Source organism: Actinoplanes utahensis, assembly GCF_016862455.1.
In the GTDB taxonomy this organism is placed as follows: domain Bacteria; phylum Actinomycetota; class Actinomycetes; order Mycobacteriales; family Micromonosporaceae; genus Actinoplanes; species Actinoplanes utahensis.
In genome coordinates, this window is the sequence record NZ_BOMZ01000091.1 from 1 (window position 1) to 56,918 (window position 56,918).

At 71.3% G+C, this 56,918-nt stretch carries 53 protein-coding genes and 1 pseudogene (1 of these 54 running past the window's edge); 33 read left to right on the top strand and 21 right to left on the bottom strand.

Features of this window, described 5'->3' with window-relative positions:
• Positions 1–241 precede the first annotated feature (241 nt).
• The 7 genes from Aut01nite_RS32800 to Aut01nite_RS32830 all read left to right on the top strand — a co-directional run bounded on the left by Aut01nite_RS32800 (position 242) and on the right by Aut01nite_RS32830 (position 9,387).
• Positions 242–2,599, top strand: a complete 2,358-nt coding sequence (locus tag Aut01nite_RS32800; RefSeq protein ID WP_043530297.1) for a glycoside hydrolase family 65 protein — start codon at positions 242–244, stop codon at positions 2,597–2,599.
• A gap of 48 nt (positions 2,600–2,647) precedes the next feature.
• Entirely contained in the window at positions 2,648–3,901 is a 1,254-nt protein-coding gene (locus tag Aut01nite_RS32805) for a sensor domain-containing phosphodiesterase (protein ID WP_052164326.1), read from the top strand.
• Between the two features lie 201 nt (positions 3,902–4,102).
• The gene (locus tag Aut01nite_RS32810; protein ID WP_043530294.1) at positions 4,103–5,788 is read left to right on the top strand and encodes an ABC transporter substrate-binding protein; all 1,686 of its coding nucleotides are present in this window, start codon (positions 4,103–4,105) and stop codon (positions 5,786–5,788) included.
• A 6-nt stretch (positions 5,789–5,794) separates the two neighbouring features.
• Positions 5,795–6,784 carry an ABC transporter permease gene (locus Aut01nite_RS32815; protein ID WP_043530292.1) on the top strand — a complete coding sequence of 330 codons (990 nt, stop codon included), beginning with the start codon at positions 5,795–5,797 and terminating at the stop codon, positions 6,782–6,784.
• Between the two features lie 10 nt (positions 6,785–6,794).
• Positions 6,795–7,736 carry an ABC transporter permease gene (locus tag Aut01nite_RS32820; RefSeq protein WP_043530291.1) on the top strand — a complete coding sequence of 314 codons (942 nt, stop codon included), beginning with the start codon at positions 6,795–6,797 and terminating at the stop codon, positions 7,734–7,736.
• Entirely contained in the window at positions 7,733–8,617 is an 885-nt protein-coding gene (locus Aut01nite_RS32825; RefSeq protein ID WP_043530289.1) for an ABC transporter ATP-binding protein, read from the top strand. The genes Aut01nite_RS32820 and Aut01nite_RS32825 overlap by 4 nt, the downstream gene beginning before the upstream one ends.
• Complete coding sequence (locus tag Aut01nite_RS32830) at positions 8,614–9,387, top strand: ABC transporter ATP-binding protein (protein ID WP_043530287.1); 774 nt, start codon at positions 8,614–8,616, stop codon at positions 9,385–9,387. Before Aut01nite_RS32825 ends, Aut01nite_RS32830 begins: the two co-directional genes overlap by 4 nt.
• 18 nt (positions 9,388–9,405) lie before the next feature.
• On the opposite strand, the gene Aut01nite_RS32835 is transcribed toward Aut01nite_RS32830, so the two are convergent.
• Positions 9,406–10,008 (bottom strand): hypothetical protein, encoded by a 603-nt coding sequence (locus tag Aut01nite_RS32835; RefSeq protein ID WP_152628984.1) that lies wholly within the window; start codon positions 10,006–10,008, stop codon positions 9,406–9,408.
• Positions 10,009–10,198: 190 nt separating this feature from the next.
• On the opposite strand from Aut01nite_RS32835, the gene Aut01nite_RS32840 reads away from it, so the two are divergent.
• Positions 10,199–13,384, top strand: a complete 3,186-nt coding sequence (locus tag Aut01nite_RS32840) for a hypothetical protein (protein ID WP_043530283.1) — start codon at positions 10,199–10,201, stop codon at positions 13,382–13,384.
• Positions 13,385–13,471: 87 nt separating this feature from the next.
• On the opposite strand, the gene Aut01nite_RS32845 is transcribed toward Aut01nite_RS32840, so the two are convergent.
• Positions 13,472–14,737, bottom strand: coding sequence for a hypothetical protein (locus tag Aut01nite_RS32845; protein ID WP_043530281.1), 1,266 nt, complete (start codon positions 14,735–14,737; stop codon positions 13,472–13,474).
• Positions 14,738–14,974: 237 nt separating this feature from the next.
• Here Aut01nite_RS32845 and Aut01nite_RS32850 point away from each other — a divergent pair, with 237 nt between their 5' ends.
• Positions 14,975–15,538, top strand: a complete 564-nt coding sequence (locus Aut01nite_RS32850; RefSeq protein WP_201775602.1) for a DsbA family oxidoreductase — start codon at positions 14,975–14,977, stop codon at positions 15,536–15,538.
• 79 nt (positions 15,539–15,617) lie between these two features.
• On the opposite strand, the gene Aut01nite_RS32855 is transcribed toward Aut01nite_RS32850, so the two are convergent.
• Positions 15,618–16,250, bottom strand: coding sequence for a TetR/AcrR family transcriptional regulator (locus Aut01nite_RS32855; protein ID WP_043530277.1), 633 nt, complete (start codon positions 16,248–16,250; stop codon positions 15,618–15,620).
• 20 nt (positions 16,251–16,270) lie between these two features.
• On the opposite strand from Aut01nite_RS32855, the gene Aut01nite_RS32860 reads away from it, so the two are divergent.
• From Aut01nite_RS32860 to Aut01nite_RS32870, 3 genes and pseudogenes are all read left to right on the top strand, one after another.
• Entirely contained in the window at positions 16,271–16,849 is a 579-nt protein-coding gene (locus tag Aut01nite_RS32860) for an anthrone oxygenase family protein (protein WP_236643045.1), read from the top strand.
• A 32-nt stretch (positions 16,850–16,881) separates the two neighbouring features.
• Positions 16,882–17,268 (top strand): hypothetical protein, encoded by a 387-nt coding sequence (locus tag Aut01nite_RS32865; RefSeq protein WP_063958845.1) that lies wholly within the window; start codon positions 16,882–16,884, stop codon positions 17,266–17,268.
• Between the two features lie 40 nt (positions 17,269–17,308).
• Positions 17,309–17,593 (top strand): annotated as a pseudogene (locus tag Aut01nite_RS32870) (mycothiol transferase); the annotation flags it as partial.
• Between the two features lie 68 nt (positions 17,594–17,661).
• Here Aut01nite_RS32870 and Aut01nite_RS32875 read toward each other — a convergent pair.
• Positions 17,662–18,828 carry an ROK family transcriptional regulator gene (locus tag Aut01nite_RS32875; RefSeq protein ID WP_043530273.1) on the bottom strand — a complete coding sequence of 389 codons (1,167 nt, stop codon included), beginning with the start codon at positions 18,826–18,828 and terminating at the stop codon, positions 17,662–17,664.
• A 55-nt stretch (positions 18,829–18,883) separates the two neighbouring features.
• Positions 18,884–21,028 (bottom strand): alpha-galactosidase, encoded by a 2,145-nt coding sequence (locus Aut01nite_RS32880; RefSeq protein ID WP_043530271.1) that lies wholly within the window; start codon positions 21,026–21,028, stop codon positions 18,884–18,886.
• Positions 21,029–21,130: 102 nt separating this feature from the next.
• On the opposite strand from Aut01nite_RS32880, the gene Aut01nite_RS32885 reads away from it, so the two are divergent.
• Both Aut01nite_RS32885 and Aut01nite_RS32890 read left to right on the top strand, forming a co-directional pair.
• Complete coding sequence (locus tag Aut01nite_RS32885) at positions 21,131–23,575, top strand: glycoside hydrolase family 2 protein (protein ID WP_043530269.1); 2,445 nt, start codon at positions 21,131–21,133, stop codon at positions 23,573–23,575.
• A gap of 1 nt (position 23,576) precedes the next feature.
• Complete coding sequence (locus Aut01nite_RS32890) at positions 23,577–24,407, top strand: LacI family DNA-binding transcriptional regulator (protein ID WP_043530267.1); 831 nt, start codon at positions 23,577–23,579, stop codon at positions 24,405–24,407.
• 15 nt (positions 24,408–24,422) lie between these two features.
• On the opposite strand, the gene Aut01nite_RS32895 is transcribed toward Aut01nite_RS32890, so the two are convergent.
• Positions 24,423–25,535: a transporter substrate-binding domain-containing protein gene (locus Aut01nite_RS32895; RefSeq protein WP_043530265.1), complete on the bottom strand. Its 1,113-nt coding sequence runs from the start codon at positions 25,533–25,535 to the stop codon at positions 24,423–24,425.
• A gap of 231 nt (positions 25,536–25,766) precedes the next feature.
• On the opposite strand from Aut01nite_RS32895, the gene Aut01nite_RS43880 reads away from it, so the two are divergent.
• The 6 genes from Aut01nite_RS43880 (at position 25,767) to Aut01nite_RS32925 (ending at position 31,129) form a co-directional block, all read left to right on the top strand.
• The gene (locus Aut01nite_RS43880) at positions 25,767–26,009 is read left to right on the top strand and encodes a thioredoxin family protein (protein WP_236643043.1); all 243 of its coding nucleotides are present in this window, start codon (positions 25,767–25,769) and stop codon (positions 26,007–26,009) included.
• Between the two features lie 198 nt (positions 26,010–26,207).
• Positions 26,208–27,413 carry a 4-hydroxyphenylpyruvate dioxygenase gene (hppD, locus tag Aut01nite_RS32905; protein WP_239124621.1) on the top strand — a complete coding sequence of 402 codons (1,206 nt, stop codon included), beginning with the start codon at positions 26,208–26,210 and terminating at the stop codon, positions 27,411–27,413.
• Complete coding sequence (locus Aut01nite_RS32910; protein WP_043530143.1) at positions 27,413–28,585, top strand: homogentisate 1,2-dioxygenase; 1,173 nt, start codon at positions 27,413–27,415, stop codon at positions 28,583–28,585. The genes hppD and Aut01nite_RS32910 overlap by 1 nt, the downstream gene beginning before the upstream one ends.
• Positions 28,582–29,352 carry a hypothetical protein gene (locus Aut01nite_RS32915; RefSeq protein WP_083999701.1) on the top strand — a complete coding sequence of 257 codons (771 nt, stop codon included), beginning with the start codon at positions 28,582–28,584 and terminating at the stop codon, positions 29,350–29,352. The genes Aut01nite_RS32910 and Aut01nite_RS32915 overlap by 4 nt, the downstream gene beginning before the upstream one ends.
• Positions 29,349–30,548, top strand: coding sequence for a fumarylacetoacetase (fahA, locus tag Aut01nite_RS32920; RefSeq protein WP_043530147.1), 1,200 nt, complete (start codon positions 29,349–29,351; stop codon positions 30,546–30,548). Before Aut01nite_RS32915 ends, fahA begins: the two co-directional genes overlap by 4 nt.
• Positions 30,549–30,652: 104 nt before the next feature.
• On the top strand, positions 30,653–31,129 hold the full coding sequence (locus Aut01nite_RS32925) for an RICIN domain-containing protein (RefSeq protein ID WP_161790724.1): 477 nt from the start codon (positions 30,653–30,655) through the stop codon (positions 31,127–31,129).
• Between the two features lie 91 nt (positions 31,130–31,220).
• Here the strand turns inward: Aut01nite_RS32925 and Aut01nite_RS32930 are convergent, their stop codons facing one another.
• Complete coding sequence (locus Aut01nite_RS32930) at positions 31,221–32,813, bottom strand: MFS transporter (RefSeq protein ID WP_052164312.1); 1,593 nt, start codon at positions 32,811–32,813, stop codon at positions 31,221–31,223.
• 29 nt (positions 32,814–32,842) lie between these two features.
• Entirely contained in the window at positions 32,843–33,853 is a 1,011-nt protein-coding gene (locus Aut01nite_RS32935) for an alpha/beta hydrolase family protein (protein ID WP_043530151.1), read from the bottom strand.
• A 46-nt stretch (positions 33,854–33,899) separates the two neighbouring features.
• Here Aut01nite_RS32935 and Aut01nite_RS32940 point away from each other — a divergent pair, with 46 nt between their 5' ends.
• Genes Aut01nite_RS32940 through Aut01nite_RS32950 form a run of 3 tightly spaced genes read left to right on the top strand, consistent with a single transcriptional unit; the run spans position 33,900 to position 35,904 of the window.
• Positions 33,900–34,562, top strand: a complete 663-nt coding sequence (locus Aut01nite_RS32940; RefSeq protein WP_052164313.1) for a GNAT family N-acetyltransferase — start codon at positions 33,900–33,902, stop codon at positions 34,560–34,562.
• Positions 34,550–35,425 carry a PaaX family transcriptional regulator C-terminal domain-containing protein gene (locus tag Aut01nite_RS32945; RefSeq protein WP_204037759.1) on the top strand — a complete coding sequence of 292 codons (876 nt, stop codon included), beginning with the start codon at positions 34,550–34,552 and terminating at the stop codon, positions 35,423–35,425. Before Aut01nite_RS32940 ends, Aut01nite_RS32945 begins: the two co-directional genes overlap by 13 nt.
• Complete coding sequence (locus tag Aut01nite_RS32950; RefSeq protein ID WP_052164318.1) at positions 35,422–35,904, top strand: hypothetical protein; 483 nt, start codon at positions 35,422–35,424, stop codon at positions 35,902–35,904. Before Aut01nite_RS32945 ends, Aut01nite_RS32950 begins: the two co-directional genes overlap by 4 nt.
• Before the next feature lie 54 nt (positions 35,905–35,958).
• Here Aut01nite_RS32950 and Aut01nite_RS32955 read toward each other — a convergent pair whose 3' ends face one another.
• Positions 35,959–36,339, bottom strand: a complete 381-nt coding sequence (locus tag Aut01nite_RS32955; RefSeq protein ID WP_043530153.1) for a MarR family winged helix-turn-helix transcriptional regulator — start codon at positions 36,337–36,339, stop codon at positions 35,959–35,961.
• 101 nt (positions 36,340–36,440) lie between these two features.
• Between Aut01nite_RS32955 and Aut01nite_RS32960 the strand changes: the two genes are divergently transcribed.
• Positions 36,441–37,880, top strand: coding sequence for an MFS transporter (locus Aut01nite_RS32960; RefSeq protein ID WP_043530155.1), 1,440 nt, complete (start codon positions 36,441–36,443; stop codon positions 37,878–37,880).
• A 107-nt stretch (positions 37,881–37,987) separates the two neighbouring features.
• Here the strand turns inward: Aut01nite_RS32960 and Aut01nite_RS32965 are convergent, their stop codons facing one another.
• Together Aut01nite_RS32965 and Aut01nite_RS32970 are read right to left on the bottom strand one after the other, a co-directional pair.
• The gene (locus Aut01nite_RS32965; RefSeq protein ID WP_043530157.1) at positions 37,988–38,518 is read right to left on the bottom strand and encodes a snapalysin family zinc-dependent metalloprotease; all 531 of its coding nucleotides are present in this window, start codon (positions 38,516–38,518) and stop codon (positions 37,988–37,990) included.
• A gap of 255 nt (positions 38,519–38,773) precedes the next feature.
• Positions 38,774–39,232: a hypothetical protein gene (locus Aut01nite_RS32970; protein WP_152628979.1), complete on the bottom strand. Its 459-nt coding sequence runs from the start codon at positions 39,230–39,232 to the stop codon at positions 38,774–38,776.
• Between Aut01nite_RS32970 and Aut01nite_RS32975 the strand changes: the two genes are divergently transcribed.
• Positions 39,227–39,388 carry a hypothetical protein gene (locus Aut01nite_RS32975; RefSeq protein ID WP_161790725.1) on the top strand — a complete coding sequence of 54 codons (162 nt, stop codon included), beginning with the start codon at positions 39,227–39,229 and terminating at the stop codon, positions 39,386–39,388. The genes Aut01nite_RS32970 and Aut01nite_RS32975 overlap by 6 nt on opposite strands.
• Positions 39,389–39,471: 83 nt before the next feature.
• Here Aut01nite_RS32975 and katG read toward each other — a convergent pair whose 3' ends face one another.
• Positions 39,472–41,742 (bottom strand): catalase/peroxidase HPI, encoded by a 2,271-nt coding sequence (gene katG, locus Aut01nite_RS32980; protein WP_043530159.1) that lies wholly within the window; start codon positions 41,740–41,742, stop codon positions 39,472–39,474.
• A 26-nt stretch (positions 41,743–41,768) separates the two neighbouring features.
• Complete coding sequence (locus Aut01nite_RS32985; RefSeq protein WP_043530161.1) at positions 41,769–42,188, bottom strand: Fur family transcriptional regulator; 420 nt, start codon at positions 42,186–42,188, stop codon at positions 41,769–41,771.
• 97 nt (positions 42,189–42,285) lie between these two features.
• On the opposite strand from Aut01nite_RS32985, the gene Aut01nite_RS32990 reads away from it, so the two are divergent.
• The 5 genes from Aut01nite_RS32990 to Aut01nite_RS33010 all read left to right on the top strand — a co-directional run bounded on the left by Aut01nite_RS32990 (position 42,286) and on the right by Aut01nite_RS33010 (position 47,372).
• Positions 42,286–43,386, top strand: coding sequence for a sensor histidine kinase (locus Aut01nite_RS32990; RefSeq protein ID WP_201775601.1), 1,101 nt, complete (start codon positions 42,286–42,288; stop codon positions 43,384–43,386).
• Positions 43,383–44,054 carry a response regulator gene (locus Aut01nite_RS32995; protein ID WP_043530163.1) on the top strand — a complete coding sequence of 224 codons (672 nt, stop codon included), beginning with the start codon at positions 43,383–43,385 and terminating at the stop codon, positions 44,052–44,054. The genes Aut01nite_RS32990 and Aut01nite_RS32995 overlap by 4 nt, the downstream gene beginning before the upstream one ends.
• A gap of 58 nt (positions 44,055–44,112) precedes the next feature.
• A complete protein-coding gene (locus Aut01nite_RS33000; RefSeq protein ID WP_052164315.1) occupies positions 44,113–45,459 on the top strand; it encodes an alpha/beta hydrolase family protein in 1,347 nt (448 codons plus the stop codon).
• Positions 45,460–45,509: 50 nt separating this feature from the next.
• On the top strand, positions 45,510–46,178 hold the full coding sequence (locus tag Aut01nite_RS33005) for a DUF4097 family beta strand repeat-containing protein (RefSeq protein WP_043530165.1): 669 nt from the start codon (positions 45,510–45,512) through the stop codon (positions 46,176–46,178).
• Between the two features lie 138 nt (positions 46,179–46,316).
• Positions 46,317–47,372 carry a M15 family metallopeptidase gene (locus Aut01nite_RS33010; protein WP_236643035.1) on the top strand — a complete coding sequence of 352 codons (1,056 nt, stop codon included), beginning with the start codon at positions 46,317–46,319 and terminating at the stop codon, positions 47,370–47,372.
• A 51-nt stretch (positions 47,373–47,423) separates the two neighbouring features.
• On the opposite strand, the gene Aut01nite_RS44960 is transcribed toward Aut01nite_RS33010, so the two are convergent.
• On the bottom strand, positions 47,424–47,528 hold the full coding sequence (locus tag Aut01nite_RS44960; RefSeq protein ID WP_373871559.1) for a VOC family protein: 105 nt from the start codon (positions 47,526–47,528) through the stop codon (positions 47,424–47,426).
• 241 nt (positions 47,529–47,769) lie between these two features.
• On the opposite strand from Aut01nite_RS44960, the gene Aut01nite_RS33015 reads away from it, so the two are divergent.
• The 3 genes from Aut01nite_RS33015 to Aut01nite_RS33025 all read left to right on the top strand — a co-directional run bounded on the left by Aut01nite_RS33015 (position 47,770) and on the right by Aut01nite_RS33025 (position 50,279).
• On the top strand, positions 47,770–48,327 hold the full coding sequence (locus tag Aut01nite_RS33015) for a GNAT family N-acetyltransferase (protein ID WP_043530194.1): 558 nt from the start codon (positions 47,770–47,772) through the stop codon (positions 48,325–48,327).
• Entirely contained in the window at positions 48,302–48,991 is a 690-nt protein-coding gene (locus Aut01nite_RS33020) for a CDP-alcohol phosphatidyltransferase family protein (RefSeq protein ID WP_043530167.1), read from the top strand. The genes Aut01nite_RS33015 and Aut01nite_RS33020 overlap by 26 nt, the downstream gene beginning before the upstream one ends.
• Positions 48,992–49,100: 109 nt before the next feature.
• Positions 49,101–50,279: a cytochrome P450 gene (locus Aut01nite_RS33025; protein ID WP_043530169.1), complete on the top strand. Its 1,179-nt coding sequence runs from the start codon at positions 49,101–49,103 to the stop codon at positions 50,277–50,279.
• A gap of 19 nt (positions 50,280–50,298) precedes the next feature.
• On the opposite strand, the gene Aut01nite_RS33030 is transcribed toward Aut01nite_RS33025, so the two are convergent.
• The 7 genes from Aut01nite_RS33030 to Aut01nite_RS33060 all read right to left on the bottom strand — a co-directional run.
• The gene (locus Aut01nite_RS33030; RefSeq protein ID WP_236643036.1) at positions 50,299–51,510 is read right to left on the bottom strand and encodes an MFS transporter; all 1,212 of its coding nucleotides are present in this window, start codon (positions 51,508–51,510) and stop codon (positions 50,299–50,301) included.
• 44 nt (positions 51,511–51,554) lie between these two features.
• Positions 51,555–52,709 carry an McrC family protein gene (locus Aut01nite_RS33035; protein WP_043530171.1) on the bottom strand — a complete coding sequence of 385 codons (1,155 nt, stop codon included), beginning with the start codon at positions 52,707–52,709 and terminating at the stop codon, positions 51,555–51,557.
• Positions 52,706–54,928: an AAA family ATPase gene (locus Aut01nite_RS33040; RefSeq protein ID WP_236643038.1), complete on the bottom strand. Its 2,223-nt coding sequence runs from the start codon at positions 54,926–54,928 to the stop codon at positions 52,706–52,708. Before Aut01nite_RS33040 ends, Aut01nite_RS33035 begins: the two co-directional genes overlap by 4 nt.
• 40 nt (positions 54,929–54,968) lie before the next feature.
• A complete protein-coding gene (locus Aut01nite_RS33045; protein WP_063958844.1) occupies positions 54,969–55,559 on the bottom strand; it encodes a TetR/AcrR family transcriptional regulator in 591 nt (196 codons plus the stop codon).
• Between the two features lie 15 nt (positions 55,560–55,574).
• Positions 55,575–56,429 (bottom strand): oxidoreductase, encoded by an 855-nt coding sequence (locus Aut01nite_RS33050; protein WP_083999707.1) that lies wholly within the window; start codon positions 56,427–56,429, stop codon positions 55,575–55,577.
• 146 nt (positions 56,430–56,575) lie between these two features.
• Positions 56,576–56,881 (bottom strand): hypothetical protein, encoded by a 306-nt coding sequence (locus Aut01nite_RS33055; protein WP_043530175.1) that lies wholly within the window; start codon positions 56,879–56,881, stop codon positions 56,576–56,578.
• A gap of 13 nt (positions 56,882–56,894) precedes the next feature.
• Positions 56,895–56,918, bottom strand: the 3' portion of a protein-coding gene (locus tag Aut01nite_RS33060; protein ID WP_239124622.1) for a DNA alkylation repair protein. 651 nt of this gene lie beyond the right edge of the window; 24 of the gene's 675 nt are visible here — the last part of the coding sequence; its start codon lies off the right edge, out of view — the gene reads right to left on this strand; it ends in the stop codon at positions 56,895–56,897.

Below are 56,918 nucleotides of genomic sequence, written 5' to 3' on the forward strand. Positions count from 1 at the left end.
GGCAGGTTGCGGCGGTCGAACCGCGAGGGGCCGCTCCGGCCCGCCGGCCGCGCCGCGGTCCGGGCGGCGGGCCCGCCTCGCGCGGTGGTCCGGGACGGTGTAGCCCGGCGAGGGGCGATCCGGGGCGTACAAAAGAAGATCTTCAGGAACTTGCCAGTTTTTGCGGGGGCCGCGCGGGTTATCGGTTGTCCATGAGCAGCAGGGACAGCAGGTCGTCCAGTGACCGCGCGGGCCGTACCGCATGATCGACGAAGAGATCTGCCCGGCGGATGCCTGGAAAGTTCGGGAGACCCGCCTCGAAACCGGCCTGCTGGCCCAGATGGAGTCGGTGTTCGCGCTGGCCAACGGGTATCTGGGGCTGCGCGGGAACCTGGACGAGGGCGAACCGCACGAGATCTCCGGAACGTATCTGAACTCGTTCTACGAGAAACGGCCGCTGCCGTACCCGGAGGGCGGCTACGGGTATCCGGAACAGGGGCAGACCGTCGTGAACGTGACCGACGGCAAGATCATCCGGTTGATGGTGAACGACGAGCAGTTCCATGTCGGGCGCGGGGTGCTGCGTTCGCACGAGCGGGTGCTCGATCTGCGCACCGGCCTGCTGCGGCGCGACGTCGAGTGGGAGTCACCGGCCGGGCGGCGGGTCCGGGTCCGCAGCGAGCGCCTGGTCTCGTTCACGCAGCGTGCGGTCGCGGCGATCCGTTACGAAGTGGAGGCGATCGACCAGCCGGTGCGGATCACCCTGCAGTCGTGCCTGGCCGCCGACGAGGAGCAGGTGAAGGTCTCCGAGGACCCGCGGGTCGCGGCGGCCCTGAAGGATCCGCTGGTCGCGGTCGAGCAGGACGGCGAGCAGCACGGCGCGGTGCTGCTGCACCGGACCCGTCGCAGCGGTCTGCTGCTGGCCGCCGGAATGGATCATGTGGTGGACGCGCCCGGCGATCTCGAGGAGGAGACCGACGTCCGGCCCGACTGGGCACGCACGACGCTGGTCACCGTGCTGCGGCCCGGCGAGCGGTTGCGGTTGGTCAAGTTCCTGGGGTACGGCTGGAGCGCCGACCGTTCGCCCGATGCGCTCCGTGACCAGGTCGCGGCCGTGCTGAACGGGGCACGCTACGCCGGATGGGACGGTCTCGTGGCGGCCCAGCGCGAGTACCTCGACGACTTCTGGGACGCCGCCGACGTGGAGATCGACGGCGATCCGGCGTTGCAGCAGGCGGTCCGGTTCGGGCTGTTCCACGTGTTGCAGGCGGGCGCGCGAGCCGAACGCCGGCCGATTCCGGGCAAGGGCCTGACCGGCCCGGGCTACGACGGGCACGCCTTCTGGGACACCGAGGGTTACGTGCTGCCGCTGCTGATGTACACCGCCCCGCGGGCCGCCGCCGACGCGCTGCGCTGGCGGCACTCGATCCTGCCGTACGCCCGGGAACGCGCCGGAACCCTCGGGCTGTCCGGGGCGGCGTTCCCGTGGCGGACCCTCGGCGGGCAGGAATGCTCGGCGTACTGGCCGGCCGGCACCGCGGCCCTGCACCTGAACGCGGTGATCGCCCGGGCCGTCGACCGCTACCGCCTGGTCACCGGCGACACCGCGCTGGAACGCGAGGGCGGCCTGGAGATCCTGGTGGAGACGGCCCGGCTGTGGGTGTCGCACGGCCATCACGACGCGTACGGTGTCTGGCACGTGGACGGGGTGACCGGCCCGGACGAGTACAGCGCGGTCGCCGACGACAACGTGTTCACCAACCTGATGGCCGCCCGGAACCTGCGGGCCGCCGCGGCCGCGTGCGAGCGGCATCCCGACCTGGCGCGCCGGCTGGGGGTGCGACCCGAGGAGCCGGCCGCGTGGCTGGGATGTGCCGAGGCGGTGCACGTGCCGTACGACGAACGGCTCGGCGTGCACCCGCAGTCCGAAGGCTTCACTCGTTACGCTCCGTGGCATTTCCCGGACGAGCATCCGGGCGAGCCGCTGATGATGCTCGCTCCGTACTTCCAGCTCTACCGCCGGCAGGTGTGCAAGCAGGCCGACCTGTTGCTGGCCATGCACTGGTGCGCCGACGACTTCACCGCCGACCAGAAGGCCCGCAACGTCGACTACTACGAGCGGATCACGGTGCGGGACTCGTCACTGTCCGCCTGCACCCAGGCGGTCATGTGCGCCGAGGTGGGCCACCTCGAACTGGCCCACGACTACGCCTGGGAGGCCGCCATGGTCGACCTGCGCGACCTGCACGGCAACACCCGCGACGGCCTGCACGTGGCGTCGCTGGCGGGGGCGTGGTCGGCGATCGTCGAGGGCTTCGGCGGGCTGCGGGAGCTCGACCACGGCCCGGCCGTCCTGGCCCTCGACCCGCGGTTGCCGTCCGGAATCACCCGGCTGCGGTTCAACCTGCGGCACAGCGGGGTGCGGCTGCAGGTCGAGGTCGACCACGAGACGGTACGGGTGTCGGTGCGTGACGGCGCGGACGCCCGGCTGACCATCCGGCTTTACGACGAGCAGGCGGAGGTCACCGTGGTGGAGGCGGTGACGCGCCCGATCGTACCGCTGAAGCCTCTGCTCCCGGCCCCGCCGCAGCCGCCGGGGTATGCGCCGCGGCGGCGTTAGGCCGTCGCGGGCACTCACCGTCGTCGCCGGATTGCCGATAGGTGGGGAGTGAGAGCCGCACCTTTCGCCCCGTCCTTCGGTGACCTGCTGCGTGACGGCGGGCTGCACTGTGTCTTCCAGCCGTTCGTCGACGTGGACACCGGGGCGGTGGTGGGCTTCGAGGCGCTGCTGCGCGGCCCGGCGGGGACCGCGTGGCAGTCGCCGCTGGCCCTGCTGGACGCGGCCCGTTCGGCCGGGCGTCTCGCCGACCTGGAACGGGCGTCGCTGACCGCGGCCCTGACCACGGTGGCCCGGGAGTCGGCGGGCCGCCCGGTCACGCTCTTCGTCAACCTGGAGCCGTCCACGCTGACCCGGCGCCTGGACGTGGTCCTCGACGCGGTCGCCGATCGGCCCGCGCACGTCACCGTGGTCGTGGAGATCACCGAACGGGCGCTGGCCGACGACCTGGCGGGAGTGCTGGCCGGCGCGGAACGACTGCGTGAGGCCGGTTGCGCCATCGCCCTGGACGACGTGGGGGTGCACCCGGAGTCCCTCGCGTTCATCCCGCTGGTCCGGCCCGAGGTGGTCAAGCTCGACCTGAAGCTGCTGCGCACGGTCAAGGATCCGGCGACGGTCACGGTGGCCGGGGCGGTCCGCGCCTACGCCGAGCAGGTCGGGGCGGAGGTCGTCGCCGAGGGCATCGAGACCCCGGAGGATCTGATCCGCGCGCAGGTGCTCGGTGCCACCCTCGGCCAGGGCTGGCTGTGGGGCCGCGGCGCACGGAACCTGGTCCCGTGGACGTCCGCGCCGGAACGGTTCGCGGCCCGGCCGATCGGCACGGCTCTGCGCACCACCCCGTACCAGCTGATCGGCTCCTGCCGCCGGATCCGGCTCGCGCCCAAGCACCTGCTGGTGCCGGTGTCGAAGACCCTGGAGCTGATGGCGTCGCAGGAGACGGTACGGCCGGTGCTGCTGGCCGCCTTCGAGCACGCTCGCTTCTTCCGCCCGTCCACCGTCCGCCGGTTCACCGATCTGGCCGCCCGACTGCCGTTCGTCGGCGCGCTCGGCGTCGACATGCCCGCCGCGCCGGCGCCCGGCGTCCGCGGTTCCCACCTCGACCCGACCGACCCGCTCGCCAGCGAGTGGACGGTGGTGGTCCTCGGCGCTCACACGGCGGCCGCCCTGATGGCCCGCGACCTCGGTGACACCGGCCCGGACGCGGACCGCCAGTTCGAGTTCGTCGTCAGTTACGACCGCACGATCGTCACCGCCGCGGCCCACTCCATGATCGGCCGGCTCACTCCGGAGACGTCCGCCGGATGACGATCGAATTCTGAACCGGTTAACCCCGTGATCAGCATCGATGCCCCCTATTGATCTTGATGAGTGGCGCATGCTTCGGCGCCCGGCCTTGACAAGACAAAATTAAGCCACTTAATAATGGCCCGTCGATAGGTTGACCTGGCGCTCCCCGAGTGGAAGTGCGGGTGGACCGCGTCCGTGATCGGATCGAGGGAGCCACTGATGTTCCACCTCACCAAGAGCCGGGTGGTCGCCACGGCCGCTGTGCTGGCGTTAGGGCTGGCGGGCTGTACCGGTTCGGGCGACACCGGTAAGTCGGGCGGGAACGGCGACAGCTCGATCACCGTCTTCAACGGCGCCAACGGGGCGATCGTGGAGAACTGGAACCCGTTCATCCCGAACTTCCTGCAACCCACCAGCGGCGCCATCCACGAGGCGCTGTTCTGGTACAACATGGCCACCGACGCGCCGCCGCAGCCGATGCTCGGCACCGCGTACCGGTGGAACGCCGAAGGCACCGAGCTGACGATCACCACGCGTGAGGGCGTCACGTGGACCGACGGCAAGCCGTTCACCGCCAAGGACGTGGCGTTCACCTTCGACCTGATCCGCCGGAACAAGGCGATCAACGCCACGAACCTGCAGATCAAGAGCGCGGTGGCGAAGGACGACAAGACCGCGGTGCTCACCTTCGGGGTGAAGACCTTCACCGACGAGGCCGCGATCATCGGCCACACCCCGATCGTTCCCGAGCACATCTGGAGCAAGATCGGCGACCCGTCGAAGACCATCAACCCGAACCCGGTCGGCACCGGGCCGTACAAGCTCAAGACGTTCTCCGCGCAGAGCTATGTGCTGGAGAAGAACCCGAGCTACTGGCAGGCGGGCAAGCCGCAGATCCAGAACGTCCGCTTCATCAGCCTGGCCACCGCCGACGCCGCGAGTGCCGCGCTGACCGCCGGCCAGGTCGACTGGATGACCTCCTTCCTGCCCGGCCTGGACCAGCTGCTGAAGAACCACAAGGAGCTGACGTACGTCAACACGCCGGCCATGACCACCGCGATCTTCACCTGCTCGAACGCCGCGCTCGGCTGCACCGGCCCGCAGACCGACGTCGCCGTGCGCCAGGCCATCTACCACGCCCTCAACCGGGACCAGCTCAACAAGCTGGCCGGCGGCGGGTTCGCGGGCACCGCCTCGCCGACCATGCTGCTGCCCGAGCGGGACAAGAAGTGGATCGCCGACCCGGCGCAGGCGACCATCCCCGGCACCGCCGACGTGGCGAAGGCCAACCAGATCCTGGACGCCGCCGGCTGGGTCAAGGGTGGCGACGGGATCCGGGCCAAGGGCGGCCAGCGGCTGTCCATGACAATCCAGACGGTCACCGGGTGGAGCGACTACATCTCGCTCAACGACGCGATGGCCCAGCAGTTCAAGGAGGTCGGGATCGAGCTGAAGCCGTCCCAGATGTCGTGGAACGAGTGGAGCAACAACCAGGTGCAGGGCAAGTTCCAGCTGTCGCTGGACTCGATCGGGCTGGGCGCCAACTCCAACCCGTACCACACCTACCAGCCGAAATACTCCTCGGCGACCACCGCGAAGGTCGGTGAGGCGGCCCGCAACAGCGGCAACTTCGCCCGGTACGACAACCCGGTGGTGGACAGGGCGGTCCAGGCGGCGGCCGGCACCAACGACGAGAACGTCCAGAAGGAACAGTACAAGATCATCCAGCAGGAGATCGTACGGGACCTGCCGTACATCCCGGTCTATGTGAACTCGCTGCTGACGGAGTTCAACACCAGCCGTGCCACCGGCTGGCCCAGCAACGAGGACAAGTACGCCCTGCCCGCCTCCTGGAAGATCTGGGACAACGGCATCGTGCTGGCCAACCTCAAGCCGGCCCAGTAGGCGCACGTGCGGCACCTGTTCCGGAAACTCGGGTTCTACCTGGTCGCTCTCTGGGCGGCGCTCACCGTCAACTTCGTCATCCCGCGGATGATGCCCGGCGACCCGGTGGACATCATGCTGGCGAAGCTGGGGCAGAAGGGGCCGGTGAGCCCGGAGGCGAAGCAGGCCATCGAGGCGATGCTCGGCACCGACTCCAGCCAGTCGCTCCTGTCGCAGTACGGCGACTACCTCGGCGGCCTGGCCTCGGGTGAACTGGGCGTCTCACTGGTCTTCTTCCCGGCGTCGGTGAGCTCGATCATCGGGCAGACCCTGCCGTGGACGATCGGGCTGATCGGCCTGGCCACGATCATCAGCTTCCTGACCGGCGTGGGTCTGGGCACCCTCGCCGGCTGGAAGCGGGGCTCGTGGGCGGACAACCTGATCCCGGTGACCACGATGTTCCAGTCGGTGCCGTACTTCTGGCTGGCCCTGATCCTGCTCTTCGCGTTCGGCAGCATATGGCCGCTGTTCCCGCTGAACGGCGGCTACGACGTCTACAACGTCACGCCCGGCTGGAACGCGCCGTTCCTCGGCTCGGTCCTGTATTACGGCACGCTGCCCGCGCTGACCATCATCATCTCGTCGGTCGGCGGCTGGATGCTCGGCATGCGCAACATGATGGTCTCCACGCTCTCCGAGGACTACATGGTCACCGCGGAGGCGAAAGGGCTGCGGTCCGGCCGGATCATGCGCCGGTACGCGGCCCGCAACGCGGTCCTGCCGTCCATCTCCGGGTTCGCCATCTCGCTCGGGTTCGTGGTCGCCGGGTCGATCGTCACCGAGGCGGTGTTCTCCTACCCCGGGATCGGCTCGGCGCTGCTGCAGGCCGTCGGCGGCAACGACTACGCCCTCATCCAGGGCATTCTCCTGATCATCACGCTGTCGGTCCTCGGTGCGAACCTGCTGGTGGACCTGCTGTATTCGGTCATCGACCCGCGCATCCGGGCCAGGAACTAGAGGGACGGACATGGCCGCGAACCCCATCGCTCTCGACGTACCGATCCCACGCCGGCGGGTCACCCTCCCCCCGCTGACCGCGAAACTCGCCACCGGGCTGATCATCGGCGCCGCGATCGTGCTGTTCGGGCTGATCGGCCCGCTGCTGGTGCAGGACCCGTCCCGGGTGAGCGACGTCGGCCTGGCCGGTCCCAGCGCCGAACACCTGCTCGGCACCACCCAGACCGGCCAGGACGTCCTCGCCCAGCTGGCCTACGCCACCCGCGGCTCGCTGATCGTCGGCGCGATCGTCGGTGTCCTGACGCTGGCGCTGTCGGCGTTCTTCGGCATCGTCGGCGCCTACGCCGGCGGCTGGGTCGACGAGGCGTTCTCCCTGTTCACCAACATCATGCTGGTCATCCCCGGGCTGCCGGTGGTCATCGTGATCTCGGCGTACGTGGCCGACCGCAGCCTGCTCCTCGTCTCGGTGGTCCTCGCCATCACCAGCTGGGCCGGGTCGGCCCGGGTGCTGCGCGGTTCCACCCTGAGCCTGCGCAGCCGAGACTACGTGCTGGCCAGCCGGGTCGCGGGGGAGAAGCGCTGGCGGATCCTGGCCGTGGAGATCCTGCCGAACCTGATCCCGCTGCTCGCCTCCCAGGTGGTGTTCGCGGTCATCTTCGCCATCCTCGGCGAGGCCGGCCTGTCGTACCTGGGTCTGGGCGCCAGCGACTCGTTCACCTGGGGAACCATGCTCTACTACGCGCAGAACGGCCTGGCGCTGCGGCTCGGCGCCTGGTGGTGGTTCGTGCCGCCGGGGCTGATGCTGGCGCTGTTCGGCGCGGCACTGTCGCTGATCAACTTCTCGATCGACGAGATCATCAACCCGAAGCTGCGCAGCCAGACCCGCGCCGCCCGCCGCGGCTGGCGGATGTCCCGGGAGCAGCTGCGCAAGGCCAAGGAGTCGACGCTGTGAGCCGCCCGGTGCTGACCATCGAGGACTTCAGCGTCGACTATCTGATCGAACCGCCGGTCCACGCCGTCCGCGACGTCTCCCTGACCCTGCACAGCGGTGAGGTGCTCGGACTGGCGGGGGAGAGCGGCTGCGGCAAGAGCACCCTGGCGTACGGGATCGTCCGTCTCCTGAAACCGCCCGCCTCGATCGTCGGCGGCCGGGTGGTCTTCCACGACCGCGACGGCGGCGACACCGACTGGAACCGGCTCGGCCCGGAACAGCTGCGGGCGGCTCGTTGGGACACCATCTCGATGGTCTTCCAGGGCGCGATGAACTCGCTCAACCCGGTGATCTCCATCCGTGACCAGTTCGAGGACGTCTTCGTCACCCACCGGCCCCGGATGAGCCGCAGGGAACGCCGGCAGCGCTGCGGCGACCTCCTCGAGCGCGTCGGCGTCGACCGGAACCGGCTGAAGTCCTATCCGCACGAGCTGTCCGGCGGCATGCGCCAGCGCGTGATGATCGCGATGGCGATGGCCCTCGAACCCCAGATCATGATCATGGACGAGCCGACCACCGCCCTCGACGTGGTCGTGCAGCGCGAGATCCTGCGGGAGATCTCCCGGCTGCGCGACGAACTCGGCTTCGCGGTCGTCTTCATCACCCACGACCTGCCGCTGCTGCTGGAGATCAGCGACCGGATCGCGGTGATGCGCGACGGCGCGATCGTCGAGCTCGGCGCCGCGAAAGAGCTGTACACCAACCCCCGCCACGACTACACCCGGCAGCTGCTGGCCTCGTTCCCCAGCCTCACCGGCGACCGTGGCTCGTTCGTCCGCGGCGCGCTCGACGACCGGCTGCTCGCCCTGGACGCCGTCGACGTCGCCGAGGAGAACCCGTGACCGTCCTGGAAGCACGCGGCCTGATCAAGGACTACCGCGGGATCCGTGCCGTCGACGACGTCAGCCTCACCCTGGAACACGGCCGGACCGTGGCCCTGGTCGGGCAGAGCGGCAGCGGCAAATCCACCATGGCCCGGCTGCTGCTCCAGCTCGAACGCCCGACCTCCGGGGAGATCCTCCTCGACGGGGAGCCGGTCGCCCGCCGGGGCAAGAGGCTCACGCTCTATCGGCGTACCGTCCAGATGGTCTTTCAAGATCCGTTCGCGTCGCTGAACCCGTACCACGACGTCGAGCACCATCTCGCCCGGCCGATCCGCCTGCACAACCCGAAGATGTCCGCCGACGACGTGCACCGCCGGGTCCTGCACCTGCTCGAACGCGTCCGCCTCACCCCGGCCGCGCACGTCGCCCGCCGCCGCCCGCACGAGCTCTCCGGCGGCCAGCGGCAGCGCGTCGCGATCGCCCGCGCGCTCGCCCCGGAACCCGGGGTGCTGATCGCCGACGAACCGGTGTCCATGCTCGACGTGTCGATCCGCCTCGGCGTGCTCAACCTGCTCGCCACCCTGCAGCGCGAGGAGGACCTGGGCGTCCTCTACATCACCCACGACCTGGCCACCGCACGGCACTTCTCCGACGACATCCTCGTCATGTACCGCGGGAAGATCGTCGAACGCGGTCCCGCCGACTCCGTCATCCTCGACCCGCAGCACGACTACACCAAGACGCTCGCCGACGCCGCCCCCAACCCGGACCGACGGCTCGCTCGGTGACGGCAGACCTCGCGAGTGCTAGGAGAACTTGAATATGATCATGATCAGCGCGAGCGCGCCGCCGAGCCAACTGATCGCCGCCACCCCCAGCAAGTTCATCCACGGCTTCGCCTGAAAGTCGTCCTTGTTCTTCTTCCTCTTCGGCCTCTCCAAGGGCGGGAACACTCCGCCGAAGACCCCGAAGAGCGACAGGCCGTACAGGACCATGATCAGGAAGGCGCCGTAGTGGGCGCCGGGGTCGCGCCGCCCGGCGGAGTCCGACATCGTCGGCGCGATCTCGGCGACCGGCACCGCGATCAGCGCCACCAGCAGGTGATACAACACCAGCACGGCCACCATCATCCACCCGTACCCCACGCGTGCCCGGCGCAGCAGAGCGGCAGGGGTCTGGAACACCGCGCCGGCCACCAGCCAGACGACGCTCACCAGCAGCAGGTTGAAACCTTCGCTGCGCAGAGCCTCCCGCGCGGACGCCAACGGGCCACCGGCGTCGGCCGTCCAGTTGGCGTAGATCGCGACGACGACACCAGCGGCGATCGCGAGCGCGGCGCCCACCGAACGCGCCACGATCTGTACGGGATCGGCGCCCTGCTGCGCCACGGAGGGGGATGGCCGGGACATCCGGCGATCATAGATTCCGTACGCGAACGGATGGCCGCGGCCCGTCCCGGCCGCCGCCCCGAATCGACGGCCGGCGCTGTGATGGCAGAATCCGCGGGTGCTGTCTGACACGCTTCCGTACCCTCGCCGGATCTCTGCTCTTCTGACGTGGCTGCGGAACCAGGCCGATCCAGGGGCGCGGATCGGTGAGATGGCGGCGGACGGGCCGCACGAGCGCTACCTGGCGGTGGTCTCGGCCGCCGCGTTCGGCTTGCGGCCCGTCGTGCTTGCGGCCCTGCACGATCCGGATCCTTCGGTACGGGCGGAAGCAGTCCGCCAGGCACTCCGCCTGAACTGGGCGACCGCCGCGGAACTGCTCGCCGACGCCCCACCGGTCCTCCGGCACCTGATCCTGCGGCTGCTGCGCCGGCGGCCAGGCACCGCCGACACCGTGATCGACCTGATCCGCGAACGCCACGGCGACAGCGAGGCCGTCGTCCTGCTGCCCGGCTGCACCGCCGCGACCGTGGCGCGGCTCCTCCCGGAACTCGCCGGCGCCATCGGGTCCTGGAAGATCCTCGCCCGCCGGCACAGCACGGCGATCCTGGACTGGGTGGCCACCCGCCTCGCCACACCGGGGCCACCGCCCTGGTCCGCCGTCGAGGCGCCGGTGCGCGCCTGCGTGCGGTTCCAGCCGGAACGGGTGCTCGACCTGCTGGAACGGCACACCCCCACGATCCTGCCGCCGATCGACCTGGCGCCCCTCGCCGCCCGGTTCCCGGAACGGACGGCGGACCTGGTGATCGGCGGGGTCCCCGCGGGAGAGGGCTACACCTATCTGCCGGACCAGGTGCTGCGGCACTTCCACAAGCTCGACATCGACCGGCTGGCCGCCCTCGAGAAGATCAGCTTCGGGATCGTGCGTCACCTGAACCCGCGACGGCGTGCCGAACTGTACGCCGCGGGACAGCGCGACGAACCGTCCCGCTTGTGGGCCGAACTGCTGCCGGACGAACTCCGTGTCCGTGAGGCGCGCCGGGCACTGGCGCAGCCATCGGCCGCCGCGGACGACTACGAGACCCGGATGTGGCGGTCCTACCTGCCGGCCGCCGAAGTGCTGCCGGAACTCGACGAGGCGAGCCGCGACTCGGAGCCGTACACGCGCGGGAACGCGTACGCGACGATGGTCCAGGTCGCCGTCCGGGAACCCGCCGCCGCGCCCGAGGTGCTGCGCCGGCTGCTGCGGCTGCGCAACGACCGCGAACTGGTCCGGCTGCCGGTGCTGCGCGTGCTCCGGGAACTCCTGCCGCACCTGGACGGCACAGCCGCGCCGGCGCTGACCGCGATCACCGATGCCGCCCTCGACGCACGGGACTTCTCCCACCGCAACAGGGAACAGCTCGTCGAACTCGCCTACGAGGCCCTCGCCGGTCGCCCCACCGGCTCTTCCGCCGCGTCCGGTCCCGCTGACGGCCCGGTCGTTGAGGACGAGCTGGCTCGATGGGCGCTCGGCATGATCGCCCGGCTGCCGATCCCGTCCTGGGTCGAGACGCTGCGCCCCGGCCAGGAACACCTCATCACCGCGGCGCTGCGGAAACGGATCACCACCGACACCGGCGAACTCCTCGCGCTCGTTCGTCTGCTGGAGACCCGGGCCCGGCACGTGCCGCAGATCCAGGATCTGCTGCGCCGGGCGGCATCGCCGTCCGCCCCGGCCGACGTCCGCGCGGAAGCCACCGAGAAGTGGCTCGACGACCCGCGTACCCGGGCCGCCCGCGCCGCCGAACTGCTGCGCGAGGATCCCACGGCCGTCCGCCTCGCCCCGGTCTGGCGCGAGATCACCACCTACAGCACCGACCTCCTGAACGCCGTCCTGCCCGGCCTCACCCCGTCCGGCCGGCCCGACGGCCTCCGGCCGGCCGACACGACACCGGCCGAGTCGCCCGCGGGCCGGTGGGCGGTCCACTTCGCCCAGGCGGGTCCGCTCACACAGATCCGGCGGTGGGTGCCCGAGCAGCAGCGCGCCTATGCCGAAGCCCTCGCCGTCGTCGCCGCGGACACCGAGCAGGACCAGCGCCTTCGGGTACGGGCGGTGAAGAGCCTCGCCAGGGTTCCGGTGGTCGGCGGGGAACTGCTCGCCGGCTTCCTCGACACGCCCGAGACCCCGATCGCGGAAGCGGCGATCGGCGCGCTGCCCTGGACCGACCGGCCCGGCGACACGCTGCCGGCCCTGCTCTCCCACGCCGGCGAGGACAGCGCCCGGGTGGCCCTGCCGGCTGCCGCCCGGGCCGTCCGGTTCGTGTCCGGCTCCGCCCTGCTCGACATGCTGCGCGGCATCCTCCTCGCCCCGGCGTCGTCGGGTGTCCGGGTGACCAGCCGCAAAGCCGCCGTCCGGCTGCTCGCCCGGTACGGCCCGCCCGAGTCGGCGGATCTGCTCGCCGAGGTGTGGCGCGCCCCCGGCGCCCACCCCGACGTGCGGGCCGCCGTCGTCACCGCCGTCCGCGGCCCGGCGCCGTCCCCGCTCGCCTGGAAGATCTTCACGGAGGCCGCGGCCTCCACCGAACCGGTGGTGGTGCGCGCCCTGCTCGCCATCACCCCGGCCGAACTGGGCGAGCCGCAGCTCCCACGGTTCGCCGCGCTGGTGGCCGCGGCCTGCACGAGCCCACATCCGCCGATCGCACAGGAGGCGTTCCGGCACCTGCCCTCGTGGGTCCGATGGGCGCCGGACGCCTCCGAGCTGATCGTCGCGGCCCTCGCCGATCCCGGGTTCACCGGACCGGCCCGCTACTGGCCGGTCCCCGTCCTCTCGTCGATGACCCGCGCCCTGCTCGAACTGCCGGAACGCGGCGGATTCGGCGCCGTCCTCGACCGGCTGGCCACTCTCGACCGGAACGACCCGGACGGCGGAACCGTGGACCGTGACCGGCCCGCCCGCCGCTGCCTGACCCGGATCGTGGACGACGCCTGCCGATGGGCGCGGGACCTTCTGCCGCGGGATCCGGAGCCGTTCCGGACGGTCGCGCGCCACCTGGCCGCCGATCCGGCGTACCTCGGTGAGGCCGCCGAACTGCTCACCGCGCTGGCCGGCACGGACGCGGACGCCCTCGCCGAGGTGGCCGACCTGGTCGCCACCCGTCCGGCCCTCGCGGTGCGCCTCGCCGCCCAGGCCGACGGCTTCCGCTGGGATCGCGACCAGCTCGGCGAGATCCTGGTCGCGGCCCGCCGGCTCGCCGACCGCGCCGACCTGGCCGGCGGCCTGTTCGCCCTGACCCTGGTCAGCACAGTCGGCAAGTCCGAACGCTGGCCCGACCCGTGCCAGGAGACTCTGCGCCACTTGCGCCGCCACCCGAACCCGGACGTCGCCGACGCCGCCCTCCACCAGCGAATGGAACACTGACGGTCATCGGCACTCGCCCCTTGATCTCCACTCGGGTCGAGGTCGCAGCCCGGTGGGAAGGCCGGCTCACCCTCAGCGCCCGTAGGTTCAGGCGGGCAGGAACCCGTGCTCGCGGCCCCGCTTGCAGTCATCCTTGGTGGGCTTCGCCGGGATGGCCATGGTGTCGGCTCCGGGGAAGGCGTAGATGAAGCACTGCGATCGGAGCTTGTCCGACCCCGGGCCGGACGGCTTGCGGCCGCCGCTGGTCATGAAGTCGGTGAAGTCGGCATTCTGCGGCTTGCGTAAGGCACGTGCCCCGTCCTGGTAAGCCGCGGTGCTCGGGAAGTCGGAGTAAACCAGAGTGGCCGAGGTCCGGCCGTCACATCCGATCCGTGCGTGCAATGTGGTCCAGATGTACGGCGCGTCGAACCCGGTGATGAGGTGGCCGGGGCCGCGTTCGGCCAGGTTGAGTCGCGCGCCGGCCCGCAGCGTCACGCGCACCGAGCGACGGTCCGCCGCGGTGGTGACGGTGGGCACGCCAGAGGCATAGGCCGGATCATTGACGTAGGGGTCAGCCGGTAGGTAGAGCGCTGGTTTGTGGCCCAGGGTCGGGGTGTAGCCGGCGTTGATGTAGGGCTCGCCCTGCTTCTCGGTCGCGGTCACGGTGCCTTCCGCGCTGCACGTCACCTGGTACGAGGGAAGTGCCAATAGACCACGGTGTTCGCGCTTTTTGATCAGTTTCTGCCAGTTGCCCCCGGTCATAGCCTTCGCTGGCTCCGGATTGCCGGTGTTGAGCAGGAAAACGCACGTCGGCGCGACGCCGGTCACCCCGGCCTTGATCAGACGCTTCACGCATCTACTGAATGTGAGATCGCTGGCATCCTGCAGTGGCATGAACCAGCGGACCACCTTGTAGTCCGGGGACAGCACCGTGCTGACTCCGGTGCCCTGGTCAGAGCCACCGATCAGCCACAGCGACGTCGATCCGTACGCAACGCCGAACGTGTCTTGCAGACCGATGCGCACGGTGTTGACACCCGGTGCAAGCATATGGCTGATATCGATCGGAGCTGACGGCGGCTGAAATTCGTAGTTCTTGACGAAGGTGTTCTCGGTGCCGTCCGGGCGAGTGACCTTGATGAGGATCTGGTCGTCGACGGCAACCTCGCCGCGACCGTCGGGCGTGCCCGCGATGACACCCTTGCCGTCCGGAGTATTGAAGGAGAACACCTTGTCGAAGAAGAGCTGATCCTCTTCGGTGACGGAGGTCGATGGTATGGCTTCGGTGACCAGAACTGCGGCGGGAGCGGCGTGTGCCGGTGCCGCGATGACGACCGAAGCGGCCAATCCGGCGACCATGAACGCGGCTGTCATGAATGGAGAGGCGGCGACTCGCATGAATCAACTTCCTGTCGCGGCGGGTATCGGATAGCCGTATGACGGCGACCCCGATCACCCTGCCGGACGGCGTACCAATCGCCCATAGGTCATCGCGCCGCCGACCGCGGTCGTTCATCGGAGGTTCGCCCCGATACGGATTACCCCGAACGGATCGCTGTTCTCCAGGTCGACCAGCCCACGATTGCCGGCGAAGCATCCGATCCCCAGCCGGTGGCACCCTCCGGCCTGACCGCGGCACTCGACCTCGTCACCGACCGGCGCCGGGTTCAGGTCGTCATACGCAGTTACGAGCTCGCACCCGGAGAAAGCCGCAACCCGGGTCCCACCGCCGCGGAAGCGATGACCGGGTGGTGGGGAGATCAGGCCGGCGCCCGGAAGGCCACCATCGAATCCCTGGGCGCCGCGGAGGGCCTATCGATCAACCTGCATCGGGCCAGGCCGGTGAACACTTTCGACGCGCACCGATTGTGCCACCTCGCCGCCGACCGTGACAGAGCCGACGAGATGCTGGAGCAGCTACTTCGCGCCTACCACACCGACGGGCTCAACATCGCCGACCCGCAGGTCCTCCAGCGCCTCGGCGGCGCGGCGGGGCTCGCCGACACCGAGGTCCACGCCGTCCTGGTCGGCGACGACTACGCCGAGGACGTCCGCGCCGACCGGCGCCGCGGTGTCGAACACGGCGTCACCGGCGTCCCCACCCTGGTGATCGATGGAGGCCCTCCCGTGTCAGTCATCCAGCCCGTCGCCCAGCTCCGCCGCCTCTTCGAGTAGACACCCTCGGCCCCTTCCAACGCCGGCCACACCGCAAGCGATAGAGCGGCGTGGCCCGCACCGACGGTGGGCAGCCGGTTCAGTCGCGCGGTGGGGTGTCGTCGGTGAGGGTGAGGAAGCGGTCGACAGCCAGTTCGGCGTCGGCGCGGAGCCGGCCGGGTGGGGGCGCGGGCTCGCCGAGCAGGGAGCGGATCTGTACGTCGCGGACGACGAGCCCGTACAGCAGCTGGAAAGCCTCGGCGGGATCGCCGGTGCGCAGGTGGCCCTGGCCGATGAGCCGGGTCAGGTAGTCCTCGATCAGCGGCCCGGTGGTGTGCCGGCCGTGCCGCAGCAGCAGGGCGGCCAGGTCGGGGGAGGTCATGGCGGCCCGGTTCAGTGCCACCGAGGTGTCGCTGGTGAGCAGCCGGAGCAGGTTCTCGGCGATGACGGTCAGGGTGGCGCGCGGCTCGGCGGGGCTGTCGAGAGCGGCTGTCACGGCCGCGGTGACTTGGGCGGACTGTCGTTCGATGAGGGCCGCGAGCAGCCCGTCCCGATTGTTGAACCAGGTGTAGAGGCTCTCTTTCGAGCAGCCGGCACGGGCGGCGACGGCCTGCATGGTGGTGCCGTCGAGGCCGTGGGCGACGAGTTCGGTGAGCGCCGCGTCGAGGGCGGCGTGGCGGCGGGCCTCCTGTTCGCCGGCGCGGGGCCGTCCTCGTCGGGTCTGTCCGGTCACGGGGGCCTCCGCTGGCACTGGTGATTAATCGAACCATCAAGTACGGTTTAATTCGTACCCACTGGTTCGATTATAGCTGGAGGCACACCGTGCAGCGCACCGCACGCGCCTGGACCCTGGGGGCGGCCGCCGTGGCGACCGGGCTCATCGCCGGGTTCTTCTACGCCTACGCCTGCTCCGTCATGCTCGGGCTGGCCCGGGTCGACGATCACACCTTCATCACCGCCATGCAGTGGATCAACGCCACCGTCCGCAACGGATGGTTCGCCGCGAGCTTCTTCGGCGCACTGCCGCTGACGGCCGCGGCCGCGATCCTGCACCTGCGCCGTGACGGCAGGCGGGTGCTGCCGTGGGCGGCGGCGGCCTTCCTGCTCTACGCGGCCGCCTTCGCGATCACGATGGGCATCAGCGTGCCGCTCAACGAGGAGCTCGCGGCAGCCGGCGACCCCGGCGTCATCAGCGATCCCGCGGCGGTGCGGGCGGCGTACGAGGACGTCTGGGTGCGCTGGAACCTGGTTCGTACGCTCGCCTCGACCGCCGCTCTGGTCTGCCTGGTCCGGGCGCTGATCGTGCACGCCCGCCCGTCCGCCCGTGGGTGACCACCGTTCCCTGCCGCGTCTGGAGATCCCTGATGGCTGATGTCGCCGCCACGACCCTGGCCGATGGGCCCGGGGAGACCTACATCGGGCTGGTCCTGATGTCCGGGCTGTGCCTGGTACCCATGATCATGCTGGGGTTGGGTGCCTGGGCCGCCTCGGGGAGCCGTCGTGGGCGCCGCGCCGCGGTGGGGATCAGTGCCGTGATCCTGCTGTTCTACGGGCTGTCGGTGCTGGGCAGCAACTTCTCGTGGCCGGACCTGCGGTTCCACGGTGCGGTCGCCGATGTCGCCCTGTTGATCCTGGTCGGCTGCGGTGGCTTCCTGTCGCTGCCCTGGATTGTCGCGTTCGGTGTCGCCAAGCTCGTCCAGCCCGGCACTCCGGCGCCTGAGCAGGGGCCGTCACGGTCCGGATCGGAGTGAGGGGGATGCCGCGGCGCGAGGAGCACATCACGGTCGCTCCATGCTCGAGTTCCCACGCGAACCTGTGCGGTTCAACGACGTCGACGACGAGGCGGACACGGCGCTGGCGTTCCTGGCGTTCGCCCGTTCCAGCGTGCTGAAGAAGGTCGACGGCCTTGATGAGGAGCAGCTGCGGCGCCGCCTCGTGGTTTCGGATACGACGTTGCTCGGGCTGGTTCAGCATCTGACCGATGCCGAGCGTTGCTGGTCCGGATACACGGTGGCCGGTGACGCCCGGTACGCCGATGCCGGCTGGAGCATGACGGTCGCTGAGGAGCGGCCGTCCGCGAACTGATCGACGGCGTCACCGGCCGTTGATCAGGCGGCGCCCGGGACAGCACGGTCCGACCCAGGTCAGCGGCGCAGGTCGGATTGCAGGACCAGGGCGGCGGCCCCGGTGGCGGACGCCGTGGCGGCGGCCAGGGACACCGTGACCGTGACCGAGCGGTTCCAGGTACGGGCGTCGGCGGGCTGGATCCGGCGCATGATGGCCGGGCCGTACACGAACGACGCCGCCGCGAAACCCGGCCCGGTCAGGACGACCAGGTCGATGTCGAGGAGGTTGACGACCGACTCGGCGGCGGCGGCCACGTAGCGGGCGGACTCCTCGAGGAGGGCGAGGCACGCGGGCGAGCCGGCGCGGGCGGCCCGGGCGATGGCGGCGAAGTCGGCGCCGATGCTGCGGCCGGGGACGAGACCGATGGCGGGATCGGCGCGGGCGGCCAGCACGACAGTGCGCGGGCCGGCGATCACCTCCAGGCAGCCGCGGCTGCCGCACCAGCATTCCGGGCCGTCGACCTGGACGCAGACGTGCCCGAACTCGCCGGCGGTGCCGTGCCCGCCACGCATGGCCCGGCCTTCGACGATGATGCCGGCGCCGAGGCCGCTGCCCATGTAGAGGGCGGCGAACGCCTGTTGCGGCCCGACCCGGGCCACCCAGTATTCACCGACGGCGGCGGCGGTCGCGTCGTTCTCCACCAGCACCGGCCAGCCGGTCGACTCGGTGAGCCGGCGGCCCAGTTCGTCGCCGTCCCAGCCGCTGAGGTGTGGTGGCGCGTCGTCGAACCGGGCGATGCCGCTGCCCGTGCAGGGCCAGACCACACCGACGCCGAGGCAGCGGGCCGGGTCGACGCCGGACCCGGCCAGCAGGGTGCCGATGCCGTCGGTGAGGTGTGCCGGCAGGTCGTCGGCGGGGGCGGGGCGGGCCAGCCGGGAGATGACGCCGCCGGTCTGGCCGGTCAGCACGTAGGTGGTGGTGTCCCGGTCCAGGTAGACGCCGACGGCGAGCCGGGCCGCCGGGTCCAGCCGGAGCAGGGTGCGCGGTTTGCCGCCGGTGGGGGTCCGGCCGGTCTCGACGAGCAGGCCGTCCTCCAGCAGACGGCGTACGGTCATCGACACGGCGGCCTCGGTGAGCCCGGTGATCGCGGCCAGCTCGACCCGGCTGAGCGGCTCGGACGCCCGGATCGCGTCGAGGATGCTCTCCCGTGCCCCCGGCCGCCGCCGGCGGGTCGCCTCCGTCACGAAGCCCTCCGAGCGAGGCCGGCCCGCCGACGGAGGCGAGGCCGCGAACCGATGCTCACGGATTCCCCTGACTGTCGGCCGTGGCGCGTATCAACAGGACGCGATCGGGATACATTACCGGCATCCGCAGGCCGGAGGTGGCAAGCGCGCGCCCGGTCATCCGGACCCCCTCGGAGGTCGCCCAGGGAAGCGGGAAACCCCAGGCGAGGGCGTTGCCGTCGGGGACGTCGCCGGGTGGCTGCGGCCGTACGTGGTAGACCCGGTCATCGTCGAGGCCGGGCAGCGTCACCGTCCCGGGCGGGTAGGAGACGCTCGTCGCGGTGGTGGTCAGCGCGTACAGGGCGTCGGCGCCGGAGACCACCCCGGTCAGCTCGTACGCCGGGTCGGCCACGTCGGCGTGCACGAGTGTCCCGGTGTGCAGCAGCCCGCGCACCTGTTTGTAGAGCGCCACCCACTCGGCCAGCCGCGCGCGTTCCGCCGGTGTCGCCCTGGTCAGGTCCCATTCGATGCCGAGGTGTCCCCAGATCGCGGTGCCGGCCCGCATGTCGAGCGGCAGTTCCCGGTGGGTGGTGTGGGCGCGGCCGGCGCCGACGTGCGATCCGATCAACTCCAGGGGTACGAGCAGGCTCGTCCACCGCTGGATCGGCACCCGCTCGTGCGCGTCGATGCAGTCGGACGCCCAGATCCGGTCGGTCCGTTGCAGGATCTCCAGGTCGACCCGGCCACCTCCGGACGAGCACGATTCGATCTCCACTCCCGGATGGCGTTCCCGTAGCTCGTCCAGCAGCCGGTAGACGGCACGGGTCTGGTCGTGCACCCCGGCCCGTCCGGACGCGGGGTGGCCGGCGTCCACGAGGTCCCGGTTGTGGTCCCATTTCAGGTACGCGATGTCGTATTCGGTCAGCAACGCGTCGAGACGGTCGCGCAGGTGGGCGTACGTCGAAGGGTTGTGCAGGTCGAGGGCCTGCTGGGACCGGGCCGGCGGCGGCAACCGGTCGCCGGCCGCCATCATCCAGTCCGGGTGGGCGCGCGCGAGATCCGAATCCGGATTGATCATCTCCGGTTCGACCCACAGCCCGAACTCCATGCCGAGCCCGCGGACGACATCGATGATCGGTTTCAGTCCGTCCGGCCAGACGTCCGGCGACACCACCCAGTCGCCGAGCCCGGACGTGTCGTCGCGCCGCGACCCGAACCATCCGTCGTCCAGCACGAACCGTTCCGCGCCGACCGATGCCGCGGCGGAGGCGAGCGCGGTGAGCCGGGACAGGTCGTGATCGAAATAGACGGCTTCCCACGTGTTGACCACGACCGGCCGGGGTGATCGCGGGTGCTGCGGCCGGGCTCGCAGGAACTCGTGGAACCGCCGGGACACCGCGTCGAGGCCGTCCGCCCCGTACGCCGCGTAGATCCACGGTGTCGTGTAGCTCTCGCCCTCGGCCAGCCCGATCTCGCCGGGCATCAGCAGCTCGCCGCCCCCGAGCGCGGAATGCCCGTGATAGTTACGCTCCGCGATGGTCTGCGTGTTGCCGGAGAACGCCGTGTGCACGCCCCATACCTGCCCGTGCCGGTTGCCGAATCCGGGCGTGCCGGCGCACATCAGGTACGCGGAGTCGTACCCGGTCCGGCCGGTCCGGTTCTCCCGCACCCGCAGCCCGTGCGTGAACGCGGTCCGCTGCGGCGCGCGCTCCCGCAGGTGGTGCCCGGTGAAGTCGAGCAGCTCCGTGGTCCGTGCCGGCACCGGCAGGAACACCATCAGGTGGGTGAGCCAATAGGTCCCCGGTGCGGTGCTGGTCAGCCTCGCCCGGGCCCGCAGGATCCCGGCGGGGTGCAACTCCAGGTCCACGGTCAGCTCCAGGCCCGCGGCCTGATCGAAAGCCGTGATCCGTACGCGGGACGCGTCCCGGACGACATCGCGTAGCGTGAACGCGCTGGACCACGCCGTCCCGTCCCGATGCCCGGCCAGCCCCGGGAACCCGAGCCACCCGCCCGACTGTTCGGGAACCGGCGACACCCGCACCGGGGTGTCGGCGGAGAACCCGATCGGCTGCGGCGCCGCCGCCAGCGCGAGATCGCCGAGCTGGTCGGTGGTCAGGTCACCGAGGGCCGCACCCCAGTGAACGATGGTCGGCAGCCCGGTTCCCCGGCAATCCAGCACGACACTGACTCCGGCTGCGCTGAGGTGTATCAGGGGCTGCATCGGGCCTCCGCTTCCACTGCGTTGACGGACTTCGTTCAGTAGCTTAAGAATGTGGATGCCCAGCCCGCCAGCAGGAATCGCCCGACAGGAGCGCCGCCCGCCATGCTCAGGACTGACCTTCACGACGGCTGGACCGTCCGGGCCACCGGCGGACCGGTCCCCGCCGGGATCGCCGGGCAGGCGCTGCCCGCCATCGTGCCCGGCACGGTCCACACCGACCTGCTCGCCGCCGGGCTGATCCCCGACCCCTACCTGGGCACGAACGAGACCGCCCTGGCCTGGTTCCACCGCACCTCGTGGCGCTACGACACCACGGTCAGCGCCGCTCCGGCCGCCCCCGGCGAGCGCGTCGACCTGGTCTTCGACGGCCTGGACACGGTCGCGACGATCGAGCTGGACGGGGTCGAGATCGGGCGGACCGCGAACATGCACCGCGGCTACCGGTTCGACGTGCGGGAGCTGCTGCACGACGGGCCGATGCCGCTGACCGTGCACTTCGCGTCCGCCCTGGAGTACGCCGAGCAGGTCGAGCGGCAGGTCGGCAGCCGCCCCCGGCCGTATCCGCACCCGTTCAACGCGGTCCGCAAGATGGCCTGCTCGTTCGGCTGGGACTGGGGTCCCGACCTGCAGACCGCCGGCATCTGGAAGGGCGTGCGCCTGGAACGCTGGCACACCGCACGGCTCGCCGCCGTCCGGCCGCTGGCGACCCGGGACCGGCTCACCGTCCACGTCGAGGTGGAGCGCGCGTCCGGCGTACCCCTCACGGTCGAAGTCACCGTCGGTGACCGGACCGCCCACCTGGACCTCGCCGGCGACCGCGGCGTCGTGGAGATCGACGTGCCGGGCGCGCCGCTGTGGTGGCCCGCCGGGTACGGGGACCAGCCCCTCGTGCCGGTGACCGTGCGGCTCCTGGCGGACGGCGAGACCCTGGACGAGCACCACAGCCGGGTCGGGTTCCGGGACGTGCGGCTCGACGAGAGCCCCGACGAGCACGGCACGAGGTTCACGCTGTCGGTGAACGGGCAGCAGATCTTCGTGCTCGGGCTCAACTGGATCCCCGAGGACCACCTGCTCACCCGGATCACCCGGGAACGTCTGGAAGCCGCCGTGGACCGGGCCGTCGCCGCCAACACCAACCTGCTGCGCGTCTGGGGCGGCGGCATCTGGGAGTCCGGCGACTTCTACGACGTGTGCGACGAGCGCGGCGTGCTGGTCTGGCAGGACTTCCCGCTCGCCTGCGCGGCGTACGCCGAGGAGGAGCCGCTCCGGTCGGAGATCCTCGCCGAGGCCCGGGAGAACATCACCCGGCTCACCCCGCACCCGTCGCTGATCCTGTGGAACGGCGGCAACGAGAACATCTGGGGCCACGAGGACTGGCAGTGGAAGGAGCAGCTCGACGGCGCGACCTGGGGCGCCCGCTACTACTACGAGGACTTCCCGGCGCTGCTCGCCGAACTCGACCCGACCCGGCCGTACCACCCGGGCAGCCCGTCCAGTCCCGGCTTCGACCCGGCCGACGTGCACCCCAACGACGACCGGCACGGCACCCGCCACGAATGGGAGGCGTGGAACCGGGAGGACTACACGTTCCACGACGAGTTCGTGCCCCGGTTCTGCTCCGAGTTCGGCTGGCAGGCGCCGCCCGCCTGGTCCACGCTGGTCGCCACCATCGAGCCGGGTGACCTGCGCAAGGATGCGGCGGCGTTCCTGTTGCACCAGAAGGCCGAGGACGGCAACGGCAAACTCGACCGGGGACTCGCCCACCACATGCCGGTTCCGGAGGACTTCGCGGCGTGGCACTGGGCGACCCAGCTCAACCAGGCTAGGGCGACGGCGTACGCGATCGGGCATCTCCGCTCGCACGCCCCGCGCACCATGGGCAGCATCCTGTGGCAGCTCAACGACTGCTGGCCGGTCACCTCGTGGGCCGTCGTCGACGGCGCCGGGCGGCTCAAACCGGCGTGGTACGCGCTGCGGGCCGCGTACGCGCCGCGGGTGCTGACCTTCCAGAAGCGCGGCGACCGCACCGTCCTCGCCGCGATCAACGACAGCGACCAGCCGTGGCGTGGCAGCGTCCGGCTGCGGCGGGTGTGCTTCGACGGCACCGGACTCGCCGCCGGCGGCATCGACGTGGACGTCCCGGCCCGTTCCGTCGTCCTGTTCGACCTCGATCCCGAACTGCTCGCCGTCGCCCAGCCGGACCGCGAGGTGCTGGTCGCCGACCTGGGCGGGCAGCGCGCCACCCACCTGTTCGCCGAGGACTTCGACCTGGCCTACGATCCCGCGGCGGTCCGGGCGCACGCCGTCCGCACCGAGGGCGGATACTCGATCACCGTGACCGCCGCATCGTTCGCCCGGGACGTGGCAGTGCTCGCCGACCGGGTCGCCCCCGACGCCGTCGCCGACAGCATGCTCGTCGACCTGCTGCCCGGGGAGACCCACACGTTCACGGTGACCACCACGGCGACCGTCGGCGGCGAGGAGTTCACCGCGCCCGAGGTGCTGCGCTCGGCGAACTCGCTGGCCCTGCCGGCGAAGGTGGGCTGACGTGCCGGACCCGGGCGGCCTGATCGGGCTGGTGCTCGCGGGCAGCGCCGCCCGGGTCGGTGTCGAGCCGTTCTTCATGGAGTTGATCGCCGGGATGGAGCAGGAGCTGGCCCCGCACGGGGTGAACGTGCTGCTCCTGGTCGTGCCGGACCTCGACACCGAACTCGCCACCTACCGGCGCTGGGCCGGCGACCACACGGTCCGCGCCGTCGTCGTGGTCAACCTGGTCCACGACGACGTCCGCCCGGCCCGCCTCGCCGAGATCGGGCTGCCCGCGGTGCTGGCCGGCCGCTGTGACGCCCCGTCCTTCGCCCGGGTGGTCACCGACGACGCCGGCGCGATGACCGCCGCCGTGCGGATGCTGTCCGCCCTCGGCCACCGGGTGATCGGCCGGGTCAGCGGCCCCGCCGACCTGGTGCACACCGCCGAACGGACCGCCGCCATGCACGCCGCCGCCGCATCCTGCGACGTGCGGGTGCACATCGTCGAGGGCGACTACAGCGCCGAGGCGGGCATCCTCGGCATCCAGGAGCTGCTCGGCGCGGACCCGGCGCCGACCGCCGTCGTCTTCGACAACGACGTGATGGCCGTCGCGGCGCTCCGGTCCGGCGTGCGGGTCCCGTCGCAGGTCAGCATGCTGGTGTACGACGACTCGCCGCTCTGCGAGCTGGCCGTGCCACCGCTGTCGGCGCTCAGCATCGACGTCCACGAGCATGGCGTCACCCTGGCCCGCGCGGTCCTGGACACCCTGGACGGCGCGGCGCCCGCCGAACACCCCGGCCCGCCGATCCGCGTCCTGGAGCGCGCGAGCACCGGCCCGGCGCCCGCATAGCGCCGACCGCGAACGTCAGGTGCACGCGTGAGTCGACGGTGTCCCCGGATCGTGCGCGCGCTGAGGGTTGTGCCAGTCGTGGATGGCCGGGCCGAGGAATGGTTGCAGGTTCTCGCCGTAGGCGTCCCCGAAACCGTCATTGGCGCTCAAGAACTGGTTGATGAGGTCCGTGAGCGCCGCGCAGATCTTCGGATGACCATTCTTGATCGCAATTCCGTACTCTTGTCTGTCGTCGGCGCGCAGCTTCACTCCGGACGGAGGTGGGCCGGGGTCCAGGACGTTGCCCTGTGCATCCTTCTTGGCGGGCGGGTAGTCGTTTCCATCGGTGACCGGAATGTTGCTGTTGAACGTGCGGAGGATGCTCCAGTCGGAAGCCACGTACACGGTGTCAGAATTACTCTGCTGGAAGTCGTGAAGGCATTCCAGTGTTGTTTCCCGCTCGTAGACGCCGGCGAACTTCTCGCCCAGGAACTGGCGGCTGAACTGGCCTGCCGCGCCGACTCCGGTGGTGTTCTTCGCTTGGCAGACTCTCGCAATCTTCGGTGACACGCCGGACTTCGTCGAGTTCTTCCACACGCCGGTGGTGTCGATGTAGTACGGCCCGGCCATGTCGACTTTGCCGGCTCGATCGGCGTTCATCGTGAAGGTGGCGATGATGAGGTCCACCGGCGGTGTGTCGGCCGTGCCCTCGTCGAGCATGGTGATCTTGTTCTTCCCGTCCACGTGCACGGGCGTCCAGTCGGTCTTCTTGTGCCGGGCGATGAAGGACGCCAGCTGATCATCGAACCCGCGCGACCCGTTCCTGCTCCATCCGTTCAGGCTGCCGGTGATCCCGATCCTCAGTTTCCGGCTGAAGAACTTGTCCGGGTCGTCGTCGCTGAATTGGTGGTATGGCGGAGGGTGGACGAGCACTCCGCCGGCCATTGCGAGAACCGGGATCAGCAGGAAACATGTTTCGACGACGATGTATCGCCGGGAGGGAGGGGCCGCCGCCCTTCTGCTCAGAATCGTGGCGACCACGGCCGCGATCGCGGTAACGGCCGGAACCAGCCAGGCGAGAGTCGCCGTCGTGTCCCGGTCGACGAAGGAGATGTAGCCGGCCAGGCCGAGTGAAACAGTGATCGCCATTGCCCACACAGTCGGCCTCAGTATTTTGAAATCACTGGCCGTGCCGTCCGGGGTGCTCGTCTGGGTGGGGGCTGAATGCACAGTGCGCAATCTAATCTCGTCCTACCTCCCGGCAAAGCGGGCAGCGACTCGTTCATCCTTTCGCGGTGGCTGGCGGCAAGGTTCGCCCCTTTTGTGAGAATTTCGATTCACAAATATCATTCGGAGGGCTGTGGAAAGGCGAAAGCCTCGGTGGAAACCGTTCCGAACGGGCCGCCGTGGATCGCCGACGCGACCGACCGCACCTTCACCGACGTCGCCGAGCGCTCCCCGATGCCGGTGCTCGTCGACTTCTGGGCCCCGTGGTGCGGCCCGTGCCGCCGGGTCACCCCGGCGCTGGAGCGCGTCGCGCGCGACCTCGCCGGCCGCGTCAAGCTGGTCAAGGTCAACGTTCCGTCCCGCGTCGCACCCGGCTTCGATGCGCTTCTGGCCTGACCGCAGGGAGGGCGCACGCTTGGTGTGGACGACATGCGCTCACGCTGGGAGCGGCGGGCGCCTGAGCAGATTGCCTAGTACCGGTGGGTAACTACCCCAACATCTGTGCAAAGTGCGTGCCGGGAAACGTCATTGTTGTGCAGTGACCGGGGTCTCAGCATGCTGTGGGCATCAGCAGGGTCGCTGGAGGGAGCGCCGATGTCCATCAATGAGACGTTGACCGATGAGGAGCGGCTCGCCGAGCTCGATCTCGACAGCCTCAAGCAGCTGGTGGGCCTCGTCGAGTACGACTCGGCGGGGGATCCGTTCCCGGTGACCGGGTGGGACGCGATCGTCTGGGCGGTCGGTAACGCCACCCAGAGCGCGCACTTCTTCCAGTCGGCGTTCGGGATGGAGCTGATCGCCTACTCGGGGCCGGAGACCGGCAACCGTGACCACATGTCGTACGTGCTGAAGAGCGGCGCGATCAGGTTCGTCGTCCAGGGTGGGGTGGACCCGGACAGCCCGGTCATCGCGCATCACGCCCGGCACGGCGACGGCATCACCGACATCGCCCTGTCCGTTCCGGACGTGGACAAGTGTGTGGAGCACGCCCGGGCTCAGGGGGCGACCGTCCTGGAGGAGCCGCACGACGTCAGCGACGAGTTCGGCACGGTGCGGATCGCGGCGATCGCGGCGTACGGCGACACCCGCCACACCCTGGTGAACCGCAGCAACTATTCGGGCCCGTACCTCCCCGGCTATGTGGCCCGGACCTCGACGCACCGCAAGCGTCCCGGCGCGCCCAAGCGGATCTTCCAGGCTCTCGACCATGTGGTCGGCAACGTCGAGCTGGGCGCCATGGACCAGTGGGTGGACTTCTACAACCGGGTCATGGGCTTCACGAACATGGCGGAGTTCATCGGCGACGACATCGCCACCGACTACTCGGCGCTGATGAGCAAGGTGGTCGCGTCCGGCAACCACCGGGTGAAGTTCCCGTTGAACGAGCCGGCGATCGCCAAGAAGAAGTCGCAGATCGACGAGTACCTGGAGTTCTACAAGGGGCCGGGCGCGCAGCATCTGGCGCTGGCCACCAACGACATCCTGCGGGCGGTGGACGCGCTGGTGGAGGAGGGTGTGGAGTTCCTGGCCACGCCGGACTCCTATTACTCCGACCCGGAGCTGCGGGCCCGCATCGGCAACGTCCGGGTGCCGATCGAGGAGCTGCAGAAGCGCGGCATCCTGGTGGACCGGGACGAGGACGGCTACCTGCTGCAGATCTTCACGAAGCCGATCGGGGACCGGCCGACGGTGTTCTTCGAGCTGATCGAGCGGCACGGGTCGCTCGGGTTCGGCAAGGGCAACTTCAAGGCGCTGTTCGAGGCGATCGAGCGCGAGCAGGCCAAACGCGGGAACTTCTGATGGCGCACTATCAGCGGGCCGGCAGCGTCCCCCCGAAGCGGCACACCCAGCACCGGGACCCGGACGGGAAGTTGTACTACGAGGAGCTGATGGGGGAGGAGGGCTTCTCCTCCGACTCGTCGCTGCTGTACCACCGGCATGTGCCGTCGGCGGTGACCGGGGCGCGGATCTGGCAGATGCCGGACCAGAGCACCGAGGCGAACCTGCCGCTGCTGCCCCGGCACCTGAAGCTGCACACGCTCTTCGACGGCGAGGAGTGGAAGTCGTGCGACGCGGTCCGGGACCGGCGGCTGGTGCTGGGTAACGACGACGTGCGGATCAGCTACGTGGTGGCGGGGGCGGAGTCGCCGCTGTACCGGAACGCGACCGGGGACGAGTGTGTCTACGTCGAGGCGGGCAGCGGCACGGTCGAGACGGTCTTCGGTGATCTGGTGGTGGGGCCGGGTGATTACGTGATCATCCCGCGGGCCACCACGCACCGGTGGGTGCCGGACGACGCGCTGCGGCTGTACGTCATCGAGAGCAACGGGCACATCGCGCCGCCGAAGCGGTACCTGTCCCGGTACGGCCAGTTCCTCGAGCACGCGCCGTATTGTGAACGCGATCTGCGTACCCCCTCAGATCCCCGGATCGTCGAGGACCAGGACGTCGAGGTCTACATCAGGCATCGCGCGGGCGGGACCGTGCACGTGCTGCCGCATCACCCGTTCGACGTGGTCGGCTGGGACGGGTGCCTGTACCCGTACGCGTTCAACATCGCCGACTTCGAGCCGATCACCGGCCGGGTGCACCAGCCGCCGCCGGTGCACCAGGTCTTCGAGGGTCCCAACTTCGTGATCTGCAACTTCGTGCCGCGGAAGGTGGACTACCACCCGCTGTCCGTGCCGGTGCCGTACTACCACTCCAACGTCGACAGCGACGAGGTGATGTTCTACGTCGGCGGCGACTACGAGGCGCGCAAGGGTTCCGGGATCAACGTCGGGTCGGTGTCGCTGCACCCGGGCGGCTATCCGCACGGGCCGCAGCCGGCGGCGATCGAGGCGAGCCTCGGCGCGGAGCGGTTCGACGAGCTGGCGGTCATGGTGGACACGTTCCGGCCGCTCGGACTCGGGGAGGCGGGCCGGGTCTGTGACGACGGCGTGTACGCCTGGACCTGGGCGCGGCGCTCGTGAACCCGCTGTTCGCCGGCCTCTTCGATGATGCGGCGATCTTCCCGCCGGGCGATCTGCCGATACCGGACGCGGTCAAGGCGCACCGGGAGCGGCAGGGTTCGGCGCTCGCGCCGCTGCTGGGGCCGTTCGTGTGCCCGCTCGCCCGGTTCGGGGAACTGACCGAGGCGGTCGCCGGTGGGCCGAAGCTGGCGGTCTCGCTCATCCTGGCGTCGCCGGAGGACGAGCCGCCCGCGGATCCGGCGGTGGACGTCGTCGCCGTCGAGTTCCCCGGCGTGCCCGCCGTGGCGGCCGGGACGCTCCCGGCGTACGCCGAGATCCCCTGCGGGGAGGTGACCGCGACGCGCCTCGCCGCCGTACGCGATGCCGGCGTGCGATTGAAGATCAGGACCGGTGGGGTACGGGCGGACGCGTTCCCCGCCGAGCCCGAGCTGGCCCGCGCGCTGTGGTCGGCGGTCCGTGCGGGGGTGGCGTTCAAGCTGACCGCGGGCCTGCACGACCCGATCCGCCACCGTGACCCGCTGACCGGTTTCGAGCACCACGGCTTCCTGAACGTCATGCTCGCCACCGCCCGCGCCGTGCAGGGTTACGACATCGAACGGGCCCTCGCCGATCAGGACGGGGAACGGGTCGCGTCCGCGGTCGCCGGCCTGGACGAGGTCCTGGTGAAGGCGGTTCGGCGGCATTTCGTCAGTTTCGGAACGTGCAGCGTCGCGGAGCCGGTCGCCGGTCTGCTGCGCTACCGACTTCTCCCGGAGGAACTACGGTGACCTGGCTCGACATCCCGGCCGGGCATCCGTTCGGCGTCGCCACCCTGCCGTACGGGGTGTTCAGCACGCCTGCGGACCCGCACCCGCGCGCCGGCGTCGCGATCGGCGACTGGATCATCGATCTGCCGTCCGCGGTCCGCCGCCTGGAACCGTCGCTGGCCGGCGCGGTCGCCGGGCCGTCGCTGGACGCACTGCTGGCCGCCGGGCCGCGAGTGTGGGCCGCGGTGCGGGCCGCGCTGACCACGTGGGTCACCGACGAGGTCTACCGTGACCTGCTCGGCGGGCATCTCGTCCCGGCCCGCGACGCGATCCTGCACCTGCCGTTCACCGTCGCCGACTACGTCGACTTCTACGCCTCCGAGCAGCACGCCACCAACCTGGGCCGGATGTTCCGGCCGGGTCAGGAGCCGCTGCTGCCGAACTGGAAGCACCTGCCGGTCGGCTATCACGGCCGGGCCGGCACCGTGGTCGTCTCCGGCACCGAGATCGTCCGCCCGTCCGGGCAGCGCGGCGCCGGGGTCTTCGGGCCGTCGCAGCGTCTCGACATCGAGGCCGAGCTGGGGTTCGTCGTCGGTGTCCCGTCACGGCTGGGCGCGCCGGTCGCGGCGGACCGGTTCGCCGACCACGTCTTCGGGGTGTGCCTGGTCAACGACTGGTCGGCCCGGGACATCCAATCGTGGGAGTACGTTCCGCTCGGCCCGTTCCTCGGCAAGTCGTTCGCCACCTCGATCTCCCCGTGGATCGTGCCGCTGGCCGCTCTCGATCACGCCCGAGTGGCGCCGCCGCCGCGGACCGTGCCGGTGCAGCCGTACCTGGACGACGCGGCTCTCGGCCCGTGGGGCCTGGACATCGGCTTCGAGGTGCGCCTCAACGGGCAGGTGATCTCCCGGCCGCCGTTCGCCGGGATGTACTGGACCGGCGCGCAGATGCTCGCCCATCTGACCGCCAACGGGGCGTCGCTGCGCACCGGCGACCTGTACGCCTCCGGCACGGTCAGCGGCCCCGAGCCGGATCAGCGCGGCTCGCTGATCGAACTGTCCTGGAACGGCGACGACCCGGTCAAGCTGCCCGACGGCTCGGTTCGCGCGTTCCTCGCCGACGGCGACGAGGTGACGATCACCGCGACCGCGCCCGGCCCGGACGGTGCCGTCATCGGCCTGGGCGAGGTGACCGGCCGGGTGGTGCCCCGCGGCTGAGAGCAGCCCGCTGGTCGGGGCGATAGTCGCCGATATCGGGGAAACCCGCCCCGTCCCGCCGGATGATGAGCGGGCACCTGTCCACGGGGAAGGGATCACCGACCATGCTCTCCACGGTTCTGCTCGCCACGTCGCTGGCCGTCACCGGCGCGGCACCCGCGGCCGCCGCCGACGGCGCGCGGCTCATCGTCAACAAGCTCTCCCAGAAGTGCCTCACCGCCGCGTTCGGCGGCAGCACCGTCACCCAGGCGGGATGTGACTCCGGCGAGGACCTCCAGCGGTGGGAGCTGCTGGACGGCGCCGAGGAGAGTCACGTCCGGATCCGTAATCTGGCGACCGGATACTGCCTGACCGTCCACGGCGAGGAGAACGGTCAGGTCGTCCACGGCGGGGACTGTGACGCCGAGGCCCGTAACGTCTGGAAGTTCCAGCACAAGGGCGACGAGTGGTGGGAGCTGCGGGTGCTCTCCACCGACAAGTGCCTCGACCTGCACGCCGACAGCAAGGCCGACGGCGCGGTGATCCAGCAGTGGGGCTGCAACTGGGGTTTCAACGACAACCAGACCTGGATGCTCCTCTGAGGCACGGCACTTCTCGCCGCACTCGGGCACCGGCCGGCCCGCCGCTGCCGGCCGGGTTCGCGGCTGCTCGCGCAGCGCGGCACGGCGTTCCTCAGGACAGCAGGTGGCTGACCTCGGGCGGGCCGTCGGTGAGAGCCAGGGCCCGCTGCTCGACGGCCTGGTCGGCGCCGGTCAGCCGGCCGGTGTGCTGGCGCAGGTGCTCGTCCCAGGTCGGCACCAGGTACACCTCGACCATCCGGCCGGGGCGTTCGCCGTCCCGGAACAGCCCCCACCGCACCGCGCCGGTGCGCATTCGGCTACGGCGTACCCCCTGCATCGCCTCGGCGAACGCCGCCTGCCGCTCCGGCGGCACCGGATAGCTGCTCATCACCAGCACCGGGCCGTTCTGGTCGTCCGGCTCCACCTCCAGGTGCGGTTCCGGCCAGAACACGGCCGGATCCCGGTTCAGCCCGCTGGTGTCGTGCAACGGCCACCAGCGCAGCGTCACCGCGCCGCCGAGCATCAGCACGACCGCCGCCAGATGCGCCGGCGGCAGCCCCCACAGGTCGGAGACGACACCCCAGACCAGCGCGCCCGCCGCCTGGGAACCCGCGAAGACGATCTGATAGATGGCCAGGCCGCGGGCCCGCACCCAGTTCGGCAGGAACAGCTGCATCGCCGCGTTCACACTGGACAGCACCATCACCCAGGCGACACCGGCGGGCAGCAGCGCCACCACCACGACCGCCGTCGAACCGGCCGTCCCCAGCACGGCCAGCACCACCGCGAAACCGAGGCTCGCGACCAGCAGCAGCCGGTTCAGCGACCAGCGGGCCCGCAACCGCGGCAGCAGCAGCGCCCCGGCCACCGCCCCGGCGCCGACCGCGGCGAGCAGCAGGCCGTACCCGCCGGAACCCAGCCCCAGCGCACGGCTCGCCACCAGCGGCAACAACGCCCACAGCGCGCTGCCCGGCACCAGGAACAGCGCCGCCCGCAGCAGGATGCGCCGGACCACGGGGGAGTGCCGCACGTACCGGCTGCCGGAACGGACCGCCGCCGTGAACCGCTCCGGTGTCGTCGCCGTTCCCGGCGCCGCCGGCCGCCACCGCCACAGCACCAGGGCGAACACCGCGAACGACAGCGTGTTGAGGCCGAACACCACACCCGCCCCGGCCCGGGCGATCAGCAGACCGGCCACCGCCGGGCCGACCGCGCGCGCCAGGTTCATGCTGATCGCGCCGAGCGCCGACGCGGACGCCAACTGCGGGCGCGGCACCAACTCCGGGATGATCGACTGCCAGGCCGGCGCGGTCAGCGCCTGCCCGGCGCCGAGCACGAACGTCAGCGTCAGCAGCAGCGACGGCGGCATGTACCCGGCCACCGTCAGGGTGGTCAGCACGGCGCCCACCCCGGTCAGGAACACCTGCACGGCGATCAGCAGCCGCCGCCTGTCGAAGATGTCGGCGAGCGCCCCGGACGGCAGCGCCAGCAGCACGATCGGCAGGGTGCCGGCCGTCTGCACCACCGCCACCAGGGTGTCGTTGCCGGACTGCTCCACCAGCAGCCACTGCGCGCCGACCGTCTGCATCCAGGTGCCGATGTTGCTGGCCAGCAGCGCCAGCCACAGACTGCGGAAGACCGCGATCCGCAGCGGCGCCCACGCCGACGGCGGCACGGCCCGGGCGGTGGTCGTCTCGGTGCTCACCGGCCCTGAGTTTCCACGAGCCGCGGGATCTACACGCCGGGGTCCCGCGCGAAATCGGCCATGGCCCGCAGATAGCCCGGCGCCATCAGGCGCCGCGGCGAGAAGACCGCCGTGACCCACGCCCGCACCGGATAGTCCGCCACCTCCGAGCGGACCAGCGCGTGATCGGCGTCCGGGAACCAGCACACCCGCACCCGCCCGAGCACCTCGCGGTAGACCCGCTCGGTCTCGTGCGCGTCGACGTTGCGGTCGTCACCGCCCAGCAGGAGCAGCACCGGGGTCTGCCGGTGGGCCAGGTCGCGCAGGGCGGCGGTGGCATCGGACCGGAAGTTGCGGCCGACGAAGGCCCACCGGTCGCGGTTCATCGGCTCACCGAACGGCTTCGCCGCCAGATACTCCTCGTACGATCCACCGCGCGCCAGCACCGCGTTCACCCGGTCCCGCGCGGCCAGCGCGGCGTCCCGGGTCGTCTGGTCCGCGCCGTCGTCCGCCAGGCTCGCCCGCAGGTGGAACTCGCCCTGCCGCATCCAGTTGACCGCCGGCGACACCAGGACGACGAAGGCGATCCGCGGATCGGCGGCCGCCGCGGCCGGGACCACCCATCCGCCCTGGCTGGCGCCCCACAACCCGACCCGCTCCGGATCGATCTCCGGCCACTGCCGCAGCGCCGCGACGGCACCGGCCACCTCGCGCGCCCGGTCGGCCTGGTCCTGCCGCAGCCAGTCGCCGTCCGATCCGCCGACGCCGGGTTTGCTCCAGGACACCGATGCCACCCCGGCTTCGGCGAGCGCCTCGAACTGCGGCCGGTACAGCCCCTGATTCGTCGCGTCGACCGGCCCGTCCCCGTGCACGAACACGACCACCGGCACCGGCCCGGACCGGTGCTCCGGCAGCGTCAGCACGCCGTCGAGCGTGCCGTCCAGCCCCGGCAGGCTGACCGCCCGCTCCTCCATCGCGAACGTGTTCCCCCAGGCCGCCGCCGCACCCAGCCCGGCGACCGCCAGTACCACCGCACTCGCCCACGCCACCCATCTCCGCATGACCTATCCTTTCAATGACGACCGTTGCTCAAACGATAGGTCACTGATGCGAACCGAGAACCAACCGTCCGACCCCTCCGAAGCCGCCCGCGCCGCCGCGCCGCCGGACATGCCGCTCGCCGGGATCCATCGCGCGGTCCCCGCCGAGGCGCGTCAGACCGCGGCGCGGTTGTACGCGCTGGCCTTCGACGCGAAACTGCGCGCCGCGCTGGGCGCCGGCGACGAGCGCCTGCGGTTCCTCGCCGATCACCTGCGCCCCGACCGCATGCTGTGCGCCACGGTGGACGGGCGGGTGCGGGGCGTGGCCGGGCTGCACCTGGACGGCGGCACGGCCTTCGACGTGACCCTGCCCGGCCTGTTCCGTGCCTACGGCGTCAGCGCCGGGTGGCGGTTCCTCGTCCTGCTCGGCCTGCACCGCGAGCCCCGGCCGGACGAGCTGCTGCTGGACGGCATCGCCGTCGACCCCGCCGCACGCGGGCAGGGACTCGGAACGCTGCTGTTGCGGGAGGCGGAGATCCTCGCCGCCGAGCGGGGCCTGCGACGGGTACGGCTGTCGGTGGTGGACACCAACCCGCGCGCCCGCGCGCTGTACGAACGGGTCGGCTTCGTCACGGTCCACAGCGAGCGGGTCGATACGCTGGGCCGGCTCTACGGTGGCTTCACCGAGGTCACCGACATGGTCAAGGAGGTGCCGGCATGCCCGAGGTGAGCGCCCGGTTCCTGATCGAGAGCCTGGTGCGCCCGGACGGCACCGCCGCCCTCACCGAGGTCTACGACACCGCGAACGCGCTGGGCATCCCCGACCAGCCGGTGCGCCTGACGATCCGCCGTCTCGTCGCCGCCGGCGCCTACGTGCAGGAGGGCCGTGGCCGCGCCGGCCTCCTGCGCCGGGCCGGCGTCGTCGCCCGCACCGGACGGCACGACGCCGAGTTCCTCCGGTTCGCCTACCGCCGCGACGCCGGCCTGGAACCGTGGGACGGTCGCTGGCACCTGGTGATCTTCACGGTGCCGGAGAGCGAGCGCGCCACCCGGGACACGATCCGCCGCACCCTGCTGCGCCTGGGCGGCGCCCCCCTGCACCCGGGAATGTACGTCAGCCCCAACGACTGGACCGACGTCCTCGCCGCCGAACTGACCGTGACAGCCGACCCTTCGGCCACCGGCTCCTCCGCGCCCGCTGACTCCCCGGCCCCCGGTTGGGGCTGGACCGCCACCACCGCGGACCTGCGACACGCGGGAGAGAGTCGGCCCGCCGTCCTCGCCGCCCGACTGTGGCCTCTGGAGGAGATCGCCGCCCGCTACCGGCGGGTGGCGCTGCTGGCCGCCCGCCCGGTGCCGGCCGAGGTGTCCGGGCACAGCCGGCGTGTCGAGGTCCTGCGGGACGCCCTGGAGTTGGCGGCCGCCTTCGACCACGCCATCGCTCCCGACCCGCTGCTGCCCTTGGAACTGCTGCCGGAGGGGTGGCCGCCGGTCGCGGCGCGCGCGGCGTTCAGGGTCACCTGGCTGGCGTTGCAACAAGTCCTCGCCGAGAGCGGTCATCACCTCTTCCGCGGGGTAATCCCGCTGCCGTGAGCAGGAATCCTGGCGTGATCACCGCGGACGGCCCCGGCGCCTGGCTGATCAAGGGCAACGCCGACCGCACCGACCTGCGCGAGCGTTTCGCCCGGAACCCGCGGGTGGACCGGTGGTGTGTGCAGCGCAGCTACCGGCTCGACCTGATGGAAGCCGGTCAGCCCGTGCTGTTCTGGGGTAGCGGCAGCCGCTTCCGGGATGTGGCCTACGGCATCTGGGGCTGGGGCACGCTGAGCGGTCCGGCCCGCCCGGAAGCCGACGGCCACGGCTGGTGGGTGCCGCTGGACCTGACCATCGCCGACCCGTCCGCCTGGGTGCCACGGCAGGCCCTGCGCGCCCATCCCGAACTGGCCGGCCTCGAAGTCCTGCGGCAGCCGCAAGCCGCCAACCCGTCCTTCGTGACCAAGCGTCAGCTCGACGTCCTGCGCCGCGAGTTCCTCGAGTCCGGCCGGCTGTCGGTGCTGTCCCGGCACGATTGAGACAGCGCCGGCGACCAGCCGGGGTTTCGGCGGGGGCGTCGCGGCCGGGTTTCGTCAGGTGGGGGCGGGCAGGTGCTCGGCGAGGACGGCGAGGTGGGTGTGCCGGGCCTCGGCGTGGCGGGCGCGGCCGGCCTCGGTCAGCTCGACGAAGATGCCGCGCCGGTCCTGCACGCAGCTGGTGCGCTCGACCAGGCCGGCGTCGACGAGCCGGGTGACCGTGCGGGACAGGGCGCTCTGACTCAGATACATCGCCTCGGCCAGCTCCTGCATGCGGCGCTTGTCACAGTTCTGTGTGGCCAGCCGATCGAGGGTCTCGAACTCGCTCAGTGACAGCGCGTGCGCCTCCGCGAGGGCGCGCTCGAGGTTGACGGCGACCTCGTTGTAGCAGGTCAGCAGCGACCGCCACCGGTCGAGCAGGGCGGTTTCGGAGCTCATGCCCGGCATCTTATCCGCCCGCACGGCTGTATGCACACGAATTTAATGCACATGCATCTAATGCTTGTGCATTAGATGCATGTGCATCTAGATTCGCCGACGTGACTATTACCGAGCCGCAAGTCGTGACCACGGGAACCAGAGCCGCCGGCGGAGCGTGGACGCCGCGGCTGTGGGGTGTGCTCGCGGTGCTCTGTGCCGTGCTGTTCCTGGACGGCCTGGACGTCTCGATGGTCGGCGTCGCATTGCCGTCCATCGGCGCCGAGCTGGGCCTGTCCACCGCGTCCCTGCAGTGGATCGTCAACGGATACGTGCTGGGCTACGGCGGCCTGCTGCTGCTCGGCGGCCGCACCGCCGACCTGCTCGGCCGCCGGCGGGTGTTCCTGATCGCGCTCGGCGTCTTCACCGTGGCGTCCCTGGTGGGCGGCCTGGTCGACGACGGCGCGCTGCTCATCGCCACCCGGTTCGTCAAGGGCCTGGCCGCCGCGTTCACCGCGCCGACCGCGATGAGCATCCTCACCACCACGTTCGCCGAGGGCCCGGCCCGCAACCGGGCGCTCTCGATCTTCACGGTGTTCGGCGCCAGCGGTTACTCGTCCGGACTGATCCTCGGCGGGCTGCTGACCAGCCTGGGCTGGCGGTGGACGTTCGTCGTGCCGGTGCCGCTCGCCCTCGGAGCGCTGGTCGCGGGCTACCTGCTGATCCCGCGGGACCGGCCGGCCGCCGACGGCGGCCACGACCTGATCGGTGCGGTCACCCTCACCGCGGGCATGCTTCTCTCGGTGTACGCCGTGGTCACCGCCCCCGAACGCGGCTGGACCGACCCGCTGACCATCGCGATCGCGGTGCTCGCCGTCGCGGCCCTCGTCGGTTTCGTGGTGACCGAGAGCCGGGTCCGGCACCCGCTGGTCCGGCTCGGCATCTTCCGGGTCGGCTCGATCGTCCGCGCCAATCTGAGCATGGTCGCGCTGCTCGGATCGTACGTCAGCTTCCAGTTCCTGATGACCCTCTACCTGCAGGACGTGCTGCACTGGGCGCCGCTGCGGATGGCGCTGGCCCTGCTCCCGGCCGGTCTGCTGGTCGCGTTCGGTTCCCCGTTCATGGGCCGGCTCATCGACCGGTTCGGCACCGCGCCCCTGATCATCGCCGCGATGGCCTCGTTGAGCGGCGGCTACGTCTGGTTCCTGCTGACCGCCGGAGAGCGGCCCGGCTACCTGTTCACCGTGCTCCCGGCGATGCTGCTGCTGGGCGGCGGTTTCGCCTTCGGGTTCAGCTCGATCATGGCGCAGGCCACCGACGGCATCGACGACTCGGAGCAGGGTCTCGCCTCCGGTCTGGTGCAGAGCTCCGGCCAGGTCGGCACCGCCATGGTGCTGGCGGTGCTCACGGCGATCCTCGGTGCGGCCACCGCCGCGGCCGCCGACTTCACCGCCTTCCGTCCCGGCGTCGGCCTGGTCACCGGCGTGGCGGTGGCGGGACTGCTGCTCAACCTCGTACCCCTGCTGCTTCGCAAGCCCGGCAAGCATGTGGCGGTGGGCTGACAGGTTCGTCCGGCTGGTCGTCACTGCTGTCGCAATGCCCTTGAGGCGGCAGTGACGACCAGCCGAGGGGGTGACCGGAGCCGGCTCGCGCCGGCTCCGGTCTCCTCCTAGGAACTCCAGGCGAACGCCTGCGCCGGAACGCTCGCCGCGGTGGCGAAGTTGCTGTTGACAGTCGATGCCTCGCGGGCGTTCGGGTTCGGGTTGGTGCAGCTCACCGGGGCGCTGCTGCCGGACATCAGGTCGGCGCAGAGACCGGTGCGCCGGTCCGGCAGGCCGAGCAGGTGACCGAACTCGTGCGCGGCGATCCGCGGCTGGTAGTAGCCCTGGTTGACGGCTTGGCGGCCCATGTACCACCTGCCGTTGCCGAGTGAGGTGGTCTGCGCGCGCGGCCAGCCGTTGTCGGCGTAGACCCGGATGTTCGGGGTGCGGCCGGCCGGCACCGGCTCCAGGCGCACGTTGGTGACGCGGCTGTTCCAGATCTGGGCGCCCTGCGCGACCACGGACTTGAACTCCTGGGCCTGGCTGGCGTCGTAGTAGAGGACACGGGGGGCCGCGGCGGCGGGTGCGGCGGTGACCGCCTGGACGCCGGTGACGGCCAGCGCGGCGAGGACGGCCGCCGCGAATCTGCGGAGCAGCATGACTTCCTCCGGGGGACGGGGACTTGGGACACCCCCTTTCTATCGATGATTCTCGATCTAGTGGGCATATCGGTTGGGGGCTCTGCCGCGCGTGATATCGCCGCTGACCGGGACGTATGGAGACCGGTCATCGGCCCTGCTGGAGAAGATTGGCCCCACGGGGTGCGCCTGCAGGGTTTAAAACGCGAAAAGCGGCCTGAGCTCGGGGACGGTGCTGAAATCACCTAAGACCGCTTTTCGTCTTAGAAAGGATTATCAGTGAGGAAACCTCTCAGTCTGGCCGCTGTCGCCGGTGCCGCTGCCCTGTCGATCGGGTTCCTGGGATCGCCGGCGAGCGCCGAGCCGCCGCCGCGCGGGCAGGCCGGCTACGGCTCGGACGCCGACGGTGCCCAGCAGAGCGGCGCCGCTCAGCAGGCCGGTGACACGCAGCAGGCCGGTAGTGCGCAGCAGGCTGGTGCGGCTCAGCAGGCCGGCGGTGCGCAACAGGCTGGCGCAGCTCAGCAGGCTGGAGGCGCTCAGCAGGCCGGTGGCGCTCAGCAGGCGGGCGATTCCCAGCAGGCTGGTGACGCGCAGCAGAGCGGCGACGCTCAGCAGTCCGGCAACGCTCAGCAGGCTGGCGGGGCGCAGGCGACCGCTCAGCAGACTGGCAACGCTCAGCAGGGCGGGGACACTGGAACCGCGTCTATCGCCAACGTCCAGTCGAGCAGCATGCACCAGGGCGGGAACGCCCAGCAGACTGGCGGCCAGCAGGGTGGTGACGCGCAGGCGACTGCTCAGCAGTCCGGCGGTGCGCAGCAGTCCGGCGGCCAGCAGGCTGGTGCGGTTCAGGCCGGTGGTGCTCAGCAGACCGGTGGCGCGACCGGCATGTGACGTTCTGACGATGTGACAAGCCCTCGGCTTGCCCCGGAACGAGAGTTCCGGGGCAAGCCGAGGGCTACTGTCGGACCCGAATCTCAGACGAGGTCGAAGCGGTCCAGCTCGGTGACCTTGGTCCAGGCCTTGACGAAGTCGTGGACGAACTTCTCCCGGGCGTCGGCGCTGGCGTAGACCTCGGCGAGGGCGCGCAGCTGCGAGTTGGAGCCGAAGATCAGGTCGACCGCGGTGGCGGTGAACTTGACCTGGCCGGTGGCGAGATCCTGGATCTCGTACACGTGCTCCTGGCTCTCCGACGCCTTCCACCGGGTGCCGGGGGAGAGCAGGTTGACGAAGAAGTCGTTGGTGAGCACGCCCGGCTTGTCGGTGAGGACGCCGTGCTTGCTGTCGCCGTAGTTGTTGCCCAGCGAGCGCAGGCCACCCACCAGGGCGGTCATCTCCGGCGCGGTCAGGTTCAGCATGTACGCCCGGTCGACGAGCAGAACCTCCGGCTGGGTCTTCTCGCCCGGCCGCAGGTAGTTGCGGAAACCGTCGGCCCGCGGCTCGAGGACCTTGAACGACTCGACGTCGGTCTGCTCCTGGGTGGCGTCGGTGCGGCCCGGGTGGAACGGCACGGTCACCGGCACCCCGGCGTCGGCGGCGGCCTTCTCGATCGCGGCGTTACCGGCCAGGACGATCAGGTCGGCCAGGGAGATCCTGGCGCCGCCGGCCGCGTTGAACTCCTGCTGGATCTTCTCCAGGGCGTCGAGCACGGGCGCGACCGACTGGTTGACCTCCCAGCTGCGCTGCGGCTCCAGGCGGATCCGGGCGCCGTTCGCGCCACCGCGCTTGTCGGTGGAGCGGTAGCTGGCCGCCGACGCCCACGCGGTCTGCACCAGCTGCGCGACGGTCAGGCCGGACTCCAGCACCTTCGACTTCAGCGCGGTGACGTCGGCCTCGCCGACCAGCTCGTGGTCGACGGCCGGGACCGGGTCCTGCCACAGCTGCGCCTCCGGCACCCACGGGCCGAGGAAGCGCTCGACCGGGCCCATGTCGCGGTGCAGCAGCTTGTACCAGGCCTTGGCGAAGGCGAGGGCGAAGTCGTCCGGGTTCTCCAGGAAACGGCGGGAGATCTTCTCGTACGCCGGGTCGACGCGCAGCGACAGGTCGGTCGTGAGCATCGTCGGCTTGTGCTTCTTCGCCGGGTCGTGGGCGTCCGGAATGATCGCCTCGGCGTCCTTGGCGACCCACTGCTTCGCGCCGCCGGGGCTGGTGGTGAGCTCCCATTCGAACCCGAAGAGGATCTCGAAGAACCGGTTGCTCCACTGGGTCGGCTTGTCGGTCCAGGTGACCTCGAGGCCGCTGGTGATGGTGTCGCCGCCCTTGCCGCTGCCGTGGGTGCTCAGCCAGCCCAGGCCCTGCGACTCGATCGGGGCGGCCTCCGGCTCCGGGCCGACGTGCTCGGTGGCGACGGCGGCGCCGTGGGTCTTGCCGAAGGTGTGGCCGCCGGCGATCAGCGCGACGGTCTCCTCGTCGTTCATCGCCATCCGGGCGAACGTCTCACGGATGAAGTGCGCCGCGGCGAGCGGGTCGGCGCTGCCGCGCGGACCCTCCGGGTTGACGTAGATCAGGCCCATCTCGGTGGCGCCGACACCCTCGGCCATCGAGTTGTCGGAGACGTAGCGCTCGTCGCCGAGCCAGGTGTCCTCCGGGCCCCAGAAGATCTCCTCGGGCTCCCACACGTCCACACGGCCGAAACCGAAGCCGAAGGTCTTGAAGCCCATCGACTCCAGCGCCACGTTGCCGGCCAGCACGAGCAGGTCGGCCCAGGAGATCTTCTGGCCGTACTTGGCCTTGACCGGCCACAGCAGGCGCCGGGCCTTGTCCAGGTTGGCGTTGTCGGGCCAGCTGTTCAGCGGGGCGAACCGCTGCCCGCCGTCACCGGCGCCGCCGCGGCCGTCCTGGATCCGGTAGGTGCCGGCGGCGTGCCAGCTGAGGCGGATCATCAGGCCGCCGTAGTGGCCGAAGTCGGCCGGCCACCAGTCCTGCGAGGTGGTCAGCACCTCGACGATGTCACGCTTGAGGGCCTCGACGTCGAGCTTGGCGAACTCGGCGGCGTAGTCGAAGTCGGGGCCGAGCGGGTTGCCCTTGGACGAGTGGGCGTGCAGCACGTTCAGGTCGAGCGAGTTGGGCCACCAGTCGCGGTTGGTGTGCGGGCGGCCGCCGGTCTTGGGCTCCGGCGAGGGGATGCCGGGGTTCTCGCTCTCGCTGCCGCCGTGCCCGGTTACCGAGTCGTGGGCGACCGGGCAGCCGGACGCCTCCTTCTTGTCCACGCCCTGAGCGCTGGCGGGGGTGTCCTGGGTGTCGCTCATCGGATTCCTTCCGAAATCGTGCCGGATTAGTCGGAGCTCGCGCAGTCGGGGCAGGTGCCCCAATAGACGACTTCGGCCTCGTCGATCACGAACCCGTGATCGTCCGAGGCGGTGAGGCAGGGCGCGTGGCCGACGGCGCAGTCGACGTCGGCTATCGCGCCGCAGGACCGGCACACGACATGGTGGTGGTTGTCCCGCACCCTCGACTCGTAGCGGGCGGTCGCGCCGGCGGGCTGGATGCGCCGCACCAGGCGGGCTTCCGTCAACGCACGCAGGACATCGTAAACCGCCTGGTGGGAGACCGTGGGAAGTTCCGTGCGGACCAGGTCGATCACCGTGTCGGTGTCGACGTGCGGGTGGTCGTGCAGGGCTGCGAGCACCGCCAGCCGGGGCCGGGTCACGCGCAGCGAGACCGCCCGCAACTGTGCCTCGTAGTCGGCCGTCATGGTCACGACCTTAGCCGCATATTCTGGAATCGTTCAAGTTTTCCGCGGCGTGACCCTCGAACGTCTCACTCGGCCGGGGGCATGCAGAATCATCCCCGTGGATGTGCGGAGGCTGCCCTGGTACGTGACCGACGGGGCGCTGGCGGTGGTCGCGTTGCTCGCCCAGCTCGCCCCCTTCTCCGGCACCCCGTGGGCCGGTGAGAGCTGGCCGGTCACCGGCTATCTGGTCGCCGTCGCGGTGTCCGTGCCGGTGGTCTTCCGCCGTAAGGCCCCGTTCGCCGTGCTGGCGCTGAGCGAGCTGGCGGCGGTCGCGTACACGTTCGTGCCGGACGGACCCCGGCAGCCGCTCTGGTACGGGGCGCTGATCGCCATGTTCACCGTCGCGGCGCAGGCACCCCGGTGGCAGCGGATCACCGCGATCGTGGTCATCGTCTGGGGCGCGTTCTTCTTCACCGGCTCCCTGGAGACCGCGGCCCGCGGCGCGCTGCTCTGGACGGCGGCGTACGCCACCGGCCGCGCCTGGGCCAACCGCCAGGAACACCTGCGGGTCCTGCAGGAACGCGCCAGGCACCTGGAACGCGAACGGGAGCTGGAAGCCGAGCGGGAACGGTCCCGGATCGCCCGGGACATGCACGACATCCTCGCCCACGCGGTCAGCATCACCATCGCGCAGGCCGAGGCCGGGCCGATCGCGATGCGGCACGGCCCGGAGCGTACCGAGGCCGCGTTCGAGGCGATCGCCACCGCCGGCCGGGAGGCGATGAGCCAGCTCCGCCGCATCCTCGGCGTCCTGGAGGTCGGCGGGGAACGCGTCCCGCAGCCGACCCTCGCCGGGATCCCCACCCTGGTCGAACAGGTCTCGGGCGCCGGGTCCACAGTGGTCACGCTTACCGTGTCCGGCGAACCGGGCACGCTCAGCGCCGACGCCGAGGTCGCGGCGTACCGGATAGTCCAGGAGGCACTGACCAACATGATGAAGCACGCGCGGGCACGGACCGCGACGGTGGCGCTCGACTGGCGCGACGGGGACCTGCACGTCACGGTCACCGACGACGGCGTCGGGGCGAAGGCCGCGGCCGGCGCCGGCGGGCGCGGCCTGGCCGGCATGCGGGTCCGGGCGGAGAGCTGCGGCGGTACGGTGTCGGCCGGCCCCGCCCCGGCCGGCCGCGGCTTCGAGGTCCGGGCGACGGTGCGATGACCATCCGGATCGTGGTCGCCGACGACCAGGAGCTGATCCGCGGCGCGTTCGCGATGATCCTCGACGCCGAGGACGACATGGCGGTCGTCGCCGAGGTGTCCGACGGCGCCGCCGCGCTGGACGCCGTCGCCGAGCACCGGCCGGATGTGCTGGTGCTCGACATCCGGATGCCCGTCATGGACGGCATCGAGGCCACCCGGCGGCTGGCCGGCCAGCCGGTACGCGTCCTCATGCTGACCACGTTCGGCCAGGACGACCACGTCTACGACGCCCTGCGGGCCGGCGCCAGCGGCTTCCTGCTCAAGGACGTCCGCCGGGCCGAGCTGGTGCAGGCGGTCCGGGTGGTCGCCGCCGGCGAGTCGCTGCTGGCGCCCGCGGTCACCACCCGGCTGATCGAGACCGCGGTCCGCAGCCAGGGCCTGCCGCCCCGCGGCTGGACCGGCCTGGACCGGCTCACGCCCCGCGAACGGGAGACCCTGCAGCTGCTCGGCCGAGGGCTGACCAACACGCAGATCGCGGCGGCCATGGTGGTCAGCGAGCACACCGTGAAGACGCACGTCAGCAGCGTGCTGGCGAAGCTGGGGCTGCGCGACCGGGCACAGGCGGTGGTGGCCGCGTACGAGTCGGGTCTGGTCGTCGCCGGGGGTCTTCCTCCCTCTGGAGAGTGAGGGGAAGTTCCCTCGCGGCGGCGATGGCCGGGCCGGCCGGATTCACGAAGATCTTCGTGTGACCAAGAGACTGCTGCTGATCCTGATCCTGGCCCTGCTGCCGGTGCTGCTCCTGCCGGCCCGCCCGGCCGCCGCCGCCACGGACCTGACCACGACCGAGGTCAGCATCCCGGTCGCCGGCGGGAAGACCCTCGCGGGCACGGTCTACGCCCCGCGGGACGCGGCCGGTCCGCTGCCCGGCCTGGTGCTGGTGCACGGCTCCGGCAACGGCACGCGGAAGAGCGTCACCCCGGAGGCCCTCGCCTTCGCCCGGCAGGGCATCGCCGTCCTCGCCTACGACAAGCGGCCCCTCGACCAGCCGGAGTACGAGCTGCTCGCCGGCGACGCGGCGGCCGCCGCCCGGGTGCTGCGGGGCACCCCGGGGGTGAACCCGGCAGCGGTCGGCCTGTGGGGGATCAGCGAGGGCGGCTGGGTGATGCCGCTGGCCGTCCAGCAGTCGCCGGACATCTCCTTCCTGGTGCTGGCCTCCGCGCCGGGCCTGTCCCCGCTGCGGGTGCAGAACTGGAACATGCGCAACAAGCTGGCCGCCGCCGGCGTCTCCGGCGCGCTCACCGGCACCCTGTCGGACCGGTTCTACCGGCTGGCGAACGACGCCGGCCTGTTCGCCGAGGCCGGCCACGACCCGCGGCCGCCGCTGGCCGCGCTGCGGATCCCGGTCCTGGCCGTCTACGGCACCGACGACACCCAGGTCCCGGCGGCCGAGAGCATCGCCGTGCTGCGGGCGACCGTCATCGCCCCGCTGACCGTGCGTACCCTGCCCGGCGCCGGCCACACGCTGCGGGTCCTCGACGGGGATGGCACGTTCACCGACGAGCTGTACGCCGGCTACCCGGAACTCGTCGGCGACTGGATCCGTGCCCGCCCGGCGCCGCACAGTGACGTCGCTCCGGCCCAGCAGGCGTACAGCGTCGCCCTCGCCCCGTCGGCGTGGTGGGAGTCGTGGCCCGCGCAGCTCGCCACCCTGGCCGTGCTCCTGATCGGCTTCCTGGCGTACCCGCTGATCGCCGTCGTCCGCCGGTTGCGCCGCCGACCGGCCACCGTCACCCGCCCGGCCCGGGTCGCCGCCGTGGCCGGTCCGGCCGTGGTGCTCGGCGCGGTCACCTACTTCGTCCTGGTCCTGGACGGCGCGAACTGGAAGGGCATCGATCCCGGCCCGATGGCCGCGGGCCGCCCGGTCCTCTGGATCGCGTTGCAGGCCCTCGCCCTGATCCTCCTGATCGCCACCGTGATGACCGCCTCCGCCTGGCGCGCCGCCACCGGTGACCGCCTCCGCCTCGGCCTCCTGCTGACCAGCGGTGTCCTCTTCGTCCCGTGGGGCCTCTACTGGGGCCTGCTCCTTCCCTGAGCCCGCCGAAGTCCTGAACCCGAACGTCCCGAACCCGAAAGGCCACCGTCATGCGCCGCGCCCTCCCCGTCGTCCTCGCCGCCACCCTGCTCGCCACCACCGCCTGTGACCAGGAACGAATGACCAGCACCGACGCGTACGACGTGACCGGCGCCGTCACCACGGCGGCCGTCGACAGCCTCGGCGGCCGGATCACCGTCACCGCCGGCTCCGGAACCACCGTTCGCGTCACCGAGACGGCCCGCTACACCGGCGCCCGGCCACAGCCGGAGCACCGCCTCGACGGGACCGGCCTCACGTTCACCTCCGGCTGCCAGGGGCTCGGCGACTGCGGGGTCGACTACGAGATCGAACTGCCCGCCACGGTGCGGCTGACCCTGGACAGCGGCGGCGGCGACATCCGCATCGACGGCGTGTCCGGGCGGATCGACCTGCGGTCCGGCGGCGGCTCGGTGACCGCGAACGGCATCGCCGCGCCGGAGGTCACCGCACGGACCGGCGGCGGCTCCTACGACATGGCGTTCACCGCCGCGCCGGGCACCGTCCGCGTCGACACCGGCGGCGGCGACACCACCCTCGCGCTGCCCGGGAAGAGCTTCGCGGTGCAGGTCGACGCGGACGGCGGGGACAGCACCGTCGGGGTCCCGGTGGACCCGGCGTCCCCGCACCGCATCGGCGTGAACAGTGGCGGCGGCGACGTCGTCCTGCAGCCCGCCTGACAACCGCGCGTATGACGGCCGAACCACGCACGGAAAAGGGCCGCAACCGATCCGCACTCCGGCCGCGCCCGGAAAGGCACCCGGCGGTACGCATCCTCGGAGATCCACGAAGCACTGGAGCCCGAGGAGCGTACGTCATTGACCAAGCGACATAGCGCCATCCGTCTCGCCGCCGCGCTGACCGTGACCCTGGCCGGCCTCGCGCCGCTCGCCGTCGCGCCCGGCGCGGCACAGGCTGCGGTCCCGGCCGTCGCCGCCTCCTATTCGTCCCTGATGTACCGCAGCCTCACCGCGGACGAGACCATGGCCAAGCTCCGCGGCACCCTCGCCGCGCAGCAGAAGGCCCTGCAGACCCGATCCGCCGAGACCACCGCCGCCGTTCAGGCCGACGCCGCCGCCCAGAAGTCGCTCACCGGAGTCGCCGCCGCCCACGCGGCCGTGCGGGAGCGTCTGACGAAGGCCGAGCGCACCCTGGCCGCCGCGAAGACCACCCTGTCGGCCGCACAGAAGAAGCGTCCCCGCGACACCGCCGCCGTCATCCGGTCGGCGAAGGCCGTCGAGGCGGCCACCAAGGTCCGCGACGCGCGCCGCAAGAAGCTGGCGCAGACCGCCGGCACGCTGCGGACCGCCCAGGCCGGCGCCCGTACCACCGCCGCCCGGGTGAAGAAGGCCCTCGCCGTCCAGCAGTGGACCTCCACCACCATCGGCCAGACCCACAAGCAGATCGCCGCCGCCGGCACCGCCGCGGGTTACGCCGCCGAGGCCGGCAAGCTCAGCGTGGGCGTCGTCGCCGAGGTCCGGCCCGCGTTCACCACCAAGGACACCACCACCGTGTACGGCGTGACCGTGCACCGCAGCGTCGCCTTCGCCTTCAAGCGGATGGTCGACGACGCCCGCGCCGACGGTGTCGAGTTGTCCGGCGGCGGCTTCCGTACCAAGGAACGTCAGATCGAACTCCGGAAGATCAACGGCTGCCCGGACGTGTGGAAGGCGCCGTCCTCGTCCTGCCGGGTGCCGACCGCGATCCCCGGCCGCTCGCTGCACGAGATCGGCCTCGCCGTCGACATCAGCTCCGGCGGGCGGACGATCTCCCGCCAGACCAAGGCGTTCACCTGGCTGCAGGCACACGCCCGCGCGTACGGCTACGTCAACCTCCCGTCGGAGGCCTGGCACTGGAGCATCACCGGCGGCTGAGCCGGTAGGAGGAGACGGGGGCGCGGCCGGTGTGGAGCCGCGCCCCCACCGTCAGGAGGGCTGAGCCGCCAGCAGCGGGAACCGGTTGCCCTCGGTGTCCTCCAGCAGCGCCCATCGGCCGAACGGCATGTCGATCGGCTCCTGCCGGAACACCACGCCGCGGCCGGCACGCCGCGGCCGGCACGCCGCGGCCGGCACGCCGCGGCCGGCACGCCGCGGCCGGCACGCCGCGGTCGCCGTACGCCCGCTCTCAGTTCGGCCGGTTCGCGCCGGAGCGCCTGACCGTTCCCGGCGGCATCTCTGCTGAAGACTGGGAACCCACCCGCCCGCGACGGACAGGACCCGGATGCGCATGCTGCTGAATCTCGGCCGACTCCGGGGCCTCTACCATGTGCCGATGTTCGCAACGGTCGATCTCCCGTACGGTGTCCGGCTCCGCCCCGTCGAGGAGGACGACGCCCCCGCCCTCGCCGCGACCCTGCTGCGCAACCGGGACCACCTGCTCCCGTTCGAAGGCCACCGGCCCGACTCGTTCTGGACCGCCGACGGCCAGCGTGACCGGCTCCGGATGCTGCTCGGCGCCCAGGCGGACGGCAAGATGGCCGGCGGGATGCTGGCCCGGGACGGGGAGATCGTCGGCTACATCTCGCTCAACATGCTCACGCCCGCGCCGGTCTGCGGCGCCAACCTCGGCTACTGGGTCGACGCCGCCGAGCACGGCCGCGGGCTGGCCACCGCCGCCGTCGCCGGGATGCTGCGGATCGCCGAGGACCTCGGCCTGCACCGGATCGAGGCCGGCACCTCCCCGGCCAACATCCCGTCCCAGCGGGTGCTGCTCAAGAACGGCTTCGAGCAGTTCGGAACGGCCCGCGGCCACTACTACGTCGACGGCCGCTGGCAGGACAGCCACCTGTACGAACGGATCCTCAATGACCATCCACCCGTCCGCCGCTGACTTCCGCCGGCACGCCCGCCAGGACGCCGGCCTGTTCACCCACGCGGTGAACTATCCGGTCGCCGCCCACCTGGGGCTGCTGTCGTACCGGCTCGGGCTGCGGCCCACCACCCTCACTCTGATCAACCTGCTGCTCGGGATCGCCGGGTCGGTCCTGGTCGTCACCCTGTCGCGAGGCGGCACGGCGGCCGTGCCGGTCGCGGTGGGGGCGTGGCTGCTGTGGCAGGCCGCCTACCTCGCCGACTGCGCCGACGGGCAGCTCGCCCGGGTCACCGGCACGGCCAGCCCGGCCGGGGGCCGTCTCGACGTGCTCGCCGACGTGGCCGTACAGATCGGTCTCGTGGCCGCCGTCGCGACCGTCGCCGGGCAGGGGACGCCGGTGTGGTTGGTCGCCGCCTTCGCGGCCGGCTGGATGATCTCCATGGTGACGTCGGTGATGGCCCGGGAGGGGGCCAACCTGAGCCTGCTGCCGTCCGGGAGCCTGCCGATCCGTCTGGTGAAGATGGTCCGCGACCACGGCTTCAAGGTCACCGCGATCGCCGTCGCCGTCGCCGTTCCGGGGGCGATGCCGTGGCTGTTGGGCTTCTACACCGCGCTGAACAGCGCTTTCCTGCTCGCCGCGATCGCCCAGGCGACCCGCGCCGCCTGGCGTTCCACCCCCTGAGATGTGCGGTGGTGATGTGCCAGACAACCGGAGTCCAGTCCCGGATCTCGAAGAACACCTCGCCGATCCGCGGCTCGCGGGGCAGGCGGGGCTGGGTGAGGATGGCGGGATGCTGGATGTCGCCCGCCGTCATGAGTTCCGCGTGCTCGCCGCCGCCAAGCCGACCCTGCCCGTGCTGCTCACCGCCGGACGCCTGGCCGGGAAGCTGCGCCGGGTGCCGCGGATCGGGTGGGTCAGCGCCGACCCGGTCGTGGCCCGGCGGATCCTCAACGACCCCGCCCACTTCACCCTGCTCGGTGAGGGCGGCGTCGGCCACCTGTGGGCGCAGGTCCTCGGCGACTGGGTCAACGAGATCTTCGACGGGCCCGGCCACCACCTGCTGCGTGCCCGGACCCGCGACCTGTTCACCGACGACAGCGCCCGGCGGCTCACCGCGCGGGTGATCGGGTCCCGGCTCGCCCGGGCCGGGGCGGAACTGGACGACGGCCGGGCGGTCGACGTGGCCGACCTGGGCCGGGTGCTGGTCGGGCGGATCGTCGCGGACCTGCTGCAGCTGGACGTGCCGGATCACGACGAGGCGTACCGGGAGATCTTCGCGACCGGGGAGGAACTCGCCGCCCTCGCGCTCGGCACCACCACCTCGACCCATCTCGCCCCGGAGACGATCGCCCGCGCCAGGACGATCGTCGCCAAGCTGACCGTCAACGTGGACCGGGCCTGGCGGACCGCGTCGCCGGAGACGGTGCTCGGCCGATGCCGGGACCTCGGCCTGGAGCGACGCCAGGCGGAAGGGCTGGCCACCCTGCTCATGGTGGCGGGCACCGAGACGGCGGCGAGCGCCATGGCCCGTACCGTCGCGATCCTGCACGACACCGGTGCGCAGCACCGGCTCCGCGCCGACCGTGACCTGCTGCCCGACGCCGTCCGGGAGGGTCTGCGGGTCACCTCGCCGGCGCCGGTGATCGGCCGGGCGGTGTCCGCCGACGTCACCGTCGAGGGCCGGCGACTGCGTGCGGGGGAGCGGGTGCTGATGCTGACCTGGACGGCCAACAACGCGGCCGGCGCCTTCGACCTGGACCGTGGCTATCTGCCGGACCAGCGGCAGCTGTGGTTCGGTGCGGGTCGCCATCTGTGCCTGGGCGCGCCGGTGGCCCGTGCCGAGATCACCGGCCTGCTGGAGATGCTGCTGCGATCCGGCCGCCCCTGGCGCATCCGCGATCGCACCTACCGCCGGAACGTGCTCATCCCCTCGTACGCCTGTCTTCCGGTCCGCCTGGCCCGCCACTGACGACGATCCCGGCTCCCGCTCAGCCGGGGCGGGCCGGTTCGGGTCGGCGGCGGCCGAGAGCGGCCGGCCCGAACCCGATCAGCGCGACCAGCAGGGCGAGGGCCGCGGCGATGGCCGGAGTGGCGTACCCACGGTGGGCTCCCACCGTCTCCACCACCCAGCCGCCGACCGACGCGCCCGCCGAGACGCCGATGAGCAGGCCGGTCATGGTCACGGTCATCCCTTCGGTGAGACGCGATTCCGGCACCAGCTCGTGCACCAGCGTCATGCTGGTGATCATCGTCGGGGCGGTGGCCAGGCCGGCGACGAACAGCAGGACGCCGAGGGTCCACACGTCCCCGGCGAGAAGAACAGGCTGCATCAGTACGGCCATGCCGGCCACACAGACGAGGAAGCGCGCGGCTGTCGTACCCCGCACCTTGATCGTCCCGAAGGCCAGCCCGGCGACCGCGGACCCGGCGGCCAGCAGTCCCAGGATCACCCCGGCCGCGGCGGGCCGGCCCAGCGAGTCGGTGTAGGCGACCGTGACCACCTCCATGCTCCCGAACACCATTCCGGTGAACAGGAAGGTCACGGTCACTTCGAGGACACCCCGCACCCGGAGCGGCGACTTCTCCCGCTCGGCGGCGGTGACCGGGCGGATCACCGGCTGGGTGCGGCGCTGCGCGGCGAACGCCAGCGACCCGCCGAGCATCAGCACGATCGAGGCGATCAGGCCCGCCTGGGGCGCGATCATGGTGCACAGCAGGGCGGCGAGGACCGGGCCGAGCATGAAACACAGTTCGTCGAGGGCCTGTTCGAGGGCGTTGGCGCTGTGCCGGTGTTCCTGATCGGGGTAGAGGACGGTCCATCGGGCCCGGGTCATCGCGCCGACGTTGGGGGTGCAGCACGCGGCCGTGTAGGCGACGAACAGCGTCCAGGCGGGGACGTCGGCGCCCGCACAGACGGCCAGCACGACGGCGAACACGGTCGACACCAGCACCGCCGGCACGATCACGCGCGCCTGCCCGTGCCGGTCGGAGAGCCGGCCCAGCCACGGCCCGTTGGCGGCGACGGCCACCAGCCCGGCCGCGGAGACGGCGCCGGCGAGCGCGTACGAGTCCCGCAGGGTCGCCACCATCACCACGACGCTGACACCGTACATGGAGACCGACAGCCGGGCCGGCAGGGCCGCCAGGGTGAACGCGACAGCGCCGGGCGTCCGGAAGAGTCGGCGATAGGAATCCAGCACCGGGCGATGATCCTCGTTCCCGGCCACCCCTGTCATGTCATTTCTCAGTCGCTGACGGCCCGGTCGGCGAGGGCCCCGATCTGGGCGAGCAGGGCCGGCGGCGGCGCGGACAGGTCGAGGGGATGCCGGACGATCTCGATGCCGGTGTGCCGGACCGGCAGTGGGCCGTCCGGGACACCGTGCGCGTACACCAGCCATCCGGCCGTCAGGCCGAGCGCGGTGCAGTAGGCGAGCATCTGGTAGACGTCCTCGTTCGGGAGGGAGAGCTTGTATTTCGCGTCGAACACCGCGACCGGCCGTCCATCGACGACGTGCACCACGTCCGGCCTGATCAGGATCCGCCGCCCGGTGTCGAGATGGGCGCGGTACTGTCCGGCGGTGTGACCGGGCCGCCCGGCCAGCGCCTCCCGCAACGCCGTGGTCACGAAATCCTCGAAGACCGTGGCCATGTCGACGACGAACGCCGCCACGCTCTCCCCACCGGGCCCGGCGTCCGCGCTCTGATGCCGCAGGATCAGCGACGCGAGCCGCAACACCGGCAGATAGCGGCTGTTCAGACGGCTCGGCCGCCAGTCCGGGAGCTCCGCGCCGGGCGGCAGCACCCGGACCCCGTCGAGCCGGCCGTCCAGATGGGTGAGCCGGGACCGTGTCCCGGCCGGCAGCCGCGGCACGGCGAGCATCCGGCGCAGCGCGGTCCGCAGGATCCGGTTCTCGGCGATGTCCGGCGCGTACTCGTCGTAACGAACCTCGATCGGCAGCGGCATCCCCGGCCGGCGGGCGATCTGATCAGCGAACCTGATCCGGCCCCGGACCAGTGGCAACGCCTCGTCCACCGGCACATAGCCCTGAAGGACGCCCGGCCGGAGCGCCTGTTCCGCCTGCCGGGCCAGCGACTCCGCCAGCACCGGCCACAGACCGGCGTCGGTCCGCGCGGACGCGTCCTCCGGCCGGAACCCCGGATCCCGCGCATACCCGAGCAGGAACATCAACCGGTCGATCCCCACCTTGGGGCGCACTTCCACATCAAGCCCGGGGAGGCGTACGGCACCCGCCCGCCCGGCCGGGGACAGCCGCCACCAGCCGCCCCCTTCCGGTCTCGGCGCGACCAGCCCCGTCGCGCCGAGCGCCGCGGCCTGGTCGGCGGACAGTTCGCACCGCACCCCGGTGTCGTCGAGTTCGGCCAGTTCGATCCGGGTCACGGCAGTCGGGCGCGGATCGCCGCGAGCCCGAAACGCTCGTGCACCTGCTGCCGTGACCACCGCCCGTAGTAGTGCTCCTCCAGCAGCGGCAACAGATCATGACGCCAGATCCGCTGGAGGTCGGCGCCCGGCCGCATCAGGTACGACGGCCCGATCTTGAAGTCCCGGTCCTCCTCGCCGATCGCCGCGTTCAGGGCGTCCAGCAGCAGCGCCGGTTCCCCGTCGAGTCCCCGTTCCGCGAGCCACCAGCCGAGCAGGCCCCGCACCGGAACCTCGTCCGGGTGCAGTTCGACGAACGCGAACCGCCGCCGGATCGCCGCGTCCACCAGCGCGATCGACCGGTCCGCCGTGTTCATCGTGCCGATGATGAACACATTCGGCGGCAGGTTGAACGCCTCCGACGGCGAGTACTGCAGCCGGACCGTCGCCTCCCGGTACTCCAGGAGGAAATACAGCTCGCCGAACACCTTCGCCAGGTTCGCCCGGTTGATCTCGTCGACGATCAGGACGTACGGCTGCCGCGGATTCTCCCGGGCCTCGGCGGCGATCTCCCGCAGCGGACCAGGGGTCTTGGCGAACCCGACGGTGCCGCCCGGTTGCTCGGCCGGCCGGAAACCCTCGAAGAAGTCCTCGTACGAGTACGACGGATGGAACTGGACCAGGCGGACGGCGTCGCGTTCGGCCACGTGGGCGGCGAGCGCCCGGGCGAGGAACGTCTTGCCGGTGCCGGGCGGCCCGTGCAGGATCACCTGCCGCCGCTCCCCGAGCAGGTCCACGAACTCCCGCAGCCAGGAGACGTCGACGTGGAGGCGGCCGGCCAGTTCCGGGGTGACGGCGGCGAGCACCGGCGTCTGCGGTTCGGCCGGTTCCGGGGCCTTCTCGGCGAGCCTGAGCGCGTTGAGGGCGGCGAAGGCGCCGGTGAGGTCGACGACCGTGCCCTGCTGATCGAGGTCGGCCGGCAGCGGCGCCGGAAGGGAGCCGATCGGCGCCGGCGGCGCGGTGCTCCAGTCGACGGGACGGGACAGAGCGTCCGGGAGATGCTCGGGACCGCCGGTGACGGTGCCCACGTGGAGATGGTCGTCGACGACCGTGGCGACGATGTCCTCGCTGTTCATCCGGGACAGGAACGCGTGGAACTCGTTGACCAGCGCGGCCCGCTGGGCGTAGTCGAGATGCTGGTATCCGGCCTCGACGGCGGCACGGACCTCGGGCAGGGACGAACCGGAGGTGACGTCACCGAGGTGGGTGGCGGCCAGCGAGACGAACGAACCCGCGCGCCACTCCTCGACCAGGCCGGGACCGCCCTGCCGGGGGCGGACCAGCCAGGCGCGGCCGGTGCCGTCCGGCGGCGCGGTGTGACGCCACTGGTCGACGAACGGAGGCCGGTAGTAGTCGACCGGCTGCCCGGACTCGTGTTGCAGCCGCACGGTTATCTGGAAGAGGTCGTCGTCGATGAATTCGGAGGGGGGCCTCCCCGGCGCCAGGAAGGCCGCACGGATCGCCTTCTTCTGCGCGATGTTGAGGATCGGCAGGAAATGCGTCGGAAAGGCGAGATAGAGAAGTGCGGTCCGCAGCGACGGCATGATGTCGTGACTGTCGAGCTCGATCTCCCACGCCGACGGGCGCATGAGGGCGGCTCCCCGCTGTTCCGCGGAATTCTCGAACCACTTGCACAGCATTTCGACCGCGTCGCTGAGCCACCGCCACAGCACCGTGTGCGCGCCCGTGCCGCCGTTCCAGGTGCCCTGGGAGAAAGCCTCCGCCACATGATCGGGGACGCTGACCGGCCGGTTCATCCAGCTCAGGACCTTCCGGACCCGTTCCAGCAGGGTGTTCCCGTTCAGGTTCGTCAGCGGCAGTCCCTGGAACGCCAGCAGTTCCGCCGCGAGCTGCACCGCACCGTCGGGGGCCTCGGCGAGTTGCCGTCTCAGTTTCTCCAGGAACGGGTCCGAGCCGAGATCCGGCTGGTCGTTGTAGTACCGGTGAAGCTGCCGCGCGGTCTCCCGATTCCACACCGAGCGATCCGGGGTGAACACCGACGTCCCGTCGCGGAAGCCTCGCTCGATGAACTCACGCCCCACGGCACGGACCAGGTCGTCGTCGCGGGACGGAATGATGACAGCGTCGTCGGCCACGCGCGCCATTCCACCACGGCCGCGCCGCACCGAGACGGACAGACCGGCGATCACCGGTTCCCCCACCGCACTGATCCGGTTCATCCGCCTACGCGATGACTGCCGTTCTGTCGCAGGACGTCCGCTATCCGGGGAGGCCCAGCATGGGGTGCAGGATGTCGTCGACGACGTGAACGACCCAGGGGTCGTCGAGCGGCCGGCCGGAGAGCAGGAGACGGTGCCAGAGCAGGGCCTTGCCGACCTCGACGACGGCGGGGACGTCCGGCAGGGCGGGGAGCTCGCCGCGCGTGACGGCGCGGGCGAAGACGATGTCGGCGCCGGCGGTGCCGGAGTCGAGGATGTGGTCGTGCATGAGACGCCCGATGGTGGGATCGGTGCGGATCGCGGACAGGACGCTCAGGACGATCGGGTGCTTGCGTTCGTAGACCCGGCAGAGGGTGGTCAGCGTGGCGATCATGTCGGTGCGCAGGCTGCCCGTGTCGGGTGGGTCCGGAAGCTCGGTGATCATGCCGTGCAGGGCGGCGGCCACCATGTCGGGTTTGCCGGACCAGCGGCGGTAGATGGTCGCCTTGCTCGCCTTGGCACGGCGGGCGACCTCGTCGATCGACATCCGGTCGTAACCGACTTCGGTCAGCAACTCCCGGATGGCGTCGAGGATGGCCTGCTCACGGGTGGGGTCGAGCCGGTATTGCGGGGTGGCCGGCGACGGCGGCATCCGGCCCTCCACGGGTCATTCGGGGATCGAGACCGTACCGTATCGCACCCCGGTCAGCTGTTCGGAGATCGCCCAGAGCCGCCGCGCGTCCTCCTCGTCGCGTCCCCGGTCGGACACCGCGATCCTGGTCGGGGCGCCGCGGCGTTCGCCGGGGCCGTCCGGGCCGTACGCGTCGCCGGTGACGACGTCGGGGCCGGTGGCGGCGTGCAGCAGGGGGAGCGCGCCGGCCTCGGCCGACTGTGCGGAGATGCGGGCCAGCGCGATGAGCACGGACCGTAGCGGGTTGCCGGTGCGGGCCAGGTCGGTGTGCGCGACGCCGGGGTGCGCGAGGACGCTGGTGATCGGGGCGCGGCGGCCGAGCTCCAGGGCGAACAGGACGTTGGCCAGTTTGGACTGCATGTAGGCGCCGAACTTGGAATACCGGCGTTCGCCCATCAGGTCGTCGAAGTCGATCCGGCCGCGGCGGTGCAGGCCGCTGGTCACGGTGACGACGCGGGACCGGCCGGAGAGGGTCAGGGCGGGCAGGAGCAGGCCGGTCAGGGCGAAGTGGCCGAGGTGGTTGACGCCGAACTGGCGCTCGAATCCGTCGGCGGTGACGGAGCGGGGGAGCGCCATCACCCCGGCGTTGTTGATCAGGAGATCGAGTTCCGCGTACGCCGCGAGGAATCTGTGCGCGAAGCGCCGCACCGAGGCGAGGTCGCCGAGGTTCAGCTCCCACCAGGCCGCCCCGATCCGAGTGGCGGCCGCCTCGCCGCGCACGCGGTCACGGGAGGCGATGATCACCTGTCGGTCCTGGCGGGCCAGCCCGAGCGCGGTGTGATACCCGATGCCGCCGGCGCCGCCGGTGACGATCGCGATTCTCTCAGTCATGTACGGTACGGTACCGTACACCTCGAAGAGATGACAGGTCCGGCAACGAGCGGGCTTCAGACCCGGGAGAACGGGAACCGATCGGTCCGGACGGGCTTCAGGCTCGGGAGAACGGGAACGATCGGTCCGGACGGCAGGCGACGCGACTATCCGCCCAGATCGTGCAGGCCCTGCTCCCAGCGGGCACGCCGGTCCGCCGGGCTCTGCTCCCACCAGGGAGTGCCGCGTTCGCCGAGAGCGACCTTCGCGGTCTGGACCCGGGCCCGTGCGGTCGCCGGGTCCTCGCCTTTGCGCAGTGCCGTTCCGACATCGCGCCGGGCCGCCATCAGGGCTCGCCGCAGCGCCGCCGCAACGTCCTCCGGGATCGCCGGATCGGTCGCCCGCCAGCGCCGTCCGTCGATCACGACATAGCGCCCGTCGTCGCTGGTCACGACCTGCTTCTCGGCTCCCATGCCCGACATTGTCTTACGAGCCGGTCTTGCGCTGCAC

Coding starts and splice junctions, on each gene's coding strand:
- Aut01nite_RS32800 (WP_043530297.1), top strand. CDS start 242: ATGATCGACGAAGAGATCTGCCCGGCGGATGCCTGGAAAGTTCGGGAG.
- Aut01nite_RS32810 (WP_043530294.1), top strand. CDS start 4,103: ATGTTCCACCTCACCAAGAGCCGGGTGGTCGCCACGGCCGCTGTGCTG.
- Aut01nite_RS32820 (WP_043530291.1), top strand. CDS start 6,795: ATGGCCGCGAACCCCATCGCTCTCGACGTACCGATCCCACGCCGGCGG.
- Aut01nite_RS32835 (WP_152628984.1), bottom strand. CDS start 10,008: ATGTCCCGGCCATCCCCCTCCGTGGCGCAGCAGGGCGCCGATCCCGTA.
- Aut01nite_RS32840 (WP_043530283.1), top strand. CDS start 10,199: ATGGCGGCGGACGGGCCGCACGAGCGCTACCTGGCGGTGGTCTCGGCC.
- Aut01nite_RS32845 (WP_043530281.1), bottom strand. CDS start 14,737: ATGACAGCCGCGTTCATGGTCGCCGGATTGGCCGCTTCGGTCGTCATC.
- Aut01nite_RS32865 (WP_063958845.1), top strand. CDS start 16,882: ATGGCTGATGTCGCCGCCACGACCCTGGCCGATGGGCCCGGGGAGACC.
- Aut01nite_RS32880 (WP_043530271.1), bottom strand. CDS start 21,028: ATGCAGCCCCTGATACACCTCAGCGCAGCCGGAGTCAGTGTCGTGCTG.
- Aut01nite_RS32885 (WP_043530269.1), top strand. CDS start 21,131: ATGCTCAGGACTGACCTTCACGACGGCTGGACCGTCCGGGCCACCGGC.
- Aut01nite_RS32895 (WP_043530265.1), bottom strand. CDS start 25,535: ATGGCGATCACTGTTTCACTCGGCCTGGCCGGCTACATCTCCTTCGTC.
- hppD (WP_239124621.1), top strand. CDS start 26,208: ATGTCCATCAATGAGACGTTGACCGATGAGGAGCGGCTCGCCGAGCTC.
- Aut01nite_RS32910 (WP_043530143.1), top strand. CDS start 27,413: ATGGCGCACTATCAGCGGGCCGGCAGCGTCCCCCCGAAGCGGCACACC.
- Aut01nite_RS32925 (WP_161790724.1), top strand. CDS start 30,653: ATGCTCTCCACGGTTCTGCTCGCCACGTCGCTGGCCGTCACCGGCGCG.
- Aut01nite_RS32935 (WP_043530151.1), bottom strand. CDS start 33,853: ATGCGGAGATGGGTGGCGTGGGCGAGTGCGGTGGTACTGGCGGTCGCC.
- Aut01nite_RS32940 (WP_052164313.1), top strand. CDS start 33,900: ATGCGAACCGAGAACCAACCGTCCGACCCCTCCGAAGCCGCCCGCGCC.
- Aut01nite_RS32945 (WP_204037759.1), top strand. CDS start 34,550: ATGCCCGAGGTGAGCGCCCGGTTCCTGATCGAGAGCCTGGTGCGCCCG.
- Aut01nite_RS32955 (WP_043530153.1), bottom strand. CDS start 36,339: ATGAGCTCCGAAACCGCCCTGCTCGACCGGTGGCGGTCGCTGCTGACC.
- Aut01nite_RS32965 (WP_043530157.1), bottom strand. CDS start 38,518: ATGCTGCTCCGCAGATTCGCGGCGGCCGTCCTCGCCGCGCTGGCCGTC.
- Aut01nite_RS32975 (WP_161790725.1), top strand. CDS start 39,227: ATGCACCAGGGCGGGAACGCCCAGCAGACTGGCGGCCAGCAGGGTGGT.
- katG (WP_043530159.1), bottom strand. CDS start 41,742: ATGAGCGACACCCAGGACACCCCCGCCAGCGCTCAGGGCGTGGACAAG.
- Aut01nite_RS32985 (WP_043530161.1), bottom strand. CDS start 42,188: ATGACGGCCGACTACGAGGCACAGTTGCGGGCGGTCTCGCTGCGCGTG.
- Aut01nite_RS32995 (WP_043530163.1), top strand. CDS start 43,383: ATGACCATCCGGATCGTGGTCGCCGACGACCAGGAGCTGATCCGCGGC.
- Aut01nite_RS33005 (WP_043530165.1), top strand. CDS start 45,510: ATGCGCCGCGCCCTCCCCGTCGTCCTCGCCGCCACCCTGCTCGCCACC.
- Aut01nite_RS33015 (WP_043530194.1), top strand. CDS start 47,770: ATGTTCGCAACGGTCGATCTCCCGTACGGTGTCCGGCTCCGCCCCGTC.
- Aut01nite_RS33020 (WP_043530167.1), top strand. CDS start 48,302: ATGACCATCCACCCGTCCGCCGCTGACTTCCGCCGGCACGCCCGCCAG.
- Aut01nite_RS33025 (WP_043530169.1), top strand. CDS start 49,101: ATGCTGGATGTCGCCCGCCGTCATGAGTTCCGCGTGCTCGCCGCCGCC.
- Aut01nite_RS33040 (WP_236643038.1), bottom strand. CDS start 54,928: ATGAACCGGATCAGTGCGGTGGGGGAACCGGTGATCGCCGGTCTGTCC.
- Aut01nite_RS33045 (WP_063958844.1), bottom strand. CDS start 55,559: ATGCCGCCGTCGCCGGCCACCCCGCAATACCGGCTCGACCCCACCCGT.
- Aut01nite_RS33050 (WP_083999707.1), bottom strand. CDS start 56,429: ATGACTGAGAGAATCGCGATCGTCACCGGCGGCGCCGGCGGCATCGGG.
- Aut01nite_RS33055 (WP_043530175.1), bottom strand. CDS start 56,881: ATGGGAGCCGAGAAGCAGGTCGTGACCAGCGACGACGGGCGCTATGTC.